This is a genomic window from Streptomyces sp. NPDC018019 (assembly GCF_044327805.1).
Taxonomy (GTDB): domain Bacteria; phylum Actinomycetota; class Actinomycetes; order Streptomycetales; family Streptomycetaceae; genus Streptomyces.
The window spans coordinates 115343-171435 of record NZ_JBIRGD010000019.1 but is presented as its reverse complement, the minus strand read 5'-3'; the positions used below and the strand labels follow the sequence as shown (position 1 = coordinate 171435).

The 56093-nt window shown below is 72.1% G+C and carries 55 protein-coding genes (2 of these 55 running past the window's edge); 34 read left to right on the top strand and 21 right to left on the bottom strand.

All coding sequences use genetic code 11. From position 1 onward, the window contains the following. The 18 genes from ACH4FX_RS28680 to ACH4FX_RS28595 form a co-directional block, all read left to right on the top strand. Positions 1-29: the end of an LCP family protein gene (locus ACH4FX_RS28680; protein WP_398483715.1), read on the top strand. 1099 nt of this gene lie to the left of the window's left edge; 29 of the gene's 1128 nt are visible here — the last part of the coding sequence; the start codon falls outside the window, past its left edge; the stop codon is at positions 27-29. A 198-nt stretch (positions 30-227) separates the two neighbouring features. After that, entirely contained in the window at positions 228-452 is a 225-nt protein-coding gene (gene rpmE / locus ACH4FX_RS28675; RefSeq protein WP_398483713.1) for a 50S ribosomal protein L31, read from the top strand. 187 nt (positions 453-639) lie between these two features. Continuing rightward, entirely contained in the window at positions 640-1719 is a 1080-nt protein-coding gene (gene prfA, locus ACH4FX_RS28670) for a peptide chain release factor 1 (protein ID WP_398350685.1), read from the top strand. A 133-nt stretch (positions 1720-1852) separates the two neighbouring features. Next, the gene (gene prmC, locus ACH4FX_RS28665) at positions 1853-2692 is read left to right on the top strand and encodes a peptide chain release factor N(5)-glutamine methyltransferase (RefSeq protein WP_030017734.1); all 840 of its coding nucleotides are present in this window, start codon (positions 1853-1855) and stop codon (positions 2690-2692) included. 53 nt (positions 2693-2745) lie between these two features. After that, positions 2746-3393 carry an L-threonylcarbamoyladenylate synthase gene (locus ACH4FX_RS28660; RefSeq protein ID WP_003981321.1) on the top strand — a complete coding sequence of 216 codons (648 nt, stop codon included), beginning with the start codon at positions 2746-2748 and terminating at the stop codon, positions 3391-3393. After that, entirely contained in the window at positions 3390-4052 is a 663-nt protein-coding gene (locus ACH4FX_RS28655; protein WP_030681156.1) for a low molecular weight phosphatase family protein, read from the top strand. Before ACH4FX_RS28660 ends, ACH4FX_RS28655 begins: the two co-directional genes overlap by 4 nt. A gap of 501 nt (positions 4053-4553) precedes the next feature. Then, positions 4554-5888 (top strand): serine hydroxymethyltransferase, encoded by a 1335-nt coding sequence (gene glyA, locus ACH4FX_RS28650; RefSeq protein ID WP_398483711.1) that lies wholly within the window; start codon positions 4554-4556, stop codon positions 5886-5888. Between the two features lie 100 nt (positions 5889-5988). Continuing rightward, on the top strand, positions 5989-7371 hold the full coding sequence (locus ACH4FX_RS28645; protein WP_398483709.1) for an MraY family glycosyltransferase: 1383 nt from the start codon (positions 5989-5991) through the stop codon (positions 7369-7371). A gap of 291 nt (positions 7372-7662) precedes the next feature. Further along, positions 7663-8100, top strand: a complete 438-nt coding sequence (locus ACH4FX_RS28640) for a hypothetical protein (RefSeq protein ID WP_398483707.1) — start codon at positions 7663-7665, stop codon at positions 8098-8100. Positions 8101-8379: 279 nt separating this feature from the next. Further along, on the top strand, positions 8380-9177 hold the full coding sequence (gene atpB / locus ACH4FX_RS28635) for a F0F1 ATP synthase subunit A (protein ID WP_053696258.1): 798 nt from the start codon (positions 8380-8382) through the stop codon (positions 9175-9177). Between the two features lie 81 nt (positions 9178-9258). Next, positions 9259-9498, top strand: coding sequence for an ATP synthase F0 subunit C (gene atpE / locus ACH4FX_RS28630; protein WP_003981314.1), 240 nt, complete (start codon positions 9259-9261; stop codon positions 9496-9498). Between the two features lie 62 nt (positions 9499-9560). Further along, on the top strand, positions 9561-10109 hold the full coding sequence (locus tag ACH4FX_RS28625; RefSeq protein ID WP_398483751.1) for a F0F1 ATP synthase subunit B: 549 nt from the start codon (positions 9561-9563) through the stop codon (positions 10107-10109). Then, positions 10106-10921 carry a F0F1 ATP synthase subunit delta gene (locus ACH4FX_RS28620; protein ID WP_398483705.1) on the top strand — a complete coding sequence of 272 codons (816 nt, stop codon included), beginning with the start codon at positions 10106-10108 and terminating at the stop codon, positions 10919-10921. Before ACH4FX_RS28625 ends, ACH4FX_RS28620 begins: the two co-directional genes overlap by 4 nt. Positions 10922-11071: 150 nt before the next feature. Continuing rightward, positions 11072-12664 (top strand): F0F1 ATP synthase subunit alpha, encoded by a 1593-nt coding sequence (atpA, locus tag ACH4FX_RS28615; RefSeq protein ID WP_398483703.1) that lies wholly within the window; start codon positions 11072-11074, stop codon positions 12662-12664. A gap of 20 nt (positions 12665-12684) precedes the next feature. Next, complete coding sequence (locus ACH4FX_RS28610; protein ID WP_398483701.1) at positions 12685-13605, top strand: F0F1 ATP synthase subunit gamma; 921 nt, start codon at positions 12685-12687, stop codon at positions 13603-13605. A gap of 5 nt (positions 13606-13610) precedes the next feature. Beyond that, on the top strand, positions 13611-15053 hold the full coding sequence (atpD, locus tag ACH4FX_RS28605) for a F0F1 ATP synthase subunit beta (protein WP_398483699.1): 1443 nt from the start codon (positions 13611-13613) through the stop codon (positions 15051-15053). Between the two features lie 108 nt (positions 15054-15161). Beyond that, the gene (locus ACH4FX_RS28600) at positions 15162-15545 is read left to right on the top strand and encodes a F0F1 ATP synthase subunit epsilon (protein ID WP_003981308.1); all 384 of its coding nucleotides are present in this window, start codon (positions 15162-15164) and stop codon (positions 15543-15545) included. A gap of 149 nt (positions 15546-15694) precedes the next feature. Then, positions 15695-16144 carry a DUF2550 domain-containing protein gene (locus ACH4FX_RS28595; RefSeq protein ID WP_398483697.1) on the top strand — a complete coding sequence of 150 codons (450 nt, stop codon included), beginning with the start codon at positions 15695-15697 and terminating at the stop codon, positions 16142-16144. A 224-nt stretch (positions 16145-16368) separates the two neighbouring features. On the opposite strand, the gene ACH4FX_RS28590 is transcribed toward ACH4FX_RS28595, so the two are convergent. The 3 genes from ACH4FX_RS28590 to ACH4FX_RS28580 form a co-directional block, all read right to left on the bottom strand. Beyond that, positions 16369-18486: a glycosyl hydrolase family 18 protein gene (locus tag ACH4FX_RS28590; RefSeq protein WP_398483695.1), complete on the bottom strand. Its 2118-nt coding sequence runs from the start codon at positions 18484-18486 to the stop codon at positions 16369-16371. 269 nt (positions 18487-18755) lie between these two features. Next, positions 18756-19442 (bottom strand): response regulator, encoded by a 687-nt coding sequence (locus ACH4FX_RS28585; RefSeq protein WP_398483693.1) that lies wholly within the window; start codon positions 19440-19442, stop codon positions 18756-18758. Next, complete coding sequence (locus ACH4FX_RS28580; RefSeq protein WP_398483691.1) at positions 19439-20686, bottom strand: sensor histidine kinase; 1248 nt, start codon at positions 20684-20686, stop codon at positions 19439-19441. Before ACH4FX_RS28580 ends, ACH4FX_RS28585 begins: the two co-directional genes overlap by 4 nt. Positions 20687-20883: 197 nt before the next feature. Between ACH4FX_RS28580 and ACH4FX_RS28575 the strand changes: the two genes are divergently transcribed. Further along, complete coding sequence (locus tag ACH4FX_RS28575; protein ID WP_398483689.1) at positions 20884-21486, top strand: hypothetical protein; 603 nt, start codon at positions 20884-20886, stop codon at positions 21484-21486. Between the two features lie 25 nt (positions 21487-21511). On the opposite strand, the gene ACH4FX_RS28570 is transcribed toward ACH4FX_RS28575, so the two are convergent. The 3 genes from ACH4FX_RS28570 to ACH4FX_RS28560 are packed head-to-tail and all read right to left on the bottom strand — an operon-like array spanning position 21512 to position 23686. Then, the gene (locus ACH4FX_RS28570) at positions 21512-22084 is read right to left on the bottom strand and encodes a cob(I)yrinic acid a,c-diamide adenosyltransferase (protein ID WP_398483687.1); all 573 of its coding nucleotides are present in this window, start codon (positions 22082-22084) and stop codon (positions 21512-21514) included. Positions 22085-22094: 10 nt separating this feature from the next. Next, positions 22095-22850, bottom strand: a complete 756-nt coding sequence (locus ACH4FX_RS28565) for an ABC transporter permease (protein WP_398483685.1) — start codon at positions 22848-22850, stop codon at positions 22095-22097. Between the two features lie 53 nt (positions 22851-22903). Then, entirely contained in the window at positions 22904-23686 is a 783-nt protein-coding gene (locus tag ACH4FX_RS28560; protein ID WP_398483684.1) for an ABC transporter ATP-binding protein, read from the bottom strand. 80 nt (positions 23687-23766) lie between these two features. Between ACH4FX_RS28560 and ACH4FX_RS28555 the strand changes: the two genes are divergently transcribed. From ACH4FX_RS28555 to ACH4FX_RS28540, 4 genes are all read left to right on the top strand, one after another. Then, positions 23767-24408, top strand: coding sequence for a TetR/AcrR family transcriptional regulator (locus ACH4FX_RS28555; RefSeq protein WP_398483682.1), 642 nt, complete (start codon positions 23767-23769; stop codon positions 24406-24408). 146 nt (positions 24409-24554) lie between these two features. Next, positions 24555-25403: a 3-hydroxyacyl-CoA dehydrogenase family protein gene (locus ACH4FX_RS28550; RefSeq protein WP_398483680.1), complete on the top strand. Its 849-nt coding sequence runs from the start codon at positions 24555-24557 to the stop codon at positions 25401-25403. Positions 25404-25673: 270 nt separating this feature from the next. Beyond that, positions 25674-25997: an STAS domain-containing protein gene (locus ACH4FX_RS28545; RefSeq protein ID WP_385239533.1), complete on the top strand. Its 324-nt coding sequence runs from the start codon at positions 25674-25676 to the stop codon at positions 25995-25997. A gap of 291 nt (positions 25998-26288) precedes the next feature. Further along, entirely contained in the window at positions 26289-28811 is a 2523-nt protein-coding gene (locus ACH4FX_RS28540; RefSeq protein WP_398483678.1) for an ATP-binding protein, read from the top strand. Between the two features lie 132 nt (positions 28812-28943). Here the strand turns inward: ACH4FX_RS28540 and nucS are convergent, their stop codons facing one another. Beyond that, positions 28944-29606, bottom strand: coding sequence for an endonuclease NucS (nucS, locus tag ACH4FX_RS28535; protein ID WP_398483676.1), 663 nt, complete (start codon positions 29604-29606; stop codon positions 28944-28946). A gap of 214 nt (positions 29607-29820) precedes the next feature. On the opposite strand from nucS, the gene ACH4FX_RS28530 reads away from it, so the two are divergent. Beyond that, on the top strand, positions 29821-30213 hold the full coding sequence (locus ACH4FX_RS28530) for an SCO5389 family protein (protein ID WP_398483674.1): 393 nt from the start codon (positions 29821-29823) through the stop codon (positions 30211-30213). A 237-nt stretch (positions 30214-30450) separates the two neighbouring features. Here ACH4FX_RS28530 and ACH4FX_RS28525 read toward each other — a convergent pair whose 3' ends face one another. Then, positions 30451-31479, bottom strand: coding sequence for an LLM class flavin-dependent oxidoreductase (locus ACH4FX_RS28525; protein ID WP_398483672.1), 1029 nt, complete (start codon positions 31477-31479; stop codon positions 30451-30453). A gap of 188 nt (positions 31480-31667) precedes the next feature. Here ACH4FX_RS28525 and ACH4FX_RS28520 point away from each other — a divergent pair, with 188 nt between their 5' ends. After that, positions 31668-31985 (top strand): ATP/GTP-binding protein, encoded by a 318-nt coding sequence (locus ACH4FX_RS28520; RefSeq protein WP_365839889.1) that lies wholly within the window; start codon positions 31668-31670, stop codon positions 31983-31985. Positions 31986-31990: 5 nt separating this feature from the next. On the opposite strand, the gene ACH4FX_RS28515 is transcribed toward ACH4FX_RS28520, so the two are convergent. The 7 genes from ACH4FX_RS28515 to mce form a co-directional block, all read right to left on the bottom strand. Next, the gene (locus ACH4FX_RS28515; protein WP_398483670.1) at positions 31991-33151 is read right to left on the bottom strand and encodes an ABC transporter permease; all 1161 of its coding nucleotides are present in this window, start codon (positions 33149-33151) and stop codon (positions 31991-31993) included. Next, entirely contained in the window at positions 33148-34386 is a 1239-nt protein-coding gene (locus tag ACH4FX_RS28510) for an ATP-binding cassette domain-containing protein (RefSeq protein ID WP_398483668.1), read from the bottom strand. The genes ACH4FX_RS28515 and ACH4FX_RS28510 overlap by 4 nt, the downstream gene beginning before the upstream one ends. Positions 34387-34593: 207 nt before the next feature. Further along, positions 34594-35367, bottom strand: coding sequence for an ABC transporter permease (locus ACH4FX_RS28505; RefSeq protein WP_398483749.1), 774 nt, complete (start codon positions 35365-35367; stop codon positions 34594-34596). A gap of 2 nt (positions 35368-35369) precedes the next feature. Beyond that, positions 35370-36413, bottom strand: a complete 1044-nt coding sequence (locus ACH4FX_RS28500; RefSeq protein ID WP_398483666.1) for an ABC transporter ATP-binding protein — start codon at positions 36411-36413, stop codon at positions 35370-35372. Between the two features lie 235 nt (positions 36414-36648). Next, positions 36649-37587: a cellulose-binding protein gene (locus ACH4FX_RS28495; protein WP_398483664.1), complete on the bottom strand. Its 939-nt coding sequence runs from the start codon at positions 37585-37587 to the stop codon at positions 36649-36651. A 114-nt stretch (positions 37588-37701) separates the two neighbouring features. Beyond that, positions 37702-41946: a polarized growth protein Scy gene (gene scy, locus ACH4FX_RS28490; protein WP_398483662.1), complete on the bottom strand. Its 4245-nt coding sequence runs from the start codon at positions 41944-41946 to the stop codon at positions 37702-37704. 199 nt (positions 41947-42145) lie between these two features. Then, the gene (gene mce / locus ACH4FX_RS28485) at positions 42146-42619 is read right to left on the bottom strand and encodes a methylmalonyl-CoA epimerase (RefSeq protein ID WP_398483660.1); all 474 of its coding nucleotides are present in this window, start codon (positions 42617-42619) and stop codon (positions 42146-42148) included. 173 nt (positions 42620-42792) lie between these two features. Here mce and ACH4FX_RS28480 point away from each other — a divergent pair, with 173 nt between their 5' ends. Together ACH4FX_RS28480 and meaB are read left to right on the top strand one after the other, a co-directional pair. After that, positions 42793-43968 carry an acetyl-CoA C-acetyltransferase gene (locus ACH4FX_RS28480; RefSeq protein ID WP_398483747.1) on the top strand — a complete coding sequence of 392 codons (1176 nt, stop codon included), beginning with the start codon at positions 42793-42795 and terminating at the stop codon, positions 43966-43968. A gap of 88 nt (positions 43969-44056) precedes the next feature. After that, positions 44057-45025 carry a methylmalonyl Co-A mutase-associated GTPase MeaB gene (gene meaB / locus ACH4FX_RS28475; RefSeq protein ID WP_398483658.1) on the top strand — a complete coding sequence of 323 codons (969 nt, stop codon included), beginning with the start codon at positions 44057-44059 and terminating at the stop codon, positions 45023-45025. A gap of 143 nt (positions 45026-45168) precedes the next feature. Here meaB and ACH4FX_RS28470 read toward each other — a convergent pair whose 3' ends face one another. Beyond that, positions 45169-45822, bottom strand: a complete 654-nt coding sequence (locus ACH4FX_RS28470; RefSeq protein ID WP_398483656.1) for a PepSY domain-containing protein — start codon at positions 45820-45822, stop codon at positions 45169-45171. 125 nt (positions 45823-45947) lie between these two features. Between ACH4FX_RS28470 and ACH4FX_RS28465 the strand changes: the two genes are divergently transcribed. Further along, a complete protein-coding gene (locus ACH4FX_RS28465) occupies positions 45948-46610 on the top strand; it encodes a response regulator transcription factor (protein WP_398483654.1) in 663 nt (220 codons plus the stop codon). A 4-nt stretch (positions 46611-46614) separates the two neighbouring features. Further along, positions 46615-48030, top strand: coding sequence for an ATP-binding protein (locus ACH4FX_RS28460; RefSeq protein ID WP_398483652.1), 1416 nt, complete (start codon positions 46615-46617; stop codon positions 48028-48030). Positions 48031-48105: 75 nt separating this feature from the next. On the opposite strand, the gene ACH4FX_RS28455 is transcribed toward ACH4FX_RS28460, so the two are convergent. From ACH4FX_RS28455 to ACH4FX_RS28440, 4 genes are all read right to left on the bottom strand, one after another. Next, on the bottom strand, positions 48106-48582 hold the full coding sequence (locus ACH4FX_RS28455) for a MarR family winged helix-turn-helix transcriptional regulator (RefSeq protein ID WP_398483651.1): 477 nt from the start codon (positions 48580-48582) through the stop codon (positions 48106-48108). A 115-nt stretch (positions 48583-48697) separates the two neighbouring features. Next, entirely contained in the window at positions 48698-49471 is a 774-nt protein-coding gene (locus ACH4FX_RS28450; protein WP_398483649.1) for an AIM24 family protein, read from the bottom strand. Further along, positions 49468-50118 carry an AIM24 family protein gene (locus tag ACH4FX_RS28445; RefSeq protein WP_398483647.1) on the bottom strand — a complete coding sequence of 217 codons (651 nt, stop codon included), beginning with the start codon at positions 50116-50118 and terminating at the stop codon, positions 49468-49470. Before ACH4FX_RS28445 ends, ACH4FX_RS28450 begins: the two co-directional genes overlap by 4 nt. Then, positions 50118-50756, bottom strand: a complete 639-nt coding sequence (locus ACH4FX_RS28440) for an AIM24 family protein (RefSeq protein ID WP_398483645.1) — start codon at positions 50754-50756, stop codon at positions 50118-50120. The genes ACH4FX_RS28445 and ACH4FX_RS28440 overlap by 1 nt, the downstream gene beginning before the upstream one ends. Before the next feature lie 129 nt (positions 50757-50885). On the opposite strand from ACH4FX_RS28440, the gene ACH4FX_RS28435 reads away from it, so the two are divergent. From ACH4FX_RS28435 to ACH4FX_RS28415, 5 genes are all read left to right on the top strand, one after another. Beyond that, on the top strand, positions 50886-51230 hold the full coding sequence (locus tag ACH4FX_RS28435; protein ID WP_398483643.1) for a DUF3817 domain-containing protein: 345 nt from the start codon (positions 50886-50888) through the stop codon (positions 51228-51230). Beyond that, positions 51227-51532, top strand: a complete 306-nt coding sequence (locus tag ACH4FX_RS28430) for an MTH1187 family thiamine-binding protein (RefSeq protein ID WP_398028878.1) — start codon at positions 51227-51229, stop codon at positions 51530-51532. Before ACH4FX_RS28435 ends, ACH4FX_RS28430 begins: the two co-directional genes overlap by 4 nt. A gap of 117 nt (positions 51533-51649) precedes the next feature. Then, complete coding sequence (locus ACH4FX_RS28425; protein WP_398350628.1) at positions 51650-52159, top strand: MarR family winged helix-turn-helix transcriptional regulator; 510 nt, start codon at positions 51650-51652, stop codon at positions 52157-52159. 53 nt (positions 52160-52212) lie between these two features. Beyond that, positions 52213-52545, top strand: coding sequence for a DUF3817 domain-containing protein (locus tag ACH4FX_RS28420; RefSeq protein ID WP_003982600.1), 333 nt, complete (start codon positions 52213-52215; stop codon positions 52543-52545). A 118-nt stretch (positions 52546-52663) separates the two neighbouring features. Then, positions 52664-54403, top strand: coding sequence for a methylmalonyl-CoA mutase (locus ACH4FX_RS28415; RefSeq protein WP_398483640.1), 1740 nt, complete (start codon positions 52664-52666; stop codon positions 54401-54403). A 70-nt stretch (positions 54404-54473) separates the two neighbouring features. On the opposite strand, the gene secD is transcribed toward ACH4FX_RS28415, so the two are convergent. Beyond that, a protein-coding gene (secD, locus tag ACH4FX_RS28410) for a protein translocase subunit SecD (RefSeq protein ID WP_398483638.1) crosses the window boundary here: on the bottom strand, positions 54474-56093 show its 3' portion. It continues 723 nt past the right edge of the window; only the last 1620 of its 2343 coding nucleotides appear in the window; its start codon lies beyond the right edge, outside the window — the gene reads right to left on this strand; its stop codon occupies positions 54474-54476.

The window sequence follows — 56093 nt, the reverse complement described above, 5'->3', positions numbered from 1 at the left end:
AGGGCGGAACCGCGGGTTACGTGAAATAGACGAACCGTTTCCGCAAGGCCGTCGGCGCCCTCCCGCGAGGCCGTCGGCGGTTTTCCGCACGCCCCCGGGAATACCTCCGGGCCGACCCCGGTTTTGGGAGATGAGGCCAGTCCTGGCAGACTGGACCGTCGGCCCCGGTTCACGTGTGGCGCAATCAGCGGCACGACCCGGAGCCCTCCCGAACCTAGGAGAATCCCTTGAAGCGCGACATTCACCCGGAGTACGTCGAGACCCAGGTCAGCTGCACCTGTGGCGCGTCGTTCACCACCCGTAGCACCGTTGCCGGCGGCACCATCCGTGCCGACATCTGCTCCGAGTGCCACCCGTTCTACACGGGCAAGCAGAAGATCCTCGACACCGGTGGCCGCGTGGCCCGCTTCGAGGCCCGCTTCGGCAAGAGCGCCGGCTCCGCCAAGAAGTAGCGACCCGCAAGGCGCCGGTTCCGTCCCGCCCCTGTCGAGGGGCGGCCGGACCGGCGTTTTGTCGTCCAGGCCACGACTCCGCCGGAGGCCCGTGGCCGCGGCCGGCGGCCGCACAGGTGCCGGCAACCGGGACCCCCTCGGGAGTCCGGGAACCCCGGAAGACACAGCCAGGTGAGGAACCCCCACGATGTTCGAGGCGGTCGAGGAACTGATCGGCGAGCACGCCGACCTTGAGAAGCGACTGGCCGACCCCGCGGTCCACGCCGACCAGCGCGAGGCCAAGCGGCTCAACAAGCGCTATTTCGAACTCACCCCGATCATCGCGGCGTACCGTGCCTGGAAGCAGACCGGCGACGACATCGGGACGGCCCGCGAACTGGCCGCCGACGACCCGGACTTCGCCGACGAGGTCAAGGACCTCGAAGCGCGCCGCGAGGAGCTGACCGAGAAGCTGCGGCTGCTGCTCGTCCCGCGCGACCCCAGTGACGACAAGGACGTCATCCTGGAGGTCAAGGCGGGCGAGGGCGGCGAGGAGTCCGCGCTGTTCGCCGGCGACCTGCTGCGCATGTACCTGCGCTACGCCGAGCGGGTCGGCTGGAAGACCGAGATCCTGGACGCCAACGAGTCCGACCTCGGTGGCTACAAGGACGTCCAGGTCGCCGTGAAGACCAAGGGCGGCAACGGCGCCACCGAGCCCGGCCAGGGCGTGTGGGCCCGCCTGAAGTACGAGGGCGGGGTGCACCGCGTCCAGCGGGTGCCCGCCACCGAGTCGCAGGGCCGCATCCACACCTCCGCCGCCGGTGTGCTCGTCACGCCCGAGGCCGAGGAGGTCGAGGTCGAGATCGGCCCGAACGACCTGCGCATCGACGTCTACCGCTCGTCCGGCCCCGGCGGCCAGTCGGTCAACACCACCGACTCCGCCGTACGCATCACCCACCTGCCCACCGGCATCGTCGTCTCCTGCCAGAACGAGAAGAGCCAGCTCCAGAACAAGGAGCAGGCCCTGCGCATCCTGCGCTCGCGGCTGCTGGCCGCCGCCCAGGAGGAGGCCGAGAAGGAGGCGTCGGACGCCCGGCGCAGCCAGGTGCGCACCGTCGACCGCTCCGAGCGCATCCGGACGTACAACTTCCCGGAGAACCGCATCTCGGACCACCGCGTCGGCTTCAAGGCGTACAACCTGGACCAGGTCCTCGACGGCGAGCTCGACCCGGTCATCCAGGCGTGCGTGGACGCCGACTCGGCCGCCAAGCTGGCAGCGGCCCAGTAGGTCCCCGGTGGCCCCCAGCACCCGCCCAGCAAGCCCGTAGAACGCCCGTAGAACGAGCCGGAGGAACAGCGTGCCGTCGCCTTCCGGGGGACACGACCCCCAGCGGCCCCGCCGCGGGCCCAGCCCCCGCACCGTGCTGCTCGCCGAGGTGGCGCAGGCCACCCAGCGGCTGGCCGACGCCGGCGTGCCCTCACCGCGCTTCGACGCCGAGGAACTCGCCGCGCACGTGCACGGCGTCAAGCGCGGCGAACTGCACCGGGTCCCCGACGCGGACTTCGACGCCCGCTACTGGGAGGCCGTCGCCCGCCGCGAGGCCCGCGAGCCGCTCCAGCACATCACCGGGCGCGCCTTCTTCCGGTACCTGGAGCTGCACGTCGGCCCCGGCGTGTTCGTGCCCCGCCCGGAGACCGAGTCGGTCGTCGGCTGGGCGATAGACGCCGTACGGGCCATGGACGTCGTCGAACCGCTCATCGTGGACCTGTGCACCGGCTCCGGAGCCATCGCGCTCGCCCTGGCGCAGGAGGTGCCGCGCTCGCGGGTGCACGCCGTGGAACTGTCCGACGAGGCCATGCAGTGGGCGCGCAAGAACGTCGAGGGGTCCCGCGTCGTTCTCCAGCAGGGCGACGCGCTGACCGCGCTCCCCGAGCTGGACGGCCAGGTCGACCTGGTCATCTCGAACCCGCCGTACATTCCGCTGACCGAGTGGGAGTACGTCGCACCCGAGGCGCGCGACCACGACCCCGAGCTCGCGCTGTTCTCGGGCCAGGACGGCCTGGACACGATCCGTGGCATCGAACGGACCGCGCACCGCCTGCTGCGGCCCGGCGGCGTGGTGGTCATCGAGCACGCCGACACCCAGGGCGGCCAGGTTCCGTGGATCTTCACCGAGGAACGGGGCTGGGCCGACGCGGCCGACCACCCCGACCTGAACAACCGGCCCCGCTTCGCCACCGCGCGCAGGGCGACGCCATGACGAGCCCGGCCCCCACGAGTCATCTGTACGTTCCGCACGAGGAGGTCCGTTAAATGGCACGGCGTTACGACTGCAGCGACGCGACCGACCGCGCGACCGGTCTGCGCGAGGCCGCATCGGCCGTCCGCCGCGGCGAGCTGGTCGTGCTGCCGACCGACACCGTCTACGGCATCGGCGCGGACGCGTTCAGTGCCCAGGCCGTCGGTGACCTGCTGGAGGCCAAGGGCCGCGGGCGCGGCATGCCCTCGCCGGTGCTCGTCGGCTCCCCGAACACCCTGCACGGCCTCGTCACGGACTTCTCCGAGCAGGCGTGGGAGCTGGTCGACGCCTTCTGGCCCGGCGCGCTGACCCTGGTCGCCACCCACCAGCCGTCGCTGACCTGGGACCTGGGGGAGACCCGCGGCACGGTCGCGGTCCGTATGCCGCTGCACCCGGTCGCCATCGAGCTGCTGACCGAGTTCGGCCCGATGGCCGTCTCCAGCGCCAACCTCACCGGGCACCCGTCGCCGCAGGACTGCGACGCGGCCCAGGAGATGCTCGGCGACTCCGTCTCCGTCTACCTGGACGGCGGCCCGACCCCCGCCGCCGTACCGTCCTCGATCGTGGACGTCACCGGCCCGACGCCGCTGCTGCTGCGCGCGGGCGCGATCAGCGCGGAGGAGCTGCGCAAGGTGGCTCCCGGGCTTGAGGTGGCGAATTGATTGCGCCCCTCGGGCGTGGCATAGCGGGACCCGGCGAGGACAGCTACCGCACCTTCCGCATCCTCCACGTCAGCACCGGCAACGTATGCCGCTCGCCCATCACCGAGCGGCTGCACCGGCACGCCCTCGACCTGCGCCTGGGCGCGGACCGCGGCGGGCTGATCGTGGAGAGCGCCGGCACCTGGGGCCACGAAGGCGCGCCCATGGAGACCCACGCCGCCACGGTTCTGGCCGATTACGGAGCGGATCCGGCCGATTTCACCGGCCGCGAGCTGCTGGACGAGCACGTCATCCGGGCCGACCTCGTGCTGACCGCCACCCGCGACCACCGCGCCCAGGTCATCTCCATGGGCCATTCGGCCGGGCTGCGGACCTTCACGCTGAAGGAGTTCAACCGGCTGGTGCGGGCCATAGACCCGGCGACGCTGCCCGAGCCCGACCCGGCGCTGCCCGGCGGCGGGCTGGTCGAGCGCGCCCGCGCCCTGGTCGGCGCCGCCGCCGCCCTGCGCGGCTGGCTGCTGGCGCCCAACCCGGAGGCGGACGAGGTCTACGACCCGTACGGCGCGCCCATCACCTTCTTCCGCTCCATCGGCGACGAGATCAACCAGGCTCTGGACCCCGTGGTGACGGCGCTGACGGGAGTTCCGGCCCGCGCCTGAGGTCTGGGGCGGCGGGCCCGGGAAAGGCGCTCTGGAGGGCTGTGGAGGCCGCGGAGGGCCGTTGGGCCGCCGGTCCGGGCGCTTGGCCCGCGTCCTCCTGGGTAAGCCCCCGCTGGGGGGATGATCGCGTTCGATTCGCCCTGTAGGGCCGTCGCGGAGCCCGTGGGCGGTGCGCAGAGGCCCGTCGTATCGCAGGCCCGGAGGCTTCGCCCCCGTCACCCCCGGGTAAGCCCCCGCTGGGGGAACGATCGCGTTCGATTCGCCCTGTAGACGCGCAGCCGACGCCGGCCCCGTCCGCGTCCCCGGCCCTGCCCCGCCCGCGTCCCCGGCCCTGCCCCGCCCGCGTCCCCGACCCGGCCTCGACCTCGGTCCGGTGGTCCCGCCCGGACCCCGGCCCCGGCTCAGGCTCCACCCCCGCCCCGACCGGCACACCCGTCGCGCCCGAACGTCGTACCGCGCCTACATTGGGAGCACGTCCCCGTACGAGGCCCGGAGCACGCCATGCCCGCCACCACCGCGTCATCCCGGAGCGACACCACCGCTGCCCGGCGTACGGCCGCCGAGCCCGGGGTCGAGGAGACCGGCGCCCCGCCGCCCTGGACCCCCGACTTCCCTGGGCTGCTGGACCAGGACCCCGAGATCGCCGGGGTGCTGCTGGCCGAGGTGGCCCGGCAGGGCGACGGGCTGCAGCTCGTCGCCGCCGAGAACTTCGCCTCCAGGGCCGTCCTGGCCGCCCTCGGTTCCCCGCTCGCCAACAAGTACGCCGAGGGCTATCCGGGCGCCCGGCACCACGGCGGCTGCGAGGTCGTGGACCTCGCCGAACAGCTCGCCGTGGAGCGCGCCAAGGCCCTGTTCGGCGCCGAACACGCCAACGTCCAGTCCCACTCCGGGTCGTCGGCCGTGCTGGCCGCCTACGCCGCCCTGCTGCGCCCGGGCGACACCGTCCTGGCCATGGCGCTGCCGCACGGCGGGCACCTCACCCACGGCTCCCCGGCCAACTTCTCCGGCCGCTGGTTCGACTTCGCCGGCTACGGCGTCGATCCGCGCACCGGGCTGCTGGACTACGACGAGGTGCGCGCGCTGGCCCGCAGCCACCGCCCCAAGGCCATCGTCTGCGGCTCGATCTGCTACCCGCGGCACCTGGACTACGCCGTCTTCCGCGAGATCGCCGACGAGGTGGGCGCCTACCTCATCGCGGACGCCGCCCACCCCATCGGGCTGGTCGCCGGGGGCGCCGCGCCCAGCCCGGTCCCGTACGCGGACGTGGTGTGCGCCACCACCCACAAGGTGCTGCGCGGCCCCCGCGGCGGCATGATCCTGTGCGGCGCCGGGCTGGCCGAGCGCATCGACCGCGCGGTCTTCCCCTTCACCCAGGGCGGCGCCCAGATGAACGCGGTCGCCGCCAAGGCCGTCGCCTTCGGCGAGGCCGCCACCGACGCCTTCGCCGGCTACACCCGGCAGGTCGTCGCCAACGCGCGGGCGCTGGCCGGCTCGCTGGCCGCGGAGGGACTGCCGGTCACCACCGGCGGTACGGACACCCACCTGATCATCGCCGACCCGGCACCGCTGGGCGTGGACGCGCGTACCGCCAGAGGGCGTTGCGCGGCGGCCGGCATCGTGCTGGACACCTGTGCCCTGCCGTGCGCCGCCGATCCGTCCGGCCACCGCCCCGGCCTGCGGCTGGGCGCCGCCGCCCTGACCACCCAGGGCATGGGAGAGGAGGAGGCGGTCCGCGTGGGCGCGCTGATCGCGGCGGCCGTCCGGGAGGACCCGGGGACCCGCGCGGCGACCGCGGCACTGGTCCGGCGCTTTCCCCCCTATCCCGATCAAATCTAGGGACCTGCAACCGTTCGGGGGCCGGGGTTGTCTTCCCTTACGTTCACGGATAGGGGGCGGACACGCATATGGTGTGTGGCTGTGATGGCCAGCGATACCAATGGGGCAGCCCGTGCGTGAATACCTGCTGACGCTGTGCGTCACGGCCGCGGTCACTTACCTGCTGACCGGGCCGGTACGGAAATTCGCCATCGCCGCCGGTGCGATGCCGGAGATCCGCGCGCGCGACGTGCACCGCGAACCCACCCCGCGCCTCGGCGGCATCGCCATGTTCGGCGGGCTGTGCGCGGGTCTGCTGGTCGCCGCCCACCTCTCCAACCTCAAGTCCGTCTTCGAGCACTCCAACGAGCCGCGCGCGCTGCTGTCGGGCGCGGCGCTGATCTGGGTGCTGGGCGTGCTGGACGACAAGTGGGGCGTGGACGCGCTCGTCAAGCTGGGCGGCCAGATGATCGCCGCCGGTGTGATGGTCCTTCAGGGCCTGACGATCCTGTGGATTCCGGTGCCGGGCATCGGCACGGTCTCGCTGAGCCCTTGGCAGGGCACGCTTCTGACGGTCGCTCTGGTCGTCATCACCATCAACGCCGTCAACTTCGTGGACGGTCTGGACGGGCTGGCCTCCGGAATGGTGTGCATCGCCGCCGCAGCCTTCTTCATGTACGCGTACCGGATGTGGTTCGGGTACGGCATCGAGGCCGCCGCGCCCGCGACGCTGTTCTCCGTCGTCCTGATGGGCATGTGCCTGGGCTTCCTGCCGCACAACATGCACCCGGCCCGGATCTTCATGGGCGACTCCGGCTCGATGCTGATCGGGCTGGTCATGGCGGCCGGCGCGGTCTCGGTGACCGGTCAGGTGGACCCGGACCTGCTCAACCTGAAGGCGGGCGGTGTCCGCGAGGCGACCCACGCGATGGTGCCGGTCTACATCCCGCTGCTGCTGCCGCTGACGGTCATCGCGGTGCCGGTCGCCGACCTGGTGCTGGCCATCGTGCGCCGTACGTGGAAGGGCCAGTCACCGTTCGCCGCGGACCGCGGCCACCTGCACCACCGGCTGCTGGAGATCGGTCACTCGCACAGCCGGGCCGTCCTGATCATGTACTTCTGGTCCGCGCTGATCGCCTTCGGCGCCGTGGCGTACTCGGTCAACAACGCGAGTGTGTGGGTCGTGATGGGCATCGTGCTGCTGAGCGCGATCGGGCTGGTGCTCCTGCTGCTGCCGCGGTTCACGCCGCGGGCGCCGCGCTGGATGGAGTGGATGGTGCCGCCGCGGTACCGGCGCAGCATGCAGGCGGCGGCGGTGGCGGGGGCCGCCGAGGAGAGTGCGGCGATCGACGAGGCCGGGCACCTGGACGGGGGGCGGACGGCGGATGCGGAGGGCGCCCCGGAACGGGAGCGGCAGCCGGTGCCGGCGGGCATCAACGGGGCCACCGCGATCGGTGACCGGTCGCGCTTCACCGACCGCCGTAAGGCCGGAAGTCATCGCTGAGACACGTTTTCGCTCGTACGAGCGATGTTCGAAAATTACCCCAAATGGGTCCCGTAGCAGACAGAACGCCTCGCTGTCCCGCTCCAACGCGCGGATTACCGCTCACGTGTGACGGGCAGCACACCGAGCAGGTAAAGACCTCATCAAATAGTTTGTGATACCGTTCACGAAACCCGGCGACAGAGCCGAAGGACCGGAGTGCGACGGTCTTTCGGCCTCAGGTTCTCCCTCAGGCCGGGTCTACGCTCGTCCCTGACGACACCACCCCCATTTTCCTGACGGAGCGCCGCCATGCAGTCCACTGACGCCCGCCTACTTGCCAATGTCTCCGTGCCCTCGCTTGCCGCCGGCGCCATCGGCGTCGCGATCAGCGCTGCGGTCGCGGGCGGGCAGGGAGCGCTCGGTGCTGCCATCGGCACGGTGCTGGTCCTGGTGCTGATGGGGTCGGGCCTGGTGGTCCTCCAGCAGACCGCGAAGCGGCTGCCGGATCTGTTCCAGATGATGGGACTGCTGCTGTACGCCGTACAGATCCTGGCGGTCGCGATCTTCATGATCGCGTTCAAGGACACCACGCTCTTCAACGTCAGGGCGTTCGCCTTCACCTTGCTCGCGACGGTTCTGGTGTGGATCGCCTTCCAGGCCCGCAGCTATATGAAGGCAAGGATTCTCTACGTGAATCCCGATTCCGCCGAGTCCAAGAAGGCGGAAACCACGGGGTCCCGGACGTGACCCGTAGGGCCGGAATAAATGCCCACGCCAGAGCCTGCTATCGTCCGGTGCCAACTGCGGCGCAGTCGGCGCAGGCGGCCGAGCTTCCAGGTCCCGAGTCAGGGGACCGGTTGCGCGCACGGCCCATGCCTGTGATCCGGACCGGCCCCGCGCCGATCAGCCGCCCCCCAATCCGTAAGACCAGTCCAGTGCCGCACCGTGGCTCAACGCCGCGCCGACACAACGAGGTTGCCGTACCCATGCGCCACGCTGAAGGAGCTCGCGGTGAGTGCTGAAACGATGCTCGCCCTCGACACGGAGTGCCACCTCTTCATCCCGGGGTGTGGCTTCGAGGCCCCGGGCCTTCATTCGTTCGTCTTCGAGCCCCTTTTCACCATCGGTGGCTACGAGTTCAACAAGCCGATGCTGCTGGCTCTGGTCAGCACGGTCATCATCGTGGCGTTCTTCTGGGCCGCCTTCGGCCGCGCCAAGGTGGTGCCCGGCAAGCTGCAGATGATCGGTGAGGCGGGTTACGACTTCGTGCGCCGCGGGCTCGTCTACGACGCGCTCGGCAAGAAGGAGGGCGAGAAGTTCGTCCCCTTCATGGTCGCGCTGTTCTTCTTCGTGTGGATCATGAACTTGTGGTCGATCATCCCGGTCGCCCAGTTCCCGGTGACCTCGGTCATCGCGTTCCCCATGGGTCTGGCCCTGGTGGTCTACATCACCTGGCTCGTGCTGACGTTCAAGAGGCAGGGCTTCGTCGGCGGTCTGAAGAACCTCACCGGCTACGACAAGTCGCTCGGCTGGGTCCTCCCGCTGATCATGTTCCTGGAACTGCTGCAGCACCTGATCATCCGGCCCTTCACGCACGCGGTCCGGCTGTTCGCGAACATGTTCGCGGGCCACATGCTCATCCTGATGTTCACGGTCGCCAGCTGGTACCTGCTGAACGGCATCGGCATCGCCTACGCGGGCGTCTCGTTCCTCATGACCATCGTGATGACGGCCTTCGAGCTGTTCATCCAGGCCATTCAGGCGTACATCTTCGTGCTCCTGGCCTGTAACTACATCCAGGGCGCGCTCGCCGAGCACCACTGAGCCCCCGGGCACCCCAGCAGTCCCCACCAGACGTCCGGTGGCCAACCCCCACCGGTCCATGAAAGAGAAGGAAGACACGGCATGTCCGCGACTCTCGAACTCGCCGCCGGCCTCAAGGGCAACGTCGCTTCGATCGGCTACGGCCTCGCCGCCATCGGCCCCGGCGTCGGCGTCGGCATCATCTTCGGTAACGGCACCCAGGCCCTGGCCCGTCAGCCCGAGGCGGCCGGCCTGATCCGTACCAACCAGATCATGGGCTTCGCCTTCTGCGAGGCGCTCGCCCTCATCGGCATCGTCATGGGTTACGCGTACCCGTCCTAATCACGGAACGCACCGACGACGCCACTTAGACGGAAGGCATTGATGTGAGCGCCCTGGTGAACATGGCGGCGGAGGTTCCTGAGAACCCCCTCGTCCCGCCGATTCCAGAGCTGGTCATCGGCCTGATCGCTTTCTTCGTCGTCTTCGGCTTCCTCGCCAAGAAGCTCCTCCCGAACATCAACAAGGTTCTGGACGAGCGCCGCGAGAAGATCGAAGGCGGTATCGAGAAGGCGGATGCCCTACAGGCCGAGGCCCAGCAGGTCCTGGAGGACTACCGGTCCCAGCTCGCCGACGCGCGCCACGAGGCCGCCCGGCTGCGCCAGGAGGCGCAGGAGCAGGGAGCGACGCTGATCGCCGAGATGCGTGCCGAGGGCCAGCGGCAGCGCGAGGAGATCATCGCGGCCGGTCATGCCCAGATCGAGGCGGACCGCAAGCAGGCCGCGCAGTCGCTGCGCCAGGACGTGGGCAAGCTGGCCACGGAGCTGGCGGGCAAGCTGGTCGGCGAGTCCCTTGAGGACCACGCCCGCCAGAGCCGGACCATCGACCGCTTCCTCGACGAGCTCGAGGCCAAGGCGGCGTCGGACTCGACGAAGGCAGAGGCCGGCCGATGAATGGAGCGAGCCGCGAGGCACTGGCCTCCGCACGCGAGCAGCTCGACGCGCTGACGGACAACACCACCGTCGACGCGGCGAAGCTCGCCGAGGAGCTGGCTGCCGTCACCGCTCTGCTCGACCGCGAGGTGTCGCTGCGTCGGGTCCTCACCGACCCGGCGCAGGCCGGCGAGGCCAAGGCCGAGCTGGCCGGGCGGCTGCTGGGCAGCCGGGTCGGCGGCGAGACCGTCGACCTGCTCTCCGGCATGGTCCGCTCCCGCTGGTCGCGCTCGCGCGACCTGGCGGACGCGACCGAGGAACTGGCGTACTCCGCCGACCTCGTCGCGGCGCAGCGGGCGGGCGCCCTCGACGACGTCGAGGACGAGCTGTTCCGGTTCAACCGGATCGTCGCCTCGTCGCACGAACTGCGCGCGGCGCTGACCGACCGCACCGCGCAGGGCCCGGCCAAGGCCGAGCTGCTGCGTTCGCTGCTGGGCGGCCGGACCAACCCGGTCACCGAGCGCGTCGTGGTCCGGCTTGTCGCACAGCCGCGGGGCCGTAGCCTGGAAGCGGGGCTGGACGCCCTGTCCAAGCTGGCCGCGGCGCGCCGGGACCGGATGGTCGCGGTGGTCACCTCCGCGGTTCCGCTCAGCGACACCCAGCGGCAGCGCCTCGGCGCGGCACTGGCGTCGGTGTACGGACGGCAGGTCCACCTGAACCTCGACGTGGACCCGGAGGTCCTCGGCGGCATTCAGGTCCGGATCGGCGACGAGGTCATCGACGGCACCATCGCGGCCCGCCTCGACGAGGCGTCGCGGCGGATGGCCGGCTGACCCACCCACCAACTCAAGAAGTAGAACGGCGGCCCGAGTTGGGCCGTGGACGCAGTGACATCACGGGGGCAACCGCCCCTGCCTGCGGCGGGGGACGTGCATGACCCCCGTAAACGACGACGGGCCCAACAAGGAGAGCAGGGAACCCAGATGGCGGAGCTCACGATCCGGCCGGAGGAGATCCGGGACGCGCTGGAGAACTTCGTCCAGGCGTACAAGCCGGACGCGGCCTCGCGCGAGGAGGTCGGGACGGTCAGCGAGGCCGGTGACGGCATCGCGAAGGTCGAGGGTCTTCCCTCGGCGATGGCGAACGAGCTGCTGAAGTTCGAGGACGGCACCCTCGGTCTCGCGCTGAACCTGGAAGAGCGCGAGATCGGTGCGGTCGTCCTCGGTGAGTTCAGCGGTATCGAAGAGGGCCAGCCGGTGCGCCGCACCGGTGAGGTGCTCTCGGTCCCCGTGGGCGAGGGCTACCTCGGCCGCGTAGTCGACCCGCTGGGCAACCCGGTCGACGGCCTCGGCGAGATCGAGTCCGAGGGCCGCCGCGCCCTGGAGCTCCAGGCTCCGGGCGTCATGGTCCGCAAGTCGGTGCACGAGCCGATGCAGACCGGCTACAAGGCCGTGGACTCGATGGTGCCGATCGGCCGTGGCCAGCGTCAGCTGATCATCGGTGACCGCCAGACGGGCAAGACCGCCCTGGCCGTCGACACGATCATCAACCAGCGTGACAACTGGCGCTCCGGCGACCCGAAGAAGCAGGTCCGCTGCATCTACGTCGCCATCGGCCAGAAGGGCTCCACCATCGCGTCCGTGCGCGGCGCGCTGGAGGAGGCCGGTGCCCTGGAGTACACCACCATCGTCGCCGCCCCGGCGTCCGACCCGGCGGGCTTCAAGTACCTGGCGCCCTACACCGGCTCGGCCATCGGCCAGCACTGGATGTACCAGGGCAAGCACGTCCTGATCATCTTCGACGACCTCTCCAAGCAGGCCGACGCCTACCGCGCCGTGTCCCTGCTGCTGCGCCGCCCGCCGGGCCGTGAGGCGTACCCGGGTGACGTCTTCTACCTGCACTCCCGCCTGCTGGAGCGCTGCGCGAAGCTCTCCGACGACCTCGGTGCCGGTTCGATGACCGGTCTGCCGATCGTCGAGACCAAGGCGAACGACGTCTCGGCGTTCATCCCGACCAACGTCATCTCCATCACCGACGGCCAGTGCTTCCTGGAGTCCGACCTGTTCAACGCGGGCCAGCGCCCGGCGCTGAACGTCGGTATCTCCGTCTCCCGCGTCGGTGGCTCCGCCCAGCACAAGGCCATGCGCCAGGTGTCCGGCCGGCTCCGCGTGGACCTCGCCCAGTTCCGCGAGCTGGAGGCGTTCGCCGCCTTCGGTTCCGACCTGGACGCGGCGTCCAAGGCCCAGCTCGCCCGTGGTCAGCGCATGACCGAGCTGCTCAAGCAGAGCCAGTACGCGCCGTACCCGGTCGAGGAGCAGGTCGTCTCCATCTGGGCCGGCACCAACGGCCACATGGACGACGTCCCGGTGCAGGACATCCGCCGCTTCGAGCGCGAGCTCCTGGACTGGATGGGCCGCGAGAAGAAGGAGCTGCTCACCAGCATCGCCGAGGGCGCCAAGATGTCCGACGACACCCTCCAGGCGCTCGCCGACACCGTCACCGCCTTCAAGCAGCAGTTCGAGACCTCGGACGGCAAGCTTCTCGGTGAGGACGCACCGGTCAGCACCGCCAAGTGACGACGGAAGGGACCTGACCAATGGGAGCCAAGCTCCGGGTCTACAAGCGTCGCATCCGCTCCGTCACCGCGACCAAGAAGATCACCAAGGCGATGGAGATGATCGCCGCCTCGCGCATCGTCAAGGCGCAGCGCCAGGTGGCGGCATCGACGCCGTACGCGAGTGAGCTGACCCGCGCGGTGACGGCGGTTGCCACCGGATCGAACACCAAGCACGCCCTGACGACCGAGGCGGACAACCCGACGCGGGCCGCGGTGCTGCTCATCACGAGCGACCGCGGTCTGGCCGGCGGCTACTCCTCCAACGCCATCAAGGCCGCCGAGCAGCTCACCGAGCGGCTCAAGGCCGAGGGCAAGGAGGTCGACACCTACATCGTCGGCCGCAAGGGTGTCTCGTACTACGCCTTCCGTGAGCGCAAGGTCACGGAGTCGTGGACCGGCTTCACCGACAGCCCGACGTACGCGGACGCCAAGGCGGTCGCCGGGCCGCTGATCGCCGCCGTCCAGCAGGACACGGCCGAGGGCGGCGTGGACGAGCTGCACATCGTCTACACCGAGTTCGTCTCGATGATGACGCAGACGCCGGTCGACAACCGGCTGCTGCCGCTCAGCCTCGAAAAGACGGCCGAGGAGGCGCAGGCGTCGTCCAAGGGCGAGATCCTGCCGCTGTTCGACTTCGAGCCGTCGGCGGAGGACGTCCTGGACGCCCTGCTGCCGCGGTACGTCGAGTCGCGCATCTACAACGCGCTGCTGCAGGCCGCCGCCTCCAAGCACGCCGCCACGCGGCGGGCGATGAAGTCGGCGACCGACAACGCGGAAGAGCTCATCAAGTCGCTCTCGCGGCTTGCCAACGCGGCCCGCCAGGCCGAAATCACCCAGGAAATCAGCGAGATCGTCGGTGGCGCGAGCGCACTGGCCGACGCGACCGCGGGGAGTGACTGACAACTATGACCACCACTGTTGAGACGGCCACGGCGACGGGCCGCGTCGCGCGGGTCATCGGCCCGGTCGTCGACGTGGAGTTCCCCGTCGACGCGATGCCGGAGATCTACAACGCGCTGCACGTCGAGGTCGCCGACCCGGCCGAAGAGGGCAAGCTCAAGACGCTGACCCTGGAGGTCGCGCAGCACCTGGGCGACGGCCTGGTCCGCGCCATCTCCATGCAGCCCACCGATGGTCTGGTCCGCCAGGCCACGGTGACCGACACCGGCGCCGGGATCACCGTCCCGGTCGGTGACGTCACCAAGGGCAAGGTGTTCAACACCCTCGGCGAGATCCTGAACGTGGACCCGTCCACGGTCGAGGTCACCGAGCGCTGGCCGATCCACCGCAAGGCCCCCAACTTCGACCAGCTCGAGTCGAAGACCGAGATGTTCGAGACCGGCGTCAAGGTCATCGACCTGCTGACCCCGTACGTCAAGGGCGGCAAGATCGGTCTGTTCGGCGGCGCGGGCGTCGGCAAGACCGTCCTCATCCAGGAAATGATCTACCGCGTGGCCAACAACCACGACGGTGTGTCGGTGTTCGCCGGTGTCGGTGAGCGCACCCGTGAGGGCAACGACCTCATCGAGGAGATGACGGAGTCCGGCGTCATCGACAAGACCGCGCTGGTCTTCGGCCAGATGGACGAGCCCCCGGGCACCCGTCTGCGGGTCGCGCTGGCCGGTCTGACGATGGCGGAGTACTTCCGTGACGTCCAGAAGCAGGACGTCCTCTTCTTCATCGACAACATCTTCCGGTACACCCAGGCGGGCTCCGAGGTCTCCACCCTGCTGGGCCGGATGCCCTCCGCGGTGGGTTACCAGCCGAACCTGGCGGACGAGATGGGCCTCCTCCAGGAGCGCATCACCTCGACCCGTGGTCACTCGATCACCTCGATGCAGGCGATCTACGTCCCCGCGGACGACCTGACCGACCCGGCGCCGGCCACCACCTTCGCCCACCTGGACGCGACCACCGTTCTCTCGCGTCCGATCTCGGAAAAGGGCATCTACCCGGCGGTGGACCCGCTGGACTCGACGTCCCGCATCCTGGACCCGCGCTACATCTCGCAGGACCACTACGACTGCGCCTCGCGCGTCAAGACGATCCTGCAGAAGTACAAGGACCTCCAGGACATCATCGCGATCCTCGGTATCGACGAGCTGGGCGAGGAGGACAAGCTCACCGTCCACCGCGCCCGCCGCATCGAGCGCTTCCTGTCGCAGAACACCCACGTGGCGAAGCAGTTCACCGGTGTGGACGGCTCGGACGTGTCGCTGGACGAGTCCATCGCGGCGTTCAACGCGATCGCCGACGGTGAGTACGACCACTTCCCCGAGCAGGCGTTCTTCATGTGCGGTGGCCTGGAGGACCTGAAGGCGAACGCCAAGGAGCTGGGCGTCTCCTGAGGCCCGGCCGCGTTCCGGGGGCGGCCCTGGCCGCCCCCGGCCGTCACGACCACTAGTATTTGACCCAACATCTGCCGCACCCGGCAGGTGGAGACCCGAGGAGCCATCGTGGCTGAGCTGCACGTCGAGTTGGTCGCCGCCGACCGTCAGGTCTGGTCGGGCGAGGCCAGCCTGGTCGTCGCGCGCACCTCGTCGGGCGACATCGGCGTCATGCCGGGGCACCAGCCGCTGCTCGGCGTGCTGGAATCCGGTCCGGTGACGATTCGTACGACCGGCGAGGACGGGGACGGCACCGTCGTCGCCGCCGTGCACGGCGGCTTCATCTCGTTCGCCGACAACAAGCTGTCTCTGCTCGCGGAGATCGCCGAGCTGTCGGACGAGATCGATGTCCAGCGCGCGGAGCGGGCCTTGGAGCGGGCGAAGTCGGAGGCCGACGCGGCCGCCGAGCGCCGCGCCGATGTCCGGCTGCGTGCGGTGGCGGGCGTGCACTGAGGCCCACCACCGACGAGGCACGTCCCTCAGCCGCGGGCTGCGCTGGAATTCTCCAGGGCGGTCCGCGGCTGAGGCAATGCAGGTGCGATTTTCTCCCCTGCGCCCGACCGGCGCCGGGGTAACCCATCGAGGCGAGGAGGTCGGTTCGGATGGTCCTCGCTCTGCTTGTGAGCGGCGCGGTCGTCGTACTGGTGCTGCTGGGGCTCTTCGTCTTCGGACTACGGCGCCGGCTCATCCAGCGCTCCGGCGGCACGTTCGACTGCAGTCTGCGCTGGAACGTGCCCGAGGAAGAGGCCGAGCCCAGCGGCAAAGGCTGGATCTACGGCGTCGCGCGCTACAACGGTGACCGCATCGAGTGGTTCCGGGTCTTTTCGTACGCGCCCCGCCCCCGCCGCGTCCTGGAACGCTTCTCCATCGAGGTCCTCCAGCGGCGCACCCCCCAGGGCGAGGAGGAACTGGCCCTGCTCTCCGACTCCGTCGTGCTCGCCTGCCGCCATCGCGGTACGAGGCTGGAGCTGGCGATGAGCGAAGACGCCCTCACGGGCTTCCTGGCGTGGCTGGAGGCGGCGCCTCCGGGGCAACGAGTCAATGTGGCCTGAATAAGGGCTGCTCGTTGGTTGGGGGTGCCCCCGGACGAAGTCTGGGGGAGAGTCAATGTGGCCTGAATAAGGGCTGCTCGTTGGTTGGGGGTGCCCCCGGACGAAGTCTGGGGGAGAGTGAACGTGGCGTAGCCCGGTGGGGGGTTTTCCGTCTTTCTTGCAGGCCGGAGGCCGGGAAGGCGGGGGCGACGCCGCCTTCCCGGCCGGTCCGGGGCGGGGCCGGGTTACTTCAGGCCGCTGTCGATCGCGGACATCAGTTCGCCGTCGGCCGTGTCGCCGCTGAACTCCCAGAAGAACGCGCCGCCCAGCCCCTGCTGCTTGGCGTAGCTCATCTTCCCGGTGATCGTGGCCGGGGTGTCGTAGCTCCACCAGTTGCCGCCGCAGCGGGCGTAGGCGGTGCCGGCGACGGTGCCAGTGGACGGGCAGCTGGTCTTGAGGATCTTGTAGTCCTCGATGCCCGCCTCGTACTTGCCGGGGGCCGGCCCGGTGGCGGTGCCGCCGGGGGCGTCCTGGGTGACGCCGGTCCAGCCGCGCCCGTAGAAGCCGATGCCGATCAGCAGCTTCTTGGCGGGCACGCCCTTGGCCTTGAGCTTCTGCAGGGCCGCGTCGGTGTGGAAGCCCTGCTTCGGGATGCCCGGGTACGACGTCAGCGGCGAGTGCGGGGCGGTGGGGCCGGTCTTGTCCCAGGCACCGAAGAAGTCGTACGTCATGACGTTGTACCAGTCGGCGTACTGCGAGCCGCCCCCGTAGTCGGCCGCGTCGATCTTGCCGCCGTCCGAGCCGTCGGCCGTGATCGCCGCGGTGACCAGCTGCTTGCCGAACTTGGCGCGCATCGCCTTCATCATCTCGGCGAACGCCGCCGGGCCGCTGGTGTCGCAGGTCAGGCCGCAGGCGTTGGGGTACTCCCAGTCCAGGTCGATGCCGTCGAAGAGGCCGGCCCAGCGCGCGTCGTTGACCAGCTGGTAGCAGGAGTCGGCGAAGGCCGCCGGGTTCTTGACCGCGTCGGTGAAGCCGCCGGACCAGGTCCAGCCGCCGAAGGACCACAGCAGCTTGATGTTCGGGTACTTCGCCTTGAGCTTCTTGAGCTGGTTGAAGTTGCCGCGCAGGGGCTGGTCCCAGGTGTCGGCGACGCCGTCCACGCTCTGGTCGGCGGTGTACGCCTTGTCGGTGGCCGCGTAGGCGTCCCCGATGGTGCACCGGCCGCCCTGGACGTTGCCGAAGGCGTAGTTGATGTGCGTCAGCTTGCTCGCGGAGCCGGAGGTGACCAGGTTTTTCACGTGGTAGTTGCGGTCGTAGACACCCCACTCGGTGAAGTAGCCCAGCTTGACCGCGTCCACGGGCTGTCCGCCGCCCCCGGTGGTGCGCACGGTCGTGGCGGCGCTGGCCGGGCCGGTCTGGTCGGCGGTGTCGCGGGCGACGACGGTATAGGTGTAGTCGGTGCCCTTGGTCAGACCCGAGTCGGTGTAGGCCAGCTTCCCGACCGTGGCGACCTTGGTGCCGTCGCGCAGCACGTCGTAGTCCTTGATGCCTTTGTCGTCGGTGGCGGCGGTCCACGTCAGCCGTACGGAGGTGTCGGTGATGTCGCTCGCCACCGGCTTGCCGGGTGCGGAGGGCGGGTTGTCACCGGGCTGTCCGCCGCCGGTGGTGCGGACGGTGGTGGCGGCGCTGGCGGGGCCGGTCTGGTCGGCGGTGTCGCGGGCGACGACGGTGTAGGTGTACGAGGTGTCCTTGGTCAGGCCGCTGTCGGTGTAGGCGAGCTTCTCGACGGTGGCGACCTTGGTGCCGTCGCGCAGGATGTCGTAGTTCTTGATGCCTTTGTCGTCGGTGGCGGCGGTCCACGTCAGCCGTACGGAGGTGTCGGTGATGTCGCCGGCCACCGGCTTGCCGGGTGCGGAGGGCGGGGTGTCGCCGGGCTGCGCGCCGTCGCAGGGGCCGCCGTTGAGCTTGCAGCCCGTGACGTCACCGCCGCCGGTGCCACTGCCGGTGAAGCCGAAGCTGACCGAGGCGCCGGGGGCGATGGTCCCGTTCCAGTTGGCGTTCTTGGCGGTGTAGTGGCCGTTCGAGCCGCTGACCTGGGCGTCCCAGGCGGAGCCGACGGTGGTGCCGGAGGGGAAGTCCCACTCGACGGTCCAGCCGTTGATGGTGGTGGTGCCGGTGTTCTTCACCGTCCACTGCCCCTGGAAGCCGGTACCCCAGTCGGAGACCTTGGTGTACGTGGCGGTCGCCGACTCGGCGGCGTGCGCCGGGGTGGCACCGGCCAGGCCGATCAGCGCGGCCACGGGCAGGAGGAGTGCGGTCAGGGCCGCGAGGGCTCTTCGTCGGGCGTGGGTGGTGCGTGTCAAGGTTCCGGGTGTCACGGATGCTCCCAGGTAAGGGGGGTGGGAAGGTGGGGGAACCTGCGCCGCCCGGTGAGCGCTGTGGGGCGCGCTCACCGCAAAGATGTGAAGGGAGCGTAAAAAGGTCCAGACCTACGGTCAAGAGGTCTGGACCAAAGTGGGTGGCGGCCTCCGCCGCGCCCGGCCGGCCCCGGCGCCCGGCCGGGCGCGGCGGGGAAGCCGGGCCGGATCAGCCGCGGTAGCCGGTCCGGATCAGCCGAGGTGGCCGCACCGGTTCAGTCGCCGCCCACCCCCAACTCCTGCGCCAGCACCGCCGCCTGCACCCGGCTGCGCAGCTCCAGCTTCCCCAGCAACCGGCTGACATGCGTCTTGACCGTGGCCTCCGCCACCTCCAGCCGGGTCGCGATGTCGGCGTTCGACAGCCCCTGACCCAGGCAGCCCAGCACCTCGCGTTCGCGGCGGGTCAGCGTGTCCAGGACGGACGGGTCCGGCGCCGCGGTGTCGGCGGGTCGCCGTACTGTACGGGGGCTGGCGAACTCCGCGATCAGCCGCCGGGTCACGGCCGGGGCGATCAGCCCTTCCCCGGCGGCCACCGTGCGCACCGCGTCCAGCAGCGCCGCCGCCTCGCTGTCCTTGAGCAGGAAGCCGGCGGCGCCCGCGCGCAGCGCCCCGAAGACGTACTCGTCCAGGTCGAACGTGGTCAGCACCAGCACGTCGGCCAGCTCTTCGGCGACGATCGCGCGGGTCGCCGAGACGCCGTCCAGCCGGGGCATCTGGATGTCCATCAGGACCACGTCGGGGCGCAGCTCGCGGGCCAGCCGCACCGCCTCCTCGCCGTCCGCGGCCTCGCCCGCCACTTCGATGTCGGGGGCCGAGCGCAGGATCAGCACCAGCCCGGCCCGTACGGCGGACTGGTCCTCGGCGATCAGCACCCGGACCGGGCGGCCGGTGGCAGCTGTCATCGTTCCTCTTCCTCCTCGCGGACCGGGAGCGTGGCCCGTACCCGCCATACCTTGCCGTCGCCGGGCTCGCCGCCGTCCTCCGGGCCCGCCTCGAAGTGGCCGCCGAGCAGCGCGATGCGCTCCCGCATGCCGATCAGGCCCGCGCCGGAGCCGGGCGCGCGCGGGCCCGGCCGGTCGCCGAAGGGGCTGGTGACGCAGACGGTGAGCGGGCCGCCGGGGCCGTACGCGAGGCGGACCTCCACCTCGCCGGGCGCCGCGTGCTTGAGGGCGTTGGTCAGCGACTCCTGCACGATGCGGTACGCGGCCAGCTCCACCGGCGCGGGCAGCCGCGCGCTCCCGCCGTCCGCCCGGGCGTCCTGCCGGGCGTCCCGGAGGGTGAACGTCAGGCCGCTGCTCGCCCCGTTGGTGCGGGCCTGCGCCAGCAGCGCGTCCAGCCCGTCCAGGGTCGGCGTGGCCTGTGCCTCGGCCGTCGCGCCGGGTTCCTTCGCGTCCCGCAGCAGCCCGATCAGCCGCCGCATCTCGGCCAGCCCCTGGACGCTGTTCTCGCGGATGACGCCGAGCGCCTCCCGGGTGGCGGCCGGGTCGTCGATGGTCTGCGCGGCCGTGGAGTGGATCGCGATGGCCGACAGATGGTTGGCGACCATGTCGTGCAACTCGCGCGCCATCCGGGCGCGTTCGGCGACGACGGCCTGCGTACGGTCCATCTCGGCCAGCAGCGCGGTCTGTTCGGCCTCCAGCCGGGCGGCCCGCGCGGCGTTGCGGTGCTCGCGGATGATGACGCCGGTCCAGGCGGGCCCGACCGTGATCACCCCGACGCCGATGCCGATCAGCAGGGCCTGCGGGACGTGCAGCACCGCCACCGGCACGACGGTGGCGACGACGGTGAGCAGGATGCTCAGGACCGGGACCCGCCGGGCGGTGGCCGGCGGCCCGTACAGCACCGCGGCGTAGACGACGTCGGTGAACATCAGGATCGTGATGATCAGCCCGCCGGTGCACACGTCCAGCGCGAGCGCGGCAGTGGCCAGGACCAGCGCGGTGCGCGGCGCGCCGCGGCGCAGCAGCTCGGCGCCGGACATCACGGCCAGCGCCACCAGGACCACCCAGCTGGGCACGTTCGCCAGCGGTAGGTTGTTGCGCAGCCCCAGCGCCCACACCAGCAGGCCGCCGAGCAGCCCGCAGACGGCGATGCGCACGTCGTCGCGGTGCGGCCGGGGCAGGGCGGTGAAGGGGCGTGCGGTCACCCCACCATCAAACACGGCGGCGCGGCCCGCCGCCTCCACGCCCCGGCCGAACCGGATGCGCCGCGTCGTACATCGAAAGATGCAGGCCCGGTCCGTCCCGGACCATCGAAAGATGCAGGACCGGATCGTCACGGGCGACGAGGGCACGGGCGGATTCCGGGGCGAGCCTGGAAGGGACCGTGAAGAAGGGGAGTCCCGTGATCGCTGTGCTGATCGTCGCCTGCGAGGTCGGCTTCTGGATACTGCTGGCCGGCGGGCTGGCCCTGCGCTACCTGGCGAGGATGCCGCGTACCGGCCTCGCCGTGCTGCTGCTGGAACCGCTGCTGGAGCTGGTCCTGCTGATCGTCACCGCCGTGGACCTCAAGAACGGCGCGGAGGCCGACTGGAAGCACGGCCTGGCCGCCGCCTACCTCGGCTTCTCGATCGCGCTGGGGCACCGCACGGTCAAGTGGGTGGACGTCCGCTTCGCCCACCGTTTCGCGGGCGGCCCGCCGCCGGTGCCCGCGCCGAAGTACGGCCGGGCCCGTACGGTCTTCGAGTGGCAGTCGGCGGCCCGCTGGATTCTCGCCGCGCTGATCGCGATGGGGCTGCTGGAGGCGGCGGCCCGGTACGTGGGCGATCCCGCGCAGACCGGCTCGCTGCGCGACTGGCAGACCAAGATGCTCTTCGTCATCGGCATCAACCTGGTGATCGCGCTCAGCTACACGCTCTGGCCGAAGCAGGCCCCGGAGCCGGACCCGCTCCCGGGTGGCCCGGACGACCGCGACCGCACCGGGGCCGGCCGGGGGACCGGCCGGTAGGCGCGGCTGCCGGGCCCGGCCGGGGCTACCGCTCGCCGCCCGGCACCCACAGCACGTCCCCCAGCTCCTTGTTGGCCGTCCGGGCCAGGATGAACAGGAGGTCGGAGAGGCGGTTGAGGTAGGTGGCGGTGAGGTGGTTCATGGTGTCGCCGTGCGTCTCCAGCGCCGCCCAGGTGGAGCGCTCGGCACGGCGCACCACCGTGCACGCCTGGTGCAGCAGCGCGGCGCCGGCCGTGCCGCCGGGCAGGATGAAGCTGCGCAGCTTCTCCAGGCCCTCCAGGTAGCGGTCGCAGTCGGCCTCCAGCTTGTCGATGTAGGACTGCTCGACGCGCAGCGGCGGGAACTCCGGGTTCTCCACCACCGGCGTCGACAGGTCCGCGCCCACGTCGAAGAGGTCGTTCTGCACCCGGACGAGCACCTTGACGACGTCCTCCGGCAGCGAGCCGAGCGCGATGGCCACGCCGATCGCCGCGTTGGCCTCGTTCGCGTCCGCGTAGGCCGCGATCCGGGTGTCGGTCTTGGCGGTCCGGCTCATGTCGCCGAGGGCGGTGGTGCCCTGGTCGCCGGTACGGGTGTAGATGCGCGTCAGATTGACCATACGGGCGAGCCTACGCCGCGGCCTTGCGGAAGGCCCGGGTGCACACCGCCGCGGCCAGTACGGCGAGCCCGGCCGCGACCAGCGCGCCGTACAGCATGCTCGCACCGGTGTAATCGCCCACGTAGGCCGCCCGGACGCCGTCCACGAGGTAGCGCAGCGGCATCACGTGCGAGAGCGCGTCCAGCCAGCCGGGCGCGAGGGCCATCGGCAGCATCAGGCCGGACAGCAGCATCGTGGGCATGGTGGCGGCGTTCACGACGGGCCCGAACTCCTGCGGGGTGGAGACCTTCATGGCCAGCGCGTACGAGAACGAGGACAGTGCGACGGTCGTCACGGCGACGAACGCGAACCCGATGAGAATGCCGCCCAGCGGCGCCCGGAGCCCCAGTACCACCGCCGCCAGCACCAGCAGCGCCGACTGGACGGTGAACAGCGCCGCGTCCCGCAGCACCCGCCCCAGCAGCAGCGCGAGCCGGCTGACGGGCGTCACCCGCATCCGCTCCACCACGCCGTACTGCTTCTCGATGATGATGGAGAAGCCGCAGAAGGACCCGCCGAAGAGGGCGAGTTGGAGCAGCAGGCCGGGCACCAGGACCTGCCAGGAGCTGCCCTCGGAGGCCAGCGGCAGGTCGGTCAGCAGCGGGCCGAAGAAGAACAGGTACAGCAGCGGCATCAGCACGCCGAAGAGCATCTGGAGCTTGGACCGCAGGGTCTGCCGGGCGTAGCGCCCGAAGATCAGAGCCGTGTCGGACAGGACGGAGGACATACGGGGACTCCTGGTGGGCGTACGGGACGGCCGGACGGTGGCGGGAAGGGCGGTCAGACGGCCACGGGGGCGGTGTCCGCTGGGGCGGGGCCGCGCCCGGTGATGGCGAGGAAGGCGTCCTGGAGGGACGCGTCGGGCGAGCCGGTGTACGCGGTCTTGAGGGCGCGCGGGGTGCCCTCGGCGGCCACCACGCCCTGGTCCACGACCACCAGGCGGTCCGCGAGCGCGTCCGCCTCGTCGAGGTAGTGGGTGGTCAGGACGACCGTGGTGCCGAAGTCCGTGCTCAGCCGCCGGACCAGCTCCCACAGGTCGGCCCGGCTGCCGGGGTCGAGCCCCGTCGTCGGCTCGTCCAGGAAGAGCACCGCGGGCCGGTGCACCAGCCCCAGCGCGATGTCCAGCCGCCGCCGCTGCCCGCCGGACATCGCGGCGCACTTGCGGTCCAGCAGCCCGTCGAGGCCGAGGGTGTGCGCCAGTTCCTCGGCGCGGGCCGCCGCCCCGGCCTTCGGCAGGCGGTACAGGCGCCCCTGGGTCACCAGTTCCTCCCGTACGGAGACGTTCGGGTCGACGCCGCCGGACTGGGCCACGTAACCGGTGCTGCGCCGCACGCCGTCCGGGTCGTGGACCAGGTCGCAGCCGGCCACCGTCGCGCTGCCGCCGGTGGGCGCGAGGAGCGTGGTGAGCATCCGCAGGGTGGTGGTCTTCCCGGCGCCGTTCGGGCCGAGCAGGCCGAGGATCTCGCCGCGCTCGGCGGTGAGGTCGATGCCGCGCACCGCTTCGACGGGGCCGCGCGGGGTGCTGAAGGTCCGGGCCAGCCCGGACGCGGTGATGACTGCCATGCCGACAGAAAAACAGAGGGGCTGAAAAATTGCAACGCCCCCAAAAATCAACGAGACCCAAGAAGGCGTACGATGCGGGCATGGCTGAGGGACTCAGGGAGCGCAAGAAGCGGCAGACGCGCCAGCACATCTCGGACATGGCCACCGGCCTGTTCCTGGAGCGCGGCTTCGACGCGGTGACCATCGCGGAGATCGCCGAGGTCTGCGACGTCTCGGTCAACACCGTCTACAACTACTTCCCGGCCAAGGAAGACCTCTTCATGGACCGCAGCGCCGGGCTGGTGGACCGCCTCGCGCGCTACGTGCGCGGCCGGGACGCGGGGGAGTCGGCCGCGACCGCCGTCCTGCGCGAACTGCGCGAACAGGTGGAGGCCGTCTCGCCCTCCGTCGGCCTGGTCGAGGGCTACGACCGGTTCATGCGGGTCATCGAGGGCTCCGCCACCCTCAAGGCCCGCCTCTGGCACCTCCAGCAGGAGCAGCTCGTCCGGCTGGAGGAGACCCTGCGGCAGGAGGCCGGCGCGGCGGCGGACGACTGGCTGCCGCTCATGGTGGCGGGCCAGCTCAACTGGGTGCACAGCACGCTCATGGGGTACATCGGCCGCGAGATGATGGCCGGGCGCGCACCCGACGAGGTGTCACGGGAGGCGCTCGCCCTGCTGGACGACCTGGAGGACGCGCTCGGCGGAAAGGTCCTCAACTATGCCGTCCGCGCGGGCGGATGAGGCCGGACGGCGGCCGGGGCGGCCGGGCGGTGTGATGTCCGTCATCCGGGACGTGACGCGCATCTCTAACCCTCCTATCGATCGCCGGCGGGCGCTAACGTCACTGCCGAGAGCCGTCAGGTGTACAGCGTGTTAGGGGACAGCCAGTGGCAAAGAAGCTCGCCGTCATCGGGGCCGGACTGATGGGGTCCGGCATCGCGCAGGTCTCGGCCCAGGCGGGCTGGGAGGTCGTCCTCCGCGATGTGACGGAAGGGGCGCTGGCCCGCGGCAAGGGCGGCATCGAGGCCTCGTACGAGAAGTTCGTGAGCAAGGGGAGGCTGGCCGCCGAGGACGCCGAGCAGGCGCTGGGCCGGATCACCACCACGACCGACCTGGACGCGGCCGCCGACGCGGACATCGTCGTCGAGGCCGTCTTCGAGCGGATCGACGTCAAGCGGGAGATCTTCCAGAACCTGGACAAGCTGGTCAAGGACGAGGCGGTGCTCGCCTCGAACACCTCCGCCATCCCGATCACCAAGATCGCGGCGGCCACCGGCCGCCCCGAACGGGTGGTGGGCACCCACTTCTTCTCGCCGGTGCCGATGATGCAGCTGTGCGAGCTGGTGCGCGGTTACAAGACCAGCGACGAAACCCTCGCCACCGCCCGGGCGTTCGCCGAGTCGGTCGGCAAGACCTGCATCGTCGTCAACCGCGACGTGGCCGGCTTCGTGACCACCCGCCTCATCTCGGCGCTGGTCGTCGAGGCGGCGAAGCTCTACGAGTCCGGGGTGGCCAGCGCCGAGGACATCGACACCGCCTGCAAGCTGGGCTTCGGGCACGCCATGGGCCCGCTGGCCACCGCCGACCTGACCGGTGTGGACATCCTGCTGCACGCCACCGACAACATCTACACCGAGTCGCAGGACGAGAAGTTCGCGCCGCCGGAGATCATGCGGCGGATGGTGGACGCCGGCGATATCGGCCGCAAGAGCGGGCAAGGCTTCTACGAGCACTGATACCGCGTCGGGCGGCTCCGGGGCCGGTGGCACCGCGCTGAGGCCGCGTCAGGCGCCCGGCGGGGTACCGCCGCGGGCACACCGGCCGCTCCGCCGGCCGTCCGCGGCGGCACCGGCACGGTGACCGGCGCGTCACCCGTACGGGCCCGGCGCCTTCACCCTCCGGGGTGAATTCGGTATCGGTTCGCTTACAGGCGGCAACTTCGCCGCATGAGAGGCAGTCAGTTCTGTAGACGTAACGATCGAGCACTCATCACCCGGGGAGCGCATATGCACATCAGGGGCGACCACGCCGAGCTGGTCGTCGGGGGCCGCCTCGACGTCCGCAGCGCGGCGGACGCCCGTACCGTCCTGCACACCGCCGTCGACTCCGGCCAGGGCGACCTGGTGCTCGATCTGACCGGGCTGGACTCGTGGGACGCCACCGGCCTCGGCGTGATCATGGGCGCGCACCGCCGCGCCGGACGGGCCAACCGTCGGCTGGTGCTGCGCGGCGTACCGCCGCAGATGCAGCGGCTCCTGGTCGCCACCCGCCTGCACCGCATCCTCGCCATCGAGGGCGGCATCGAGGCCGAGACCCTGCCACGGGTCTGAAGGGCGCCCGGCCGGCCCCCGCGCAGCGGCACCAAATCCAAGATCTAATGCCGCATACGCGAAGGATTCTCACAACACTGTGACGTTCCGGGCAGGAACGGACCCCGGCGCTTCGTAGATACTGGGCGAAGGTCTAAGGTTCGGTTTTCCGCCGTCCGGTACGCCGCGCGGCGGGCACCGGACCAGAAGCGGCGGCCGGGGGAGCACCCCGGCCGGAGGCTGGGGGAGTGCGGACGGCCGGGACGCAATCGGCCGGTCGGCACGCCAAGCGCATCTGGGGGGCTTTTCACCATGGACCCGAACACCAACCGGGGACCTGAGGAGTACGGAGAGCAGGACGCCCCTGCGACGACGCCGGCGCCCGCGCACGGCGGCCCCGGCGCCGCCCCCGGCGGGCCCGTCCGCACCGTACGGCTCGTATCGGGCCCCTACCTGCTCACCGTCAACCCGGTCGACGGCAGCGAGATCGAACCCTGCCCGCCCGGCGAGCAGCCCGCCGTCCCCGGCAAGTACGGCCCCGAGGAGCGCGCCGAGCTGTCCCGCGCCGCCGCCCCGCCCGCGGTCCCGGTCGCCGCCGGCCGGCCGGCCGCGCTGCTGGAGCGCGCCGAGGAGACCGACCGGCTGGTCCGGCTGCTGTCCCGGGGCAGATCCGTGCGCGTCACCGGCCCGTCCGGGGCGGGCCGGACCCGGCTGCTGGACGCCGTCGCCACCGCCTGCGACGGCGTGGCGCCGGACGGCGTGGTGCGCCTCTCCGGGTACCGCCGTACCCCCACCGACGTGATGTACGAGCTGTTCGCCGCCGTCCACCGGGCGCCGCTGCACCGCCCCGACCGCGGTGAGCTGCTGCGCCTGCTCGGCGAGATCGGTGCGATCGTCGTCCTGGACGACCTCGAATTCGGCGGCGCCGCGCTGGACGAACTGCTGGGCGCCACCCCCGAGTGCGCCTTCCTGCTGGCCGCCACCCCCGACGTCGCCGCCCCCTCGCCCGGCTCCCACCTCGAAGAGGTCTTCCTCGGCGGCATCAGCCGGGACGCCTGCCGGGAACTGCTGGAGGGCGCCGTCGGCCGGCCGCTCACCGACGAAGAGGCCGCCTGGGCCGCCGACCTGTGGTTCGAGTCCGAGGGGCTGCCGCTGCGCTTCGTGCAGGCCGGTGCGCTGCTGCGGCACCGGGCGCGGGACGGCGAGGGCGGCTCCGACGCGTACGGCGAACCGTCGGATGACGCGCCCGCCGGCGAGGACACGCCGCTGCCGACCGTCGCCGAGGCCGCCTCGCCCGCGCCGCTGATCGCCGCCCGGCTGAGCGAGGCCGCGCGCGAGACGCTGCGCTTCGCGGTCGCGCTGGGCGGCGAACTGCCCCACCAGGCGCACCTGCCCGCGCTCGCCCAGGACGCCCACGCGGACGCCGCCCTCGGCGATCTGCTGGGCTGCGGGCTGATCACCCCGGCCGGGGCGCACTACCGGCTCGCAGCCACCGTCCAGGAGCAGCTGACGGCCGCCGGGTACGCGGACGGCGCCGGCGAGCGGGCGCTGACCGCCGCACAGCACTACGCCTGGTGGGCCGGGCACCCCTCGGTCACCCCGGAGCGGGCCGCCGCCGAGTCCGACGCGATCCTGGCCGCGATGGGCGTGCTGACCGGCAGCCGGGACGGCGGCCACCCCAGCGCCGCCGTGCTCCTGGCCCGTACGGCCGCCCCGGCCTTCGCCGCGGCCCTGCACTGGAGCGCCTGGGAGCGCAGCCTGCGGCACGGCGCGGAGGCCGCCCGGATCGCCGGGGAGGTGGCCGAGGAGGCGTACTTCCACCACGAGCTGGGCGTCCTCGCGCTGTGCACCGGCAACCTGGACCGGGCACGGGCCGAGCTGGAGGCGTCGATAGGGCTGCGCGGCGTGCTCTCCGACCGGCGCGGCACGGTCGCCGGCCGGCGCGCGCTGGCGCTGGTCGCGGACCGCTCCGGCACGTTCACCCCGCCCGCCGGGGCGGCCACCCCGGCCGGTGAGGAGATCCCGGACGCCCGTACGGAGGAGTCGGTCTCGCCGCCCGGCGGGGTGCCCGCCGGTCTCGCCGCGGCCCCGGCCGTCGACGCGACCGCGCCCACCGTCGTCACCCGCAGCGCCGCCGCCGGTACGGGCACGGGCCGCGGCCCGGCCAAGGGCCGCCGTGCGCTGGTGCTCGGCGCCCGGCGCAACCTGGTCGCCGCGGGCGCCGGAGCGCTGCTCGTCGCCGTGCTGGGCACCGTCGTCACCCTGGGCGCGGTCTCCGGTTCCGACGGCGGCACGGGCGACAAGGTCACGACCGAGCAGTCCGCCGAACCGGGGCAGAGCGACAGTGGTCTGCCCGCCGACCAGCCGGACAGCAGCAGCACCCGGACCGGCCAGGGCAGCCGTCCCGGCACGGGCACGGGCACCCGGTCCGGCTCCACGGCGCCGGGCGCGCCGGGCACCAGCGGACGGCCGAGCGGCGGCGCGACCGCGCCGAGCACCGGCGCCACGGACCCGACGACCGGCGGGCCGACCGGTGGCAGCACCCGCCCGACCGACCCGTCGACGCGGCCGACGGACGGCAGCACCCGCCCGACCGACCCGGGCACCACGGGCAAGCCCACCGGCAAGCCGACGCCCACCGACAAGCCCACCGCCACCAGTAAGCCGACGCCCACCGACAAGCCGACCAGCCAGGAGCCGACGGGGACGTCCGGCAGCTCCGGCACCGGGGGCGGCAGCGCCTCGGCGACCACCGCAGGCGGCGGCGGTGGCACGGCCGGCGGCACCGGTGGCGGCACGACGGGCGGGACGACCGGTGGGACGGACAACGGCTGAGCGCAGCACGACGGCCCGGTACGCGACCGTCCGCCACCAGGGCGGGCGTTCCCGTACCGGGCCGTCGTCATCCGTACCGGCAGGATGCGCGGGCCCCGCGCGGCACCCGTGGCCCGCGCGGCGTGGCCGTGCTCAGAACAGGCGCAGCTTGTCGTCCTCGATGCCGCGCAGCGCGTTGTAGTCCAGCACGACGCAGCCGATGCCGCGGTCGGTGGCCAGCACCCGCGCCTGCGGCTTGATCTCCTGAGCCGCGAACACCCCCTTGACCGGGGCCAGGTGGGGGTCGCGGTTGAGCAGTTCCAGGTAGCGGGTGAGCTGCTCGACCCCGTCGATCTCACCGCGCCGCTTGATCTCCACGGCGACCGTCCCGCCGTCCGCGTCCCGGCACAGGATGTCCACCGGGCCGATGGCCGTGGGGTATTCGCGGCGGATGAGCGAGTAGCCCTCGCCCAGTGTCTCGATCCGGTCGGCGAGCAGCTCCTGGAGGTGCGCCTCCACCCCGTCCTTGATGAGACCGGGGTCCACCCCCAGCTCGTGGGACGAGTCGTGCATCACCTCTTCCAGCGTGATGATGAGCTTCTCGCCGCCCTTGTTCTCCACCGTCCACACGCTGCCGTCGCCCTCCTTGAGGGTGCACGGCGGGGACATCCAGTTCAGGGGTTTGTAGGCCCGGTCGTCCGCGTGGATGGAGACCGAACCGTCCGCCTTTACGAGGATGAGGCGGGGGGCCGACGGGAGGTGGGCACTGAGCCGGCCCGCGTAGTCCACGGAGCAACGGGCAATGACGAGACGCATGGTGCGCCACGCTACTCGACCGGGGGCCGCGGACGCGATTCGCCCCTGAAGCGCCCCGTTCACCGGTGGCCGGTTGTCTCCGCAATCTCCTGGTGCGGGCCGGATGACCGGCATACCGTTGAAGCGGGGGGTCGTGATACGGACACGCTCCGTCGCGAGCCTCCCGGCCGATACCTGAGGCCCCGCTCCGGCGGGGCCGCGAGAGGAGAACCTCATGTCGCTCGACGTCTCACCGGCCCTCCTCGAACAGGCCGAGCGAGGCGAGGTCGACGAAGCGGAATTTGTCGACTGCGTCCGGAGCTCCCTGCCGTACGCATGGGAGATGATCAGCTCGCTGGTGGCCCGGCTGAAGGTGGACGGCGGTCAGTTCGCCGACAACCAGACGCCGCCGCCGGACGAGCAGGCGCGCGGTCAGCTGCTGCGTGCGCTGGCGAGTGACGCGATACGCGGGTCCTTGGAGCGCCATTTCGGTGTGCGCCTGGCGTTCCAGAACTGCCACCGGGTCGCGGCCTTCCCGCTCGACCCGTCGGTGGACGACCGGCTGGCCGCATTCACCTCCGTCCGCGGCCAGTTGCTGAACCAGTCGCCCGAGCTGCGCGACTGCTGACCGGGGAACGCTGCCGCTGCGCACGCCGCAGGCGAGACGCGGCGCCGGTGCGCCGGCGGCAGCACCGGGCAACCCGGGCCCGGCTACGCAGAGTTGGAAAACTCCATCGGTCATCCTCCGGTTGCGGGACCGGAGACCGGTGCGATCGCGCCAGGCGGGGGACGCTCCGCTGCCGCCCGGCCGGCCGTGCGGAACCGGCCGGCCGGGCGGAGCGCTTTTCCGCCCGCCGCTCCCGGCTCAGCCGAGCCGCGGGAGCACCTCGGCACCCAGCCGCCGGACGTTCTCCTCCGTGGCGGCCAGGTCGCCGGAGCCCTCCACGAGCAGCGCGAAGCGCCGGATGCCCGTCCGCTCCGCCGAGGCCGCCAGCCGGTCGGCGCACAGCTCCGGCGGCCCCACCGGATGCAGGTCGCAGAGCAGTTCCGTGTACGTCAGCGGGTCGCGCATGGCGCGGTAACGGCCGTCGACCGTCTCGTGGGCCGCCAGGCCGCGCCGCAGCCAGCCCGGCATGGCCTTGGTGAGCACCTCGGCCGCGCCCTGCCGGGTGTCGCCGACCTGCACCACGCCGGCCGAGACGTGCTCCGCCGCCGCGACCTCGGCCGGGTCCCGCCCGGCCGCCAGCGACAGGCTGCGCCACAGCGCGACCATCTCCGCCTTGTCCTCGTCACCGCAGTGCATGCCCAGCAGCATGGGCAGCCCGCGCTCGGCGGCCAGCCGCACCGACCGGGGCGAGGTGCAGGCCAGGACGACCGGCGGCCCGGCCGGCATCTCCAGTGACTCGTCGGGCCGCGGCACCACCGCGACCTCCCGGAAGGAGTGCCGCTCGCCCGCGGCGCCGACCCGGGGCTCGCGCAGCCAGCGCAGCAGCAGGTCCAGCGATTCGGGGAAGTGCCGTTCGTAGGCGGCCAGGCCGGTGCCGAAGACCTCCAGGTCCACCCAGGGGCCGCCGCGGCCCACCCCGAGAGTGAACCGGCCGCCGGTGGTCAGGTGCAGCAGTGCCGCCTGCTCGCCGAGGGCGACCGGGTGCTGGGTCGGCAGCACGCTGACGGAGGTGCCGACGCCGATTCTCCTCGTACGCCCCAGCAGCAGCGCGGCCAGGGTCGTCGCCGACGGGCAGACCCCGTACGGCATGAAGTGGTGCTCGGCCAGCCAGACCGCGTCGAGTCCGGCCTCCTCGGCGACCTCCGCGGACCGCACCGCCCGGTGCAGCGCCTCCCCCTGTCCCTGACCCGGAAACTGAGCGGCCAGGATGAATGCCCCAACGCGCATCGCTCTTCTGCCTCCTCGCAGCCGACGCGACATCCCCCTAACAGGCAACAACGGGTGACACGTGCCAAGGGCACGGCCTGCGGCGAAGTTTCCCGATGATCGCAGGATCGTGGTGGGCGGCGGGCCCCGTGACCGATCCGCGTAGGGTGGTGACGGCCCGTGACCCCGTAGATTTCCCGAGGTGCCCAGTGTCTCCGCGTCGAAACCGCCCCCGCGGCGGTGAGAAGCCAGCCGACCACGCGGGCGGGGGCCGCTACGGTCTCGAACGTACCGAGGAGTGGCGCGGTGAGGAGTGGGTCGTACGGCACCTGGGGGGTGGCGGTGCGGCCAAGCACTACCGCTGCCCGGGCTGCGACCAGGAGATCCCGCCGGGGGTGCCGCACGTCGTCGCCTGGCCGCGGGAAGGTGACGTGGACGACCGCAGACACTGGCACAAGGCGTGCTGGAACGCACGGGACCGCCGGAGCGCGCGGCTCCAGCGGTCCCGTAACGCGCCGAGGTACTGAGGTCCCTACACGTCGCGCTTCTGCAGTGCCGTGTAGGCGCCGGCGAGGACGACGGCGGTGACGCCCAGGAGGACGAGCAGCGGCTGCCAGCCGGCCGGGCCGTCGGGCATGAACGGCTGGTCGTAGATCGCGCCGAGGCTGTTCGGGATCGAGTACTCGATCAGCTTGGTCGCGAACGGGCGCAGGCTCTCCGAACCGAGCATGAACACGGCCATCAGCATGGGCAGCAGGACCAGGCCCATCATCGCGCTGATCGCGCCGGCCGAGTGTCGCAGCAGCGCGCCCACGCCCAGGGCCAGCAGGCTCAGCACGGCCACGTACAGGCCGGAGCCGAGCGTGGCGCGCAGCCACTGGCCTCCGGTGGGTGCCGGGCCGTTGAGCATCCCGGCGTGCAGCATCGCGACCAGCGTGTTGGAGACCGTGGTGATGACGAACGTCAGCCCGAACAGGACGATCGCCTTGGCGGTCAGCACCCGGGCCCGGCTGGGGCAGGCCGTGAACGTCGTACGGATCATGCCGGTGCCGTACTCCGAGGAGATCACCAGTACGCCGAGGGGGAGCACGCACAGCGTCCCGAGCAGCAGGCCGAACCAGGCGAAGCCGAGCTTCGGCTCGACCACCCGGTCCGGGCCCGCCAGCGCCAGCGACGTCAGCAGCCCGATGCCGACGTTCAGCAGGATCAGCACGCCGAGCGTCCACATCGTGGAGCGCACCGAGCGGATCTTCGTCCACTCGGAGGCGAGGGCGTGGCCCAGGTTCGTGCGGCGGACGGGGATCGGCGAGACGTAGGCCGGGGCGGCGCCGGGGCCGGCGGCCTGCCAGGCGGCCGGGATCTGCTGCTGGTGGGGCGGCTGCGGGCCGTGCTGCGGCGCGGGCTGGTGCGGCGGCTGCTGCGGCTGGGGCGGCTGCTGGGGCGGGGGACCGGTGGGCGGCTGCTGGGCCTGGAGCGTCATGGTGCCCGCGTCCTTGCGCGCGCCCTGCTGGGCCTGCGGAGCGGCCTGGGCCTGGGGCGCGGGCTGGGCCTGGAGCATCATCGTGCCCGCCTCACGCGCCGGCTGCTGCGCGGGCGGCTCCGGGGCCTCGGCCGGGGGCATCGGCGCGGCGGCGCCGGGGGCGTCGGTGTCGTGCGGCTCAGGCTGCGGCTGCGGCTGCTGAGGGCTGGTCATCGGGCGTCCTCGGTGTGCGGCTTGGAGATGTCGGCGGGGGCGGCGGGCGGCATCGGCGCGGGGGCACCGGCCTGCGGGCCCGGCTGCGGCTGCGCGTACGGGTTCGGCTGTCCGTACGGCGCGCCCGGTCCGGCCGCCGGCGGGTGACCCTGGCCCGGTGCCTGCGCGTACGGGTTCGGCTGCCCCGGGTGGCCGGGCTGCCCGTACGGACCCGGCTGCGGCGCCCCAGGCGCGTACCCCTGCGGCGGCTGTCCCGGCATGCCGGGGCCCTGCGGCGGGTGCCCGGCCGCCTGCTGCTGGAGACCGGCCCGCTGGTCGGCCGTCGAGCGGTAGTCCACGACGCCCTGCGTCAGCCGCATGTACGCCTCTTCCAGGGACGCCTGGTGCGGCGACAGCTCCCACAGGCGGATGTCCGCGTCGTGGGCGAGGTCGCTGATGCGCGGCAGCGGCAGCCCGGTGACGCGCAGCGCGCCGTCCGGTTCCGGCACGACCTGGGCGCCCGCCTCGCCGAGCAGCGCGCCGAGCTTCTCGCGCAGCTGCGGCTCGGTGTCCGGCGTGCGGACCCGGGCGAAGTCGGCGGAGTTGGCCGAGATGAAGTCCTTGACCGACATGTCCGCCAGCAGCTGGCCGCGGCCGATGACGATCAGGTGCTCGGCGGTCAGCGCCATCTCGCTCATCAGGTGCGAGGAGACGAAGACCGTACGGCCCTCGGCGGCCAGCTGCTTCATCAGGTTGCGGACCCACAGGATGCCCTCCGGGTCCAGGCCGTTGACCGGCTCGTCGAAGAGCAGTACCTGCGGGTCGCCGAGCAGCGCCGCCGCGATGCCCAGGCGCTGGCCCATGCCGAGCGAGAAGCCGCTGGAGCGCTTGCGGGCGACGTCCTGGAGCCCGACCACGCCGAGCACCTCGTCGACCCGGCGCGCCGGGATGCCGGAGAGCTGGGCGAGCGAGAGCAGGTGCTGGCGCGCGCTGCGGCCGCCGTGCACCGCCTTGGCGTCGAGCAGCGCGCCGACGTGGCGCGGGGCGTTGGGCACCTGGCGGAACGGGATGCCGCCGATCGTGACGCGCCCCGCGGTCGGGGTGTCCAGCCCCAGGATCATGCGCATCGTCGTCGACTTGCCGGAGCCGTTGGGCCCCAGGAAGCCCGTGACGGTGCCCGGCCGTACCCGGAACGACAGGTTGTGCACGGCCGTCTTGGCGCCGTAGCGCTTCGTCAGGCCGACTGCCTCGATCATTCTCCGCCCCTCGAAAGATGGTTCGGGGCAGAGGTGCTCTCGTACCCCCGTGAGGGTTAGGAGGTTATCGGGACGCTGACGGTTCCCGTCAAAACGCGGACGGGTGGGGCGCACGGGACGCCGGGCCGCGCGGAGCGCCTGGCCAGGGCGCCGGAACGGTCCGCCCGCCGCCTGGGTCGGCGCCGGTGCCGGTGCGGGCGCGGCCCCTTACGCGTCGCGCCGCTTCAGCAGGACGTACCCGCACAGCAGGACGGCCGCCGTCCACGCGAGCATGATGGCGAATCCGCCCCACGGCCCGTACGGCACCTCGCGGCCGGCCGGCGGCACCACCTGCATGATCTTCGAGCCGGCCTGGTCGGGCAGGTACCGGCCGATCTTCCTGGTGGCCGGGACGTTGCCCAGGATGCTGGAGATCAGGAAGAAGAACGGCATCAGGATGCCCAGCGCCAGCATCGGGCTGCGCAGCATCGTCGCCACGCCCATCGAGAAGACCGCGATCAGCGTCATGTAGAGCCCGCCGCCCACCACGGCGCGCAGCACGCCCGGGTCGCCGAGCGACGCCGCGTGCGTACCCAGCAGCGCCTGCCCGACGAAGAAGGTGAGGAAGGCCGTCACGAAGGAGACCACGAGGGCGAGCAGGGCGGCGACGGCGACCTTGCAGAAGAGGAAGACGCCGCGCTGCGGTACGGCGGCGAGCGACGTACGGATCATGCCGGTGCTGTACTCGTTCGAGACCACCAGCACCCCGAAGACGATCATTGCGAGCTGGCCGAGGCCCATCCCCGCGAAGCTGGTGTTGGTGGGGTCGAAGGTGAGCCGGTCGCGCGGCGTCATGGTGCCGAAGTCGTTCGAGGCGAGCAGGCAGATCAGCGCGCCCAGCACCACCGTCACGACCAGCGCGATGCCCAGCGTCCACACCGTGGACCGCACCGACCGGATCTTGGTCCACTCCGACCTCAGGACCTGGGAGACCGCCGCCATCGTCACGCCCCTCGCTTCTTGTTCCGCCAGTCGGCGCCCCAGCCGCCGGGCTGCGCCCCGGGTGCGCCCGGTTTCTCCGGGGGCGGCGCCGCCCCCGGCAGCCCGGCCTCCGGCGGACCGCCCTCCGCCGCCGCCCGCGGTGTGTCCGCGTGCGCGTGGTACTCCACCGCCCCGGCGGTCAGCTGCATGAACGCCTCCTCCAGCGACGCCTGCTGCGGGCTCAGTTCGTGCAGGACGAGCCGGTGCCGTGCGGCCAGCTCGCCGAGGTCGGCGGCGCTCGCCCCGTCGACCTCCACCGCCTCGCCGGCCGCCGCCGCCGTGTGCCCGGCCTCTGCGAGCACGTCGAGCAGCCGCTCGCGCTCCGGCGACCGCATCCGTACGTACGAGCGGGAGTTCTCCCGGATGAACCGGGCCATCGAGGTGTCCGCCAGCAGCCGGCCCTGGCCGATGACGATCAGGTGCTCGGCGGTCAGCGCCATCTCGCTCATCAGGTGGGAGGAGACGAACACCGTCCGGCCCTGTGCCGCCAGACCCTGCATCAGGTTGCGGATCCAGTGGATGCCTTCGGGGTCGAGCCCGTTGACCGGCTCGTCGAACATGAGGATGCGGGGGTCGCCGAGCAGGGCCGCCGCGATGCCCAGGCGCTGCCCCATGCCGAGCGAAAAGCCCTTGGAGCGCTTCTTGGCCACCGGGGTCAGCCCGACCGTGTCCAGCACCTCGTCGACCCGGGCGCGCGGGATGCCGTTGCTCTGTGCCAGGCACAGCAGGTGGTGGAAGGCGCTGCGGCCGCCGTGCACGGCCTTGGCGTCCAGGAGGGCGCCGAGGTACTTGAGGGGGTCGGACAGCTGCCGGTAGTGGCGGCCGTCGATACGGACCCGTCCCGACGTCGGGTGGTCCAGCCCCAGCATCATCCGCATGGTCGTGGACTTGCCGGCGCCGTTCGGGCCGAGGAAGCCGGTGACGACCCCGGGCCGCACGGTGAAGGTCAGCCCGTCCACGGCGAGCTTGTCGCCGTAACGCTTGGTCAGCCCCTCGACCTCGATCATGTACAGCACGCTAAGCGGGGGCCGGTGGCCTCGCATCTCGGGCGAACCGGGCACTGCCCGCCGAGCGTCGAGCAGCTCGTACGACTGCTGAAAAAAGCATTCCGCCCGCCCGGCCTCCGGGGAGAGGCGGGGCGGGCGGACCATGACCGTTGCCGTGGTGCGCGGTACCGGCCGTCACGGGAGCGGGCCGTGGGAGCCCACCGGCCGCACCGGCGTCACAACGACGAACGGCGCCTCAGCGCGACTGCTGCGCCGGGACGCCGCGGGAGATGGGCTCCTCGTCCGCCGGGGTGCCGGCCGCGGCGACCGCCGCTCCGGTCAGCGTGGCGAGCATCTCGCGGACGTTCGTCAGCTGGGCGTTGATCGAGTCCCGGCGGTTGGTCAGCGCCGCCAGCTCCCGCTCGGACTCGCTGCGGATCCGGTCCGCCTTCGCGTTCGCGTCGGCCACGATGTCCTCGGCCTGGCGCTGCGCCGTCTCCACCGTCTGGCGGGCCCGGCGTTCCGCGTCCGTACGCAGCTTCTCGGCCTCCAGCCGCAGCTGCTCGGCCCGGTGCTCGATCTCCGCGAGCCGCTTCTCGGCCTTGGCCTGACGCGAGGCCAGGTCCCGCTCGGACTGCTCGCGGCGCTTGGCGAGATTGGTCTCGAAGTCCGCGGCGGCCTGCGCGGCCTTGGCGCGGGTCTCCTCGAAGAGGGCGTCCGCCTCCTCCCGCTTGGACTGCGCGTCCTTCTGCGCCTCGGCACGCAGCGCGGTCGCCTCGCCCTGCGCCTTCTCGACGATCCGGACGCCCTCGTCCTCGGCCTTCGCCCTGCGCTCCGACGCGAACTGCTCGGCGTCGTTGCGGACCTGCTGGGCGGCCGACTCGGCCAGCTCGCGGTGCTGCTCGGCGGCCCGCCGGGCCTCCTCGCGCAGGTCCTTCGCCTCTTCCTCCGCGAGCCGGAGGATCTTCTCCACACGTGCGCCGAGGCCCGCGTAGGACGGTTCGGCGTCGTTGACCTGTGCCTGGGCGTTCTGTGTTTCGAGGTGCAGCTCCTCGATCCGCTTCTCCAGGGAGGTGATGCGGGCCAGGGCGCTGTCGCGGTCGGCGACCAGCTTCGAAATGCGGTCGTCCACCTGACCGCGGTCGTACCCACGCCGCACGAGCTCGAAGCCGTAGGGGGAGGAAGTGTCGCTCATGGGGTTCCTGTCGAAAGAGACCGGTGAGGTGATAAAGGGAATCCTAGGGGCCGCAACGGCGTGTCATCGAGTCATTGCGCGTTTGAAGTGGAGAATGGCCCCTCATTTGGGTGGCTACCCCTCAGACTGCTTGCCACTCGAACGAGTTGCGCCCGCTCCCGCGGCGGCCTTCGCCCCCTCCTTGCCACCACCGTTCGACGGCGCCTCGAAAGACTCCAACGCCTCCAGCACGTCCTGGACACGGGAGATCTCCGCGTTGATGTCCTTGCGGCGCCGCACCAGCACCTCCAGCTCGCGCTTGCCCTCGTCCACGATCCGCTCCGCCTCCGCGCGGGCCTCGGCGCGCAGCCGCTCCGACTCCCGTACGGCCTCGGCCTTCTTCTGCTCGGCCTCCTTGAGCAGCCCCTCCGCCTTCTTCACCGCGGCGATGCGCACCTTGCTCGCCTCGCTGCCGGCGTCCGACACCATGCGCTTGGCCTTCTCCTCGGCCTCCGCCTGCTGCTGGGTGGCCTGCGCGATCAGCTTGTCGACCCGCTCCCCGGCGTTCTTCATCGTCTCGGCGGACTCCCGGCGGGCCCGCTCGTGCAGCTCCTCGACCTCGCTCTCGATACGGGTGCGCAGCTCCTCGGCGCGCTCCCTTATCGCGGTGGCGTCCCCGCGGGCCTCGCTCAGCAGGACGTCCGCGTCCGTACGGGACTTCTCGACCATCGCGTTGCCCTCGGCGGTGGCCTCGGCGACGATCCGCTCGGCCTCCTTGCGGGCCGCGCCCACCATCCGGTCGGCCTGCTCCTCGGCGGCGGTCGCCGCCTTCAGCGCCTCCTCCTGGGCCTTGGCGATCAGCTGGTCGGCCTGCTCGGCGGCGTCCGCGCGGCGCTGCGCGGCGTCCTTGCGCGCCGCGTCCACGGTCTGCTCCGACTCCTCCAGCGCCTCGGTGCGCAGCCGGTCGGCCTCCGCCTCCGCGTCCTCCTTGATCCGTTCGGACTCGGCACGCGTACGGGTGGCGTGCTCCTGCGCCGAGGTGACGGTCTCCGCCGCCTCCGCGCGCAGCCGGTCCGCCTCCGCGGTGGCCTCGGCGATCATCCGGTCCGCCTGCTCGCGGGCGTCCGCACGGGTACGGTCCGCGTCCCGCTCGGCGCCCGCCACGGTCTCCGCCGCGTCCGCGCGCAGCCGCTCCGCCTCGCTGCCGGCCTCGGTCATCAGCTGATCGGCCTGCTCGGCGGCGTCCGAACGGGTCTTGTTCGCCGCCTCGCGCGCCTCGTCGCCGATCCGCTCGGCCTCCCGGCGGGCGGTCTCCAGCGCCTCGGCGGCCTCCGCCCGCAGCCGCTCGGCCTCGGCGGTGGCCTCGGCGACCAGCTCCGCCGCCCGCTGCTCGCCCTCGGCGCGCAGCCGCTCGGCGGCCTCCTCGGCCTCGCGGACCGTGCGGTCCGCGTCGTCCTGCGCCGAAGAGGTCAGCTCGGTCGCCTCGGTGACGATCCGTTCGGCCTCCGCGCGGGCCTCGCCGAGCAGCCGGTCCACCTGCTCGGCGGCGTCCGAACGCATCCGGTTGGCGTCGTTGCGGGCCTCCGCGCGGGCCCGGTTGGCGTCCTGCTCGGCCGAGGCCAGCGCGTCGGACGCGTCCGTCCGCAGCTGCTGCGCCTTGGCGGAGGCGTCCGCCACCATCTTCTCGGCCTGTGCGGTGGCCTCCGCGATCAGCGTGTCGGCCTGCTCGGCGGCGTCCGTACGGGCCTTGCCGGCCGCCTCGCGTGCCTCGTCGAGCGTGCTGTCGGCCTCCGCGCGCAGCCGGTCGGCCTCCGCGATGGCCTCGGCGACCGTGCGGTCGGCGAGCGCCTTGGCGGCCTCGGCCTCCTCCTGCGCCTCGCGCCGGGTGCGGGCCGCGTCCTCGGAGGCCCGCTCGCGCTCCGCGTACGCGTCGGCCCGTACCCGGTCGGCCTCCTCCTGCGCCTCGGTACGCGTCCGCTCCGCGGCGTGCTCGGCCGCCGAGCGCAGCCCGGCGATCTCCTCCTCGGCCTGCTCGTGCAGCCCGGCGACCGCGTCCCGCACCTGCTGGGCGGTCTGCTCGGCCGCGGCGACCAGCTCGGCGGCGCGCCGGTCGGCCTCCTCGACCAGCCGCTCCGCCTCCTCCTGCGCCTCGGCGACCCGCTTGCGGGCCGAGGCCAGCAGCTCCTCGCTCTGCTCGCGTGCGGCGGTGCGCTCCTGGTGGGCCTCCTCGCGGGCCTCGCCGAGCAGTTCCTCGGCCTCCCGGCGGCGGCGGGCCGCCTCCTCCTGGGCGGCGGCCAGCGCCTCGGCGGCCTCCGCGCCGGTGCGCTCCGCGGCGGCCGCGGCCTCCGCGCGCACCCGGTCCGCGGTCTCCTGGGCCTCGGTCTTCAGACGCTCCGCCTCGGCGGCGGCGTCACTGCGCAGCCGTACGGCGACGGACTCGCCCTCGGCGCGCGCGGCGGACGCGTCGGTCGCCGCCTCCGAGCGCAGCCGCTCGGCCTCCTCCTCGGCCTGCTGCTGGAGCGTCCGCAGCCGCTCCGCCGACTCGGCCTTGAGCTTGGCGGCCTCCTCCTGCGCCTCCCGGCGCAGCCTCTCGGCCTCCGCGCGGGCGTCGTGCAGTGCCTCCTCGGCCGCGGCGACCTTCTCCGCCGCCTCGGCCTGGAGCCGGTCCAGCTCCTCCTGCACCTCGGTACGGCGCTCGGCGGCGGCCTCCTCGGCCTCCGTACGCAGCTGCCGCGCGGCCTCCTCGGCCTCGGCGCGCAGCGCGGCGGCGGCCTCCTCGCCCTCGCCGCGCAGCTCCTCGGCCTCCGTGCGGGCGCGCTCCAGCACCTCCTCGGCCTGCTTGCGCAGGGCCGTGGCCCGCTCGATGGCCTCGGTGCGGACCCGCTCACTCTCCGCGCTCGCGCCCGACCGGGTCTCCTCGGCGTCGGACTTCGCCTTGGTCAGCAGCTCCTCGGCGGTGGCGGCCGCCTCCTCGATCTGCTGGACCGCCTCGCGGCGCGCCTCGGCCCGGATCCGGTCGCCCTCGTCGACCGCCTCGGCCCGCAGCTGCTCGGCCTCGCCGCGCAGCCGCCGCGCCTCCTCCTGGAGCTCGACGGTCTTGGCGCGGTACTCCTTCGTGTCGTCCTTGGCGGCGCCCTTGAGCTGCTCGGCGGTGTCGTGCGCCTCGCCGCGCAGCCGGTCCGCCTCCGCCTCGGCCTCCCGGCGGACCCGCTCGGCCTCCTCGGCGGCGGCCTTGGTGGTGGCCTTGGCGTCCTCGGCGGCCTTGGACAGCACCTCTTCCGCGGTCCGCGCGGCCTTCGCGAGCTGCGCCGCGGAGTCCTCCGCCGCCTTGGAACGGGCGGCCTCCTGCGCCTCGGCGACCAGCCGCTCGGCCTCCGCACGGGCGTCCGCGCGCAGCTGCTCGGCCTCCGCCTTGAGCGCGTCGGCCTCCTTCGTGGCCTCGCCGACCAGCCGGGCGATCTCCGCCTTGGCCGTGCGCAGCCGCTGCTCCTGGTCCGACTCGGCGGCCGACAGCCGCTTGGTGGCGCTCTCCTGCGCCTCGGAGACCAGCTTCTCGGCCTCGGCGCGGGCCTCCCGCAGCGCGCGGTCGGCCTCCTGCATCCGGGCCTCGGCGGTCCGCGTCAGCTCCGCGGCCTGCCGCCGCGCCTCCTCGGTCTCCGTGCCGACGCTGGTGCGCAGCTGCTCGGCCTGGTCCGTGGCCTCCTGGGCCTGGGTGGAGGCGGCGTTCAGCAGCCGCTCGGCGTCCGTACGGGCGCGGCGCAGGATCGCGTCGGCCTCGGCGCGGGCCTGCTCGGCCTCGCTGCCCAGGCGCGCCCGGGTCTGCTCGGCCAGCCGCTGCGCCTCGGCGCGGGCGGCGGCCAGCGCCTGCTCGGCCTCGGCGCGGGTCTCCTCCATGAGGCGGCGCGCCTGCGACTCCGTACGGGAGCGCAGCTGCTCCGCCCAGGCCACGTTCTCGTTGACGTGCGACTCGACGGTCTGCCGGCGCTCGTTGAGCTCCTCGTCCAGCCGGCGGCGCCGCTCGACCGCCTCGGCGTGCAGGTCGGCCTCCATGCGCGCCTGGCGCTCGGCCTGCTCCTGGAGCAGCCGCTGCGTCTGGGCACGCGCCTCGCGCACCTCGCGCTCGGCGTCGGTGCGCAGCTGGTCGGCCTGGATCTGGGCGTTGCGCAGCAGCTGCTCGGCCTGGTGGCTGACGTTGTCGTAGGCGGGGCGGGCCGCGATGGTGCGCCGCGCCTCGTGGAGCTTGGCTCGCAACACCTCGACCTGGTAGCCGAGGTCGTCGGCGTGCTGGACCGCCTTGTCCCGCTCCGTCTTCAGCCGCTCCATCTCGGCCTCGAACTGCGAGAGGTGGTCGTCAGCCTCGTAGCGGTCGTTGCCCCGCACTGCGCGGTCCCATCCGTCCCCTGGTCATGGTGGCGGCCGGCTCCCATCTGCTCGTGCGCAGCCCGAAATGCCTCGTGCGGGACGCGTACTGGAGCTGACCCTTCCGAAGAAATGGTGTCAGATCATCGGCGGAGTGTGGACCGAGCCCCGACCCGGCCCCCGGCCGAAGGTGCACTCTACCGGCCGGGGAAGGGAAAGGTCAGTGCTCTGTCGTGGAGGGAGACGTGGAAGCGGGGGCGGCAGTTCCCTCGTGGGGCGCCGCGGTGACCAGTTCGGTCAGCACGCCGTGGCAGTCCTTGGGGTGCAGAAAGGTGATCCGCGACCCCATCGAACCCACCCGCGGCTCCTCGTAGAGCACCCGCACCCCCTTGCCCCGGATGGCCTCGGCGTCCCCGTCCACGTCCGCCGTGCCGAAGGCGATGTGGTGCACCCCCTCACCGTTCTTGGCGAGCCACTTGCCCACCGCGGAGTCCTCCCGGGTCGGTTCCAGCAGCTGGAGGTACGAGGCGCCGCCGTCCGACGTATCGTTGATCTTGAGCATGGCCTCGCGGACGCCCTGTTCCTCGTTGACCTCGCTGTGGAACACCTCGAAGCCGTACGTGGCACGGTAGAACTCGACGGTCGCGTCGAGGTCCTTGCAGGCGATCCCGATGTGGTCGATTCGCGTCAGCATGCCTCCAGTGCACCGCTCGCACGCGTGGTTACGCAACGTGCGCGCGATCACACCCGCAGCCCGGTGACCCGGCGCCTACCGCTCAGTACATTGACGGGAACCCTCGTTAACCTCCCTGTACAGGAAGGGCCGCGCTGATGTCGACAGCGAACGGTACGTCCCGCACCACCTCCGTGATCGTCGCGGGCGCCCGGACCCCCATGGGCCGCCTGCTGGGGTCCCTGCGCAGCTTCTCCGGCGCCGACCTGGGGGGCGCGGCCATCAAGGCCGCGCTGGACCGGGCGGGCATCGGCGGCGACCAGGTGCAGTACGTGATCATGGGGCAGGTGCTCCAGGCCGGCGCGGGCCAGATCCCGGCCCGCCAGGCCGCCGTCCAGGCCGGCATCCCCATGAGCGTGCCCGCCCTGACCGTCAACAAGGTCTGCCTCTCCGGCCTGGACGCCATCGCCCTCGCCGACCAGCTCATCCGCGCCGGCGAGTTCGACGTGATCGTCGCCGGCGGCCAGGAGTCCATGACCAACGCGCCCCACCTGCTGCCCAAGTCCCGCGAGGGCTTCAAGTACGGCGCCGTCGAGATGCTCGACTCGATGGCCCACGACGGCCTCACCGACGCCTACGAGAACGTCGCGATGGGCGAGTCCACCGAGAAGCACAACACCCGCCTGGGCATCGGCCGCGCCGAGCAGGACGAGATCGCCGCCCGCTCCCACCAGCGCGCCGCCGCCGCCCAGAAGAACGGCCTCTTCGAGGCCGAGATCACCCCCGTGGAAATCCCGCAGCGCAAGGGCGAGCCGGTCGTCTTCAGCAAGGACGAGGGCATCCGTCCGGAGACCACCACCGAGACCCTGGCCAAGCTGCGCCCGGCCTTCGCCAAGGACGGCACCATCACCGCCGGCACGTCCTCCCAGATCTCCGACGGCGCCGCCGCGGTGGTCGTCATGAGCAAGGCCAAGGCCGAGGAGCTGGGCCTGGAGTGGATCGCCGAGATCGGCGCGCACGGCAACGTGGCGGGCCCGGACAATTCCCTCCAGTCCCAGCCCAGCAATGCGATCCGGCACGCACTGGGCAAGGCGGGCCTCGGCGTCGAGGATCTTGACCTGATCGAGATCAACGAGGCGTTTGCCGCGGTGGCCGTGCAGTCAATGAAGGATCTCGGGGTGTCGCCGGAAAAGGTGAACGTCAACGGCGGGGCCATCGCGCTCGGCCACCCGATCGGCATGTCCGGCGCCCGGATCGTGCTCCACCTCGCGCTGGAGCTGCGCCGGCGCGGCGGCGGCGTGGGCGCGGCGGCGCTGTGCGGTGGCGGTGGCCAGGGCGACGCGCTGATCATCCGCGTGCCCGGCAAGTAGGACGGGCCGGTGGCGGCGGCCGGGCGGACCCCCGCCCGCGTCCACCGCGTACGCGTCCGTGGTCGACCGAAGTGGGAGGAACTGGGCTGTGGTGGACGTCCCCGAGCTGGTGGAACAGGCACGGCAGGGCCGGCCGCGGGCCGTGGCCCGGCTGATCTCGCTGGTGGAGGGGGCGTCCCCGCAGCTGCGCGAGGTGATGGCCGCGCTGGCCCCCCTGGCCGGCCACGCGTACGTGGTCGGCCTGACCGGCTCCCCGGGCGTGGGCAAGTCCACCTCCACGTCCGCCCTGGTCAGCGCCTACCGCCGGGCGGGCAGACGGGTGGGCGTCCTCGCCGTCGACCCGTCCTCCCCCTTCTCCGGCGGAGCCCTCCTCGGCGACCGCGTACGGATGTCGGAACACGCCTCCGACCCCGGCGTCTACATCCGCTCCATGGCCACCCGGGGCCACCTGGGCGGCCTCGCGTGGGCCGCCCCCCAGGCCATCCGCGTCCTCGACGCCGCGGGCTGCGACGTGGTCCTCGTCGAGACGGTGGGCGTGGGCCAGTCCGAGGTCGACATCGCCTCGCAGGCCGACACGACGGTGGTCCTCCTCGCCCCCGGCATGGGCGACGGCATCCAGGCGGCCAAGGCCGGAATCCTGGAGATCGGCGACGTCTACGTGGTCAACAAGGCCGACCGCGACGGGGCCGACGCGACGGCCCGCGAACTCAACCACATGCTGGGCCTGGGCGAGGCCCGCGCCCCCGGCGACTGGCGCCCCCCGATCGTCAAGACGGTGGCGGCCCGCGGCCAAGGCACCGACGAGGTGGTCGAGGCCCTGGAGAAACACCGCGCCTGGACCGAGGAACACGGCGTCCTCGCAGAACGCCGCCGGGCCCGCGCGGCCCGCGAGGTCGAGACGATCGCCGTCACCCGGCTGCGCGAACGCATCGGTGACCTCCGAGGGGACCGCCGCCTGTCCGTCCTGGCAGAGCGCATCATGGCAGGCGAACTGGACCCGTACGCGGCAGCGGACGAACTGGTGGCGGGACTCACGGGGGAGGAGACGGCGGGGTAGGCACCCGGCCATGGCCGGGGCTTGGGAAAGCCCCGGCCAAGACGGCGGGATGGCACCCCACCGGCCCTACCGCGCAACGGTGCGCCCCCCCACCCCCGGCTCAGGCCCCCGTCCCGCCGCACGTTAGGCGAGTCGCAAGCCCCTCAGTCGTCCTGCCCCTCGTTGTCGTCGTCGTCCGTGTTCTGCGGGGCGACCGTCACCTTGGCCGTCTTCGGATCGACGTCCAGCTTGTGCTCCTTGCCGTCCTTGGTGACGGTCTCGACCTCCCAGACAGCGCTGCTGCGGTGGTCGTCGTCCAGGTCGACCGAGGTGACCTTGCCGTACGCGGCGGCGGCCTTTTCGGCGGCCTGCGCGGCATCGACGGTGGCGCCCTTGAGCCCGGCGCGGATACGGGCGGCACCGTGGTCGTCGCCGCCTTCGTGCTCGACGTGCTGGTTCAGCACCTTCCCGTTCCCGGCGTCGAGCGTGACCTCGTGCCACTTGCCGTCCTTGCCGAGGACATCGACCTCCCAGACGAGACCGGGCCGGTCCTCGTCGAGGTCGATGCTCGTGACGGTGCCGGGCGTGGCCTTCAGGGCCGCCGCCGCGGCCTGCGGGGCGGAGACGGTCGCCGCCTTGGCCTCCCGCGCGTCCTCGTTGACGTCGTCATCGGGGACGCTGACGCTGGAACGCGGCGCCGAAGCCGACGGAGACGCCGTCGGCTCGCCCGAGTCGCCGCCGAGGGCGACGGCGGTGGCGGTGCCGCCGCCGATCAGGGCGGCCGCGGCCACGGTGGCAATGACGATGTTGCGCTTCATCTCGGTGTTTCTCCCCGGTCGGTGAGGTGGTGCTCGATGACGTGTCCCACCATGGCCGGGACAAGCTGAAGCCGGCCTGAAGCCACCTGAAGAAGGCTTCAGGCGCGCAATGGCATGGTGGGCGCATGCGCCTGTTGATCGTGGAGGACGAGAAGCGGCTGGCCCTGTCGCTGGCCGGGGGACTGCGGGCCGAGGGGTACGCGGTCGACGTGGTGCACGACGGCCTGGAGGGCCTGCACCGGGCGGGTGAGGGCACATACGACCTGGTGATCCTGGACATCATGCTGCCGGGCATGAACGGCTACCGGGTGTGCGGCGCGCTGCGCGCGGCGGGCAACGACGTACCGGTGCTGATGCTGACGGCCAAGGACGGCGAGTACGACGAGGCCGAGGGGCTGGACACCGGCGCGGACGACTACCTGACGAAGCCGTTCTCGTACGTCGTGCTGGTGGCCCGTGTGAAGGCGCTGCTGCGCCGGCGCGGGCGGACGGCACTGCCCGTACTGCGCGTCGGGGAGCTGCGCATCGACCAGGGCGCGCACCGGGTGGAGCGCGACGGCGCGGAGGTGACGCTGACCGCGAAGGAGTTCGCCGTGCTGGAGCAACTGGCGCTGCGCGCGGGCGAGGTGGTGTCCAAGGCGGAGATCCTGGAGCACGTGTGGGACTTCGCGTACGAGGGCGACAACAACATCGTCGAGGTGTACGTGAGCGCGCTGCGCCGCAAGCTGGGCGCCGCGGCGATCCAGACGGTGCGCGGCGCCGGTTACCGGCTGGTGTCCGGTGCGTAGGGCCGTGCACGGAGCCGCGCGCAGGGTCTTCGGCAAGGTCCGGGTCCGGGCCGCGGTGGGAGCGTCGCTGGTGGTGGCGCTGGCCCTGGTCGCCGCGGGCACGGCGCTGCTGCTGGTGCTGAAGAACAACCTCGTGGGCCAGGCCGATCTCCAGGCGGAGAACACCGCACGGGAGATCGCGACACAGATCGCGACGGGCAAGCCGTACCAGAAGCTGGACCTGCCCGACGGCGACGAACGCCCCGTCGTCGTGCTGGACGCCGACGGGCGGGTGCTGGCCGCGGGCGACGGCGTACGGGCGGTGGACGGCAAGGCCGTCACCGCGCAGCAGCCGCCGTCCGGGCGGCCGACGGCGGACCCCGACGACGATGACGACGACCGCGGGATCAAGCCGGGCGAGGTCGAGGACGAAGCGCGGCACAGCGGCGGTACGGCGACGGTCGGCCACCGCACGGCGGATTACCGGTTCGCCGCGGTGGAGGCCAAGGACACGCAGGGCGGCAAGGCCGTCGTACGGGCCGGGGCGCCGCTGGCGGCCGAGCGGGAGGCGGTCGGCTCGGTACGGACCGCGATGCTCATCGGGCTGCCCTGCCTGCTGCTGGTCGTGGCCGGGGTGACCTGGCTGGTGACGCGGCGGGCGCTGCGGCCGGTGGAGGGCATCCGCCGCGAGATGGCGGCGATCACGGCGAGCACGGACCTGTCGCGGCGGGTGCCGGAGCCGGGCTCGCGGGACGAGATCGACCGGCTGGCCCGCACGACCAACGAGACGCTGGGCGCGCTCCAGGAGTCGGTGGAGCGGCAGCGGAGGTTCGTCGCGGACGCCTCGCACGAGCTGCGCAGCCCGATCGCCAGCCTGCGGACGCAGTTGGAGGTGGGCGTCGCCCATCCGGAACTGCTGGACGCGCCGGGTGCCGTGGCGGACGCCGTACGGCTGCAGAACCTGGCGGCGGACCTCCTGCTGCTGGCGCGGCTGGACGCGGGGGAGCGGCCGGCGGACTCGCGGATCGACCTGGCGGCGCTGGTCCGGGAGGACGTCTCGCAGCGGGTGGGGGACCGGATCGCGGTGCGGGTGGGGGAGCTGGCGGGGGTGGAGGTCGCCGGTTCGCGGAGCCAGCTCGGGCGGGTGCTGGGGAACCTGCTGGACAACGCGCAGCGGCACGCGCGTCAGGACGTACGGGCGAGTGTGGTGCGCGAGGGGGAGTGGGCCGTGCTGCGGGTCGAGGACGACGGGCCCGGGGTGCCGCCGGAGCAGCGGGAGCGGATCTTCGAGCGGTTCGTCCGGCTGGACGACGCCCGCAGCCGCGATGACGGCGGGGCCGGACTCGGCCTCGCCATCGCCCGCGACGTCGCCGAGCGGCACGGCGGCACCCTGGCCGTCCGTACGGGCTCGGTGTTCGAGCTGCGGCTGCCGGTGGCGTGACGGCCGGGTCCGGCGCCGCGACCGCCGGTCCCCGACGGCGTCACGGCCGGCCGCGCGGCTCCGGCGGCGCCGCCGTCACACCTTGCCGCGCCGTCCCCGCAGGTGTTCGGCCACCGGGGTCAGGGACGTCCGCAGGGATTCCAGGTCCTCGGGGCTGAACAGGTCGATGAAGTGCCGCCGCACGGACGCGACGTGGTGCGGCGCGACCCGGCGCATGGTGTCCCAGCCCTCGTCCGTGAGCACCGCGTAGAGCCCGCGGCGGTCGGACTCGCAGCTCTCGCGGCGCACCAGGCCGGCGTTCTCCATACGGGTGATCTGGTGGGACAGACGGCTCTTGGACTGCAGGGTGGCGGCGGCCAGGTCGCTCATGCGCAGCCGCCGGTCCTCGGCCTCGGAGAGGTTGACCAGGATCTCGTAGTCGTTGTTGGTCAGTCCGAACGGCTGCAGGTCGCGCTCCAGCTGGTGCATCAGCAGTCTGCTGACGTCCAGGTGGGTGCGCCAGGCACGCTGCTCCTGGTCGGTCAGCCAGGGAGTGTCGCTGTCGGTCGTCATGAATGAATTCTACCCGTGAAAGTTGAATATCGAATTAGTCATGGCTGTGACATGGCTCAGGCGCTCGGTCGGGCGCTTGCTCAGACGTTCGAGGTCACCGTCCGCAGACTACCGCTCACAGCCCGAAGCGGCGCTGGAGGCCCCCCAGCCCGCCCGGCAGCTGCGGCAGTTGTGAGCCACTTTGGCGAGTTGCCTCACCTCCGCCCGGTACCCCCGCCTCGGGCGCGACCTCGCCCGTGGCCAGCTCGGGCATCAGCTGCTCGGTGGACTGGAGCAGCACCGTGCCGGCCCCGACGAACTCGAACTGGTGCTCCTCGCCGGAGACCCCGCCCAGTCCGGTGTGCGCCCGTACGCCGCCGAGGAAGCCGCGCAGGTACTGGTGGTCGTAGTGGTGGCACGGCGAGGGGCAGTCGGCCCAGCCCACCAGGGCCTGCGGGTCCACCCGGATCGGCGGTTCCATGAAGACCACCGGGCCGTTGGAGGCGGCCACGAACTTGCCCGTGCCGATGAGCGTGAGGAAGCCCGGGATGATCGACTGCTTCAGCGACAGAGATGGCTGAAAGGCAAGCAAGTTGCCCGAGCGAATGGTCAGGTTGCCGTCTTCCAGATCATAGGAATTCACGTCGAACGCCCGGTCGGCGAGGAGCATTTTGCCCTGGCCCTCGGCCACGACCCAGTCCGCCGCGTGCAATGGCGAATGGAAACTGTGGGCGATCAGGCGGTCCAGCGCGCCGTGCCCGATGCCCTGGAAGTCGATCCGCCCGTAGTAGGCGATCATCTTCCCCTTCTGGAGGAACCACTGACCGTTCAGATCGACGCTGAAGGTGTACTCGTTGACGTTGTCGTCCGAGGGGAGCGTGTGGGGGTCGAGAACGACGGGACCGGTCACAGTTTCTCCTCCGACGCCTGTACGTAGACGGTGCCCTGGCCGGACAGCTCCAGCTGGAACGCCTCTCCCGAGCCGCGGCCGACCATGTCGCGCCAGCCCAGCGCCGTGGAGAGCTTGTTGCGGACCTCGCCGCGGTGCGCCACGTACGCCTGCGGGTCGACGTGGACGGGCCGCTGCGGGGTGATGGGCAGCTCGATGACGCCGCCGTGTGCCATCACGGCCACCGCGCCCTGCCCCTTGAGGGTCGTGGTGAACAGGCCCTGGCCGGTGACCTGGCCGCGCACCATGCCCATCACACCGCCCTGCGACCCCATGAACATCGTGCCCTGCCGGAGCGTCCCGTCGAAGGCGAGCAGCCGGTCCGCCTCGACGTAGAGCGTGTCGCCGGTCAGGTCGACGACGTGCACATGGTGGCCGCCGTGCCCGAACAGGACCGTGCCACTGCCTTCGACGGTCATCAGCGGCGTCGCCTCGTTGGCGATCCGCCGGCCGATCATCGAGCCGATGCCGCCCTGGCCGCCCTGGATGTTGGGGGTGAAGCTGACGTCGCCCTGATAGGCGAGCATCGCGCCGCGCTGGCTGAACATCCGCTGTCCGGGGCCGATCTGCGCGCGCACCATGCGGGAGTTGACGAGGGTGAACGGCATCAGACCTCACCGCCGACCGTGTTGCGCTCGCTGGGCTGTACGTACACCAGGCCCTCGCCCTCGAAGCGGATCTGGAAGGACTCGCCGGAGCCCTCGCCCATGAAGGTGCGGAAGTTCACCCCGGACTGGAAGTGCTGCTTGAGGTCGCCGGTGTGCGCGACGTACGCGCCCGGGTCGACCTGGAGCGGGTACTGCTTGGTGACGCGGAGCACCACGGCCGGCCCGTCGGAGACGATCGCGGCCTGGCCGCTGCCCTCGATGGTGGTGGTGAACAGGCCGTTGCCCTGGGAGGCGCCGCGCAGCCCGGTGAAGGTGGTGCCGGTGCGCAGTGCCGCGTCCGCGCACAGCAGGTTGCTGGCCTCCACGTACAGCTTCTCGCCGTGCAGCTGCACGAGGTTGATCTCGCTCGCGCGGTCGGCGAAGTAGCAGGTGCCGTGCCCCTTCACCTCCATCACTTCCATCTGTTCGCCGGTCAGCCGGCGGGTGACCATGCCGCGCAGCCCGTCACCGCCGCCGGTCATCTTCTTGAACGTCATCTGGCCGTCGTAGGCGACCATCGAGCCGTTCTTCGCCTTGACGGCATCGCCGGTCATGTCGACGGCGAGCACTTTGCTCCCCTGGAGCCGAAACTGAGCCACGGAATCGAAGGTATCCGGCGCGCCGACCCCTGAACAGTGATCCTTTGCGGGCCTGCAACAATGGTGGCGCCTTTGTGAAACGCCGCACAAGCACTCCGTGCAGCCCTCTGCCACCCGAACGAGGTTCCCGTGGACATCAAGACCGCTTCCGCACTGCGCCGGCTCCGCCTGGTCTCCGCCCCCGAGGCGGTTTCCTTCCTGCTGCTGCTCGTCTGCTCGGTCCTCAAGCGGACCACCAGCTTCGACGGCGTGATGGTGATGGGCATGGTGCACGGCATCCTGTTCATCCTGTACGTGGTGTTCTGGCTGGACGCCTGGAGCCGCACCAAGTGGCAGGTCAAGACCGCCGCGCTCTACTTTGTGCTCTCCGTCCTGCCCACCGGCGGCTTCTTCGCCGAGCGCAAGCTCAAGCGGGAGGCCGAGGCGAGCGTGATCGCCGCCCGCGCCCGCCGCGAAGGCGTGGTCAACGCATGATCGTCGCCTTCTCCGTGAGCCCGCTGGGCGTCGGCGAGGACGTCGGCGAGTACGTCGCCGACGCCGTACGGGTGGTCCGCGAGTCCGGGCTGCCCAACCGTACGGACGCCATGTTCACCTCGGTCGAGGGCGAGTGGGACGAGGTCATGGACGTCGTCAAGCGTGCCGTGGCCGCCGTCGAGGCGCGCGCCGGGCGGGTCTCGCTCGTCCTGAAGGCCGACATCCGGCCCGGCGTCACCGACGGCCTGACCTCCAAGGTCGAGACCGTCGAACGCCACCTCGCGGCCGGCTCCGAAGGCTGACCACCGGGCCCGGGCGCGCGCCCGGGTCCGCCCGGCGCGGCCACGGAGTGAACCGTACGGGTACCGAAACCTGAGACGGGGCTGACCACGATATGACCGACCGGTAGTGTCGGGGACGTGCCGAAGCCGCTCAGTCTTGCCTTCGACCCCATCGCCCGCGCCGATGAACTGTGGCAGCGACGATGGGGAGCCGTGCCGTCCATGGCCGCCATCACTTCGGTCATGCGGGCCCATCAGATCCTGCTGTCCGAGGTGGACGCGGTGCTCAAGCCGTACGGACTGACGTTCGCGCGGTACGAGGCGCTGGTGCTGCTCACCTTCTCCAAGGCGGGCGAACTGCCCATGTCGAAGATCGGCGAGCGGCTGATGGTGCACCCGACCTCGGTGACCAACACCGTGGACCGGCTGGTCAAGGCCCGGTTGGTGGACAAGCGGCCGAACCCGAACGACGGGCGCGGCACGCTGGCCTCCATCACGGAGCAGGGGCGCGAGGTGTGCGACGCGGCCACCCGCGACCTGATGGCGATGGACTTCGGGCTGGGCGCCTACGACGCCGAGGAGTGCGCGGAGATCTTCGCGATGCTGCGTCCGCTGCGCGTGGCGGCCGGGGATTTCAAGGACGGCTGATCCGTGGTAGGGGCGGCGAAGATCGCCCCGGAACGGGCGGTTACGCTCGGACCATGAAACGAAGCGTGCTGACCCGCTACCGGGTGATGGCCTACGTCACCGCCGTGATGCTGCTCGTCCTGTGTGCCTGCATGGTGGCCAAGTACGGCTTCGGCACGGGCAAGGACCTCACCCTCGTGGTCTCCCAGATCCACGGCGTGCTGTACATCATCTACCTGGTCTTCGCCTTCGACCTGGGCTCCAAGGCGAAGTGGAAGTTCGGCAAGCTGCTGTGGGTGCTGATCTCCGGCACCATCCCGACCGCCGCCTTCTTCGTCGAGCGCAAGGTCGTCCGCGAGATCGAGCCGCTGGTCGCGGACGGTACGCCGCAGCCCGCCAAGGTCTGAGGGCGCACGGCCGCCGGGCCCGGCCCGGCGGCCCCCGCACCGCCTTCCGGGCGTCATCCGGTGACTGCCGGCCGTCTGCCATCGACAATTAGTAGGACGTCCAAGTAAATTTGGTGGCATGGACGCTGACGCCATCGAAGAGGGCCGCCGCCGCTGGCAGGCCCGGTACGACTCCGCCCGCAAGCGGGACGCGGACTTCACCACGCTCTCCGGAGATCCCGTCGAACCGGTGTACGGCCCCCGCCCCGGCGACACGGTCGACGGCTTCGAGCGCATCGGCTGGCCCGGCGAGTACCCGTTCACCCGCGGGCTGTACCCGACCGGCTACCGCGGCCGTACGTGGACCATCCGCCAGTTCGCGGGCTTCGGCAACGCCGAGCAGACCAACGAGCGCTACAAGATGATCCTCAAGGCCGGTGGCGGCGGCCTGTCGGTGGCGTTCGACATGCCGACCCTGATGGGCCGCGACTCCGACGACCCGCGCTCGCTCGGCGAGGTCGGCCACTGCGGCGTCGCCATCGACTCCGCCGCCGACATGGAGGTCCTGTTCAAGGACATCCCGCTCGGCGACGTGACGACCTCGATGACGATCTCCGGCCCGGCCGTCCCGGTCTTCTGCATGTACCTGGTCGCCGCCGAGCGCCAGGGCGTGGACCCGGCCGTCCTGAACGGCACGCTCCAGACCGACATCTTCAAGGAGTACATCGCGCAGAAGGAGTGGCTCTTCCCGCCCGAGCCCCACCTGCGCCTGATCGGCGACCTGATGGAGCACTGTGCGCGCGGCATCCCCGCGTACAAGCCGATCTCGGTCTCCGGCTACCACATCCGCGAGGCGGGCGCGACGGCCGCGCAGGAGCTGGCGTACACCCTCGCCGACGGTTTCGGGTACGTGGAGCTGGGCCTCTCCCGCGGCCTGGACGTGAACACCTTCGCGCCCGGCCTGTCCTTCTTCTTCGACGCCCACCTGGACTTCTTCGAGGAGATCGCGAAGTTCCGGGCGGCCCGCCGCATCTGGGCCCGCTGGATGCGCGACGTGTACGGCGCGACCAGCGAGAAAGCCCAGTGGCTGCGCTTCCACACACAGACCGCCGGCGTCTCGCTGACCGCCCAGCAGCCGTACAACAACGTGGTGCGGACGGCCGTGGAGGCGCTCGCCGCGGTCCTCGGCGGGACGAACTCCCTGCACACCAACGCGCTGGACGAGACCCTGGCGCTGCCCAGCGAGCAGGCCGCGGAGATCGCGCTGCGCACGCAGCAGGTGCTGATGGAGGAGACCGGCGTCGCCAACGTCGCCGACCCGCTGGGCGGCTCGTGGTTCGTCGAGTCGCTGACCGACCGGATCGAGGCCGACGCCGAGAAGATCTTCGAGCAGATCAGAGAGCGCGGCACCCGGGCCGTGCCCGACGGGCAGCTTCCCCAAGCTCTCGGCTCCGCTCGACCAGGGGAGGCCCCAATCATCGGCCCCATCACCTCCGGCATCCTGCGCGGCATCGAGGACGGCTGGTTCACCGGTGAGATCGCCGAGTCCGCCTTCCGGTACCAGCAGGCGCTGGAGAAGGGCGAGAAGAAGGTCGTCGGCGTCAACTGCCACCACGGCTCGGTCACCGGCGACCTGGAGATCCTGCGCGTCAGCCACGAGGTCGAGCGCGAGCAGGTCCGGGTCCTGGCCGACCGCAAGGCGGCCCGGGACGACGCGCGGGTGCGCTCCTCGCTGGCGGCCATGCTGGACGCCGCGCGCAGCGGCGGCAACATGATCGAGCCGATGCTGGAGGCCGTACGGGCCGAGGCGACGCTCGGCGAGATCTGCGACGCGCTGCGCGACGAGTGGGGCGTGTACACGGAGCCGGCCGGGTTCTGACGGCGGCACGTACCGGGGGCGGGGCCACGCGGCCCCGCCCCCGGTGTCGTGTCAGGTCCTCGTGTGCGGGTCAGACCACCGCGCCGGTTCCGGCCCCGGCCTTGTCGCGCGGCCGGGCGGCCGGCGCCTCCTGGGCCGGGTGACGGCTCTCCAGCACGACGGCGGCCGGGGTGGCGGTGAAGACGGTGGACGCGATGCCGAAGAGCACGCCCGCGAGCAGCGCCACGGAGAAGTCGGCCAGCGAGTCGCCGCCCAGTACGGCGAGGGCGGCGAGGACGAACAGCGCGCCCATGCCGGTGTTCACCGTGCGCGGCACGGTCTGCACGATCGCCCGGTCGGCCAGCCGGGCGAGCCCTTCCGCACCGCGCGCCGCCCGGTCGCCCCGGGCGCCGCGCCGCAGTTCCCGTACGCGGTCGAAGAGCACGACCGTGTCGTTGACGGAGTAGCCGACGACGGTCAGCAGCGCCGCGAGGAAGACACTGTCCACCGGCTTGCCCAGCCAGGCGAACAGGCCCACCACCAGCACCACGTCCTGCGCCATGGCGAGCACCGCCGCCGTGGCGAACGTCCAGCGGAACCGGATGCTCAGGTAGACCAGCTGGGCGGCGACCGCGATACCGAGCGCGATCAGCGCCTTGCCGCGCAGTTCGCTGCCCATGCTGGGCCCGATCTGCTCGTCCCGCTCGACCTCGACCGTGCCGCCGGGCTTCTGGAGGGACGTCCGGATGCGGTCCTGTTCGGCGTTGGTCAGCCGCTCGGTCCGTACGGTGATGCCGCCGTTACCGGACTCCTGCACGACCGCGCGCGGGAAGCCCGCGTCGGCGACCGCGGCGCGCGCCGTCTCGGCGTCCACCGTACGGCTGGTGCTGTACTCGACCAGCCGGCCGCCGGTGAACTCCACGCCGAACTCCAGGCCGCGGACGCCGATCCCGGCGACGGCGAGCAGCAGCAGACCGGCGCCGAGGCCCAGCCAGGTGCGCCGGTGCCGCATCAGCCGCGGCTCGCGGCGGGCCAGCCACCGCCGTACCCGGCCTTCCGTGGCCATGCCGGTGATCGCCGGACGCCGCCGTACGGCGCCCCGGCGCACCGCCCAGCCCGCCAGCACCCGGGTGATCACCAGGGCGGAGACCATCGAGGCCAGCACGCCGATGGACAGCGTCACGCCGAAGCCCTTGACCGGGCCGGTGGCGAAGAAGAACAGCAGGCCGGCGGCGAGCAGCGTGGTCACGTTCGAGTCGAGGATCGCGCTCCACGCCTTGCCGAAGCCCTCGCGCAGCGGGCGCCGCAGATCGCCGCCGGAGCGGGCCGCGCGGCGCGCGTACTCCTCCCGGGCCCGTTCGAACACCAGCACGTTGGCGTCCACCGCCATGCCGATCGCCAGCACGAAACCGGCGAGGCCGGGGAGGGTGAGGGTGGCGCCCAGGGCGACGAGCACGGCGTACGAGATCAGCCCGTACGCGGCGAGCGCGACCGTGGCCAGCGCGCCCAGCAGCCGGTAGACGACGATGACGAACGCGCCGGTGCACAGCAGGCCGATGACGGCCGCGGTGGCGCTGGCCCGGATCGCGTCGGCGCCCAGCGTCGGGCCGACCGTGCGCTGTTCGACGATCTCGACGGGCACCGGCAGGGCGCCGCCCTTGACGAGCGCCGCCAGGTCGCGGGCCTCCGCGTCGCCGAACCCGCCGGTGAT

What these genes read in the sequence shown, in the direction of transcription:
- prfA (WP_398350685.1), top strand. Translation starts at nt 640, where the DNA reads ATGTTCGAGGCGGTCGAGGAACTGATCGGCGAGCACGCCGACCTTGAG.
- ACH4FX_RS28660 (WP_003981321.1), top strand. Translation starts at nt 2,746, where the DNA reads ATGGCACGGCGTTACGACTGCAGCGACGCGACCGACCGCGCGACCGGT.
- glyA (WP_398483711.1), top strand. Translation starts at nt 4,554, where the DNA reads ATGCCCGCCACCACCGCGTCATCCCGGAGCGACACCACCGCTGCCCGG.
- ACH4FX_RS28645 (WP_398483709.1), top strand. Translation starts at nt 5,989, where the DNA reads ATGGGGCAGCCCGTGCGTGAATACCTGCTGACGCTGTGCGTCACGGCC.
- ACH4FX_RS28640 (WP_398483707.1), top strand. Translation starts at nt 7,663, where the DNA reads ATGCAGTCCACTGACGCCCGCCTACTTGCCAATGTCTCCGTGCCCTCG.
- atpB (WP_053696258.1), top strand. Translation starts at nt 8,380, where the DNA reads ATGCTCGCCCTCGACACGGAGTGCCACCTCTTCATCCCGGGGTGTGGC.
- atpE (WP_003981314.1), top strand. Translation starts at nt 9,259, where the DNA reads ATGTCCGCGACTCTCGAACTCGCCGCCGGCCTCAAGGGCAACGTCGCT.
- ACH4FX_RS28625 (WP_398483751.1), top strand. Translation starts at nt 9,561, where the DNA reads ATGGCGGCGGAGGTTCCTGAGAACCCCCTCGTCCCGCCGATTCCAGAG.
- ACH4FX_RS28620 (WP_398483705.1), top strand. Translation starts at nt 10,106, where the DNA reads ATGAATGGAGCGAGCCGCGAGGCACTGGCCTCCGCACGCGAGCAGCTC.
- atpA (WP_398483703.1), top strand. Translation starts at nt 11,072, where the DNA reads ATGGCGGAGCTCACGATCCGGCCGGAGGAGATCCGGGACGCGCTGGAG.
- ACH4FX_RS28610 (WP_398483701.1), top strand. Translation starts at nt 12,685, where the DNA reads ATGGGAGCCAAGCTCCGGGTCTACAAGCGTCGCATCCGCTCCGTCACC.
- atpD (WP_398483699.1), top strand. Translation starts at nt 13,611, where the DNA reads ATGACCACCACTGTTGAGACGGCCACGGCGACGGGCCGCGTCGCGCGG.
- ACH4FX_RS28595 (WP_398483697.1), top strand. Translation starts at nt 15,695, where the DNA reads ATGGTCCTCGCTCTGCTTGTGAGCGGCGCGGTCGTCGTACTGGTGCTG.
- ACH4FX_RS28585 (WP_398483693.1), bottom strand. Translation starts at nt 19,442, where the DNA reads ATGACAGCTGCCACCGGCCGCCCGGTCCGGGTGCTGATCGCCGAGGAC.
- ACH4FX_RS28570 (WP_398483687.1), bottom strand. Translation starts at nt 22,084, where the DNA reads ATGGTCAATCTGACGCGCATCTACACCCGTACCGGCGACCAGGGCACC.
- ACH4FX_RS28565 (WP_398483685.1), bottom strand. Translation starts at nt 22,850, where the DNA reads ATGTCCTCCGTCCTGTCCGACACGGCTCTGATCTTCGGGCGCTACGCC.
- ACH4FX_RS28560 (WP_398483684.1), bottom strand. Translation starts at nt 23,686, where the DNA reads ATGGCAGTCATCACCGCGTCCGGGCTGGCCCGGACCTTCAGCACCCCG.
- ACH4FX_RS28555 (WP_398483682.1), top strand. Translation starts at nt 23,767, where the DNA reads ATGGCTGAGGGACTCAGGGAGCGCAAGAAGCGGCAGACGCGCCAGCAC.
- ACH4FX_RS28545 (WP_385239533.1), top strand. Translation starts at nt 25,674, where the DNA reads ATGCACATCAGGGGCGACCACGCCGAGCTGGTCGTCGGGGGCCGCCTC.
- ACH4FX_RS28540 (WP_398483678.1), top strand. Translation starts at nt 26,289, where the DNA reads ATGGACCCGAACACCAACCGGGGACCTGAGGAGTACGGAGAGCAGGAC.
- nucS (WP_398483676.1), bottom strand. Translation starts at nt 29,606, where the DNA reads ATGCGTCTCGTCATTGCCCGTTGCTCCGTGGACTACGCGGGCCGGCTC.
- ACH4FX_RS28530 (WP_398483674.1), top strand. Translation starts at nt 29,821, where the DNA reads ATGTCGCTCGACGTCTCACCGGCCCTCCTCGAACAGGCCGAGCGAGGC.
- ACH4FX_RS28525 (WP_398483672.1), bottom strand. Translation starts at nt 31,479, where the DNA reads ATGCGCGTTGGGGCATTCATCCTGGCCGCTCAGTTTCCGGGTCAGGGA.
- ACH4FX_RS28515 (WP_398483670.1), bottom strand. Translation starts at nt 33,151, where the DNA reads ATGACCAGCCCTCAGCAGCCGCAGCCGCAGCCTGAGCCGCACGACACC.
- ACH4FX_RS28510 (WP_398483668.1), bottom strand. Translation starts at nt 34,386, where the DNA reads ATGATCGAGGCAGTCGGCCTGACGAAGCGCTACGGCGCCAAGACGGCC.
- ACH4FX_RS28505 (WP_398483749.1), bottom strand. Translation starts at nt 35,367, where the DNA reads ATGGCGGCGGTCTCCCAGGTCCTGAGGTCGGAGTGGACCAAGATCCGG.
- ACH4FX_RS28500 (WP_398483666.1), bottom strand. Translation starts at nt 36,413, where the DNA reads ATGATCGAGGTCGAGGGGCTGACCAAGCGTTACGGCGACAAGCTCGCC.
- ACH4FX_RS28495 (WP_398483664.1), bottom strand. Translation starts at nt 37,587, where the DNA reads ATGAGCGACACTTCCTCCCCCTACGGCTTCGAGCTCGTGCGGCGTGGG.
- mce (WP_398483660.1), bottom strand. Translation starts at nt 42,619, where the DNA reads ATGCTGACGCGAATCGACCACATCGGGATCGCCTGCAAGGACCTCGAC.
- ACH4FX_RS28470 (WP_398483656.1), bottom strand. Translation starts at nt 45,822, where the DNA reads ATGAAGCGCAACATCGTCATTGCCACCGTGGCCGCGGCCGCCCTGATC.
- ACH4FX_RS28465 (WP_398483654.1), top strand. Translation starts at nt 45,948, where the DNA reads ATGCGCCTGTTGATCGTGGAGGACGAGAAGCGGCTGGCCCTGTCGCTG.
- ACH4FX_RS28455 (WP_398483651.1), bottom strand. Translation starts at nt 48,582, where the DNA reads ATGACGACCGACAGCGACACTCCCTGGCTGACCGACCAGGAGCAGCGT.
- ACH4FX_RS28445 (WP_398483647.1), bottom strand. Translation starts at nt 50,118, where the DNA reads ATGCCGTTCACCCTCGTCAACTCCCGCATGGTGCGCGCGCAGATCGGC.
- ACH4FX_RS28430 (WP_398028878.1), top strand. Translation starts at nt 51,227, where the DNA reads ATGATCGTCGCCTTCTCCGTGAGCCCGCTGGGCGTCGGCGAGGACGTC.
- ACH4FX_RS28420 (WP_003982600.1), top strand. Translation starts at nt 52,213, where the DNA reads ATGAAACGAAGCGTGCTGACCCGCTACCGGGTGATGGCCTACGTCACC.
- ACH4FX_RS28415 (WP_398483640.1), top strand. Translation starts at nt 52,664, where the DNA reads ATGGACGCTGACGCCATCGAAGAGGGCCGCCGCCGCTGGCAGGCCCGG.